This window comes from Moraxella caviae, assembly GCF_002014985.1.
Classification (GTDB): domain Bacteria; phylum Pseudomonadota; class Gammaproteobacteria; order Pseudomonadales; family Moraxellaceae; genus Moraxella; species Moraxella caviae.
Window position 1 is genome coordinate 57,672 of the sequence record NZ_MUXU01000038.1, and the last position, 45,642, is coordinate 103,313.

Below are 45,642 nucleotides of genomic sequence, written 5' to 3' on the forward strand. Positions count from 1 at the left end.
CCACGCCCACAAGCGAAGCGACAGACGCATTTTTAAAGCAGTTGGTCAGCTCTGATGACATTGGCGGTAAAATCACCCGAAACGCCTGTGGCAGCAGCACATAGCGATACGTCTGCGCTGTGGTAAACCCAAGTGCAAAGCCAGCATTCGCCTGCCCTTTTGGCAAAGACTCAATGCCTGTGCGCACTTGCTCGGTGATGCGCGCTGCAGTAAATAGCCCAAGCCCAATGCTTGCCGACATTACTGCTGTGGTATTAAACGACAACGAAAACCACCATGCACGCACCCCATCAGGTAATAAAGTTGGCACGACATAAAACCAAATGAACAGCTGAATGAGCAGTGGCGCATTACGAAAAATGTTCACATAAGTTGCAGCGATGTTTTGTGCAAGTTTACTTGGTAAAGTACGCATAACGCCCAGCACAAAGCCAACCACCAGCGCAATCACCCACGCACTGCCGCCCACCACCAAAAGCCAGCCAAAGCCCTTTAATAGCCAATGCCAATACAGCTCGCTGCCAACGCCTGTGGACTGCCACAGCACGCCCCAGTTCCAGTTATAATTCATCTATACAATCCTTCAACCCACCAAGAAAAACCACTTGGACAAGCCAAGTGGTCGTATGCGCGCTTAGCTTGCGGCTTGCGGCTCAGCCTTGTCATGTGGATTGGTGAGCAGCTCTTTTAGGTTGTCAGACATTGGGAAATCTAGGTTGACATTTTTTGGCGGAATCGGCGTGGTGAACCATTTGCCGTAAATGTCGTTAATCTCGCCAGACGCATACACGCCTTTTAGGGTGTCGTCCACGATTTTCTTAAACTCGGCATCGCCTTTACGCACCATGCAGCCATAGATTTCAAAAGATTGCGGCGTACCGACAATCTCCCAGCCAGCTGGGTCTTTGGCTTTGGCTTTCTCGCCAGCAAGCAGTACGTCGTCCATCATAAAGGCTTCTGCACGTCCGCTTTCTAGCATCAAAAAGCTCTCACCGTGGTCTTTGGCAGACACGATGTTAATGCCAAGTTTATGCTCGTCATTGTATTGCTTGATGTAGCGCTCTGAAGTTGTGCCTGCGGTAGTAACAAGCGTCTTGCCGCCCAAATCGCCAAAATCTTTGATGGCTGAGCCTTTTGGTACAAGCAGACGTGTGCCAATCTCAAAAAAGCCCACAGAAAAATCCACTTGCTCTTGGCGTTCGGTGTTGTTCGTCGTTGAGCCACATTCTAAATCCACCGTGCCATTTTGAATCAAAGGAATGCGGGTTTGTGATGTTACTAAGTTATAGCGCACTTTCAAATCTGGCATTTGCAGCTGTTCTTTAAGCGCTTCTACCACTTTTAATTGCAAATCGTGCGCATAGCCGACTGGCTGATTTGGATTGTCAGCGATGTATGAAAACGGAATGGAAGAATCACGGTGCGCCAGCACAATCGTGCCAGATTGCTTGATTTTATCCAGCGTGCCTTGAGTGCTGGCAGCTGCGGTGTCGGCAGACTTATCACCGCCGCACGCTGTCAAGATGGCAAGTGGCAAAGCAAGCAGCGTGAATTTGGCAAGGGTTTGGATTTTCATAAAAACTCCTTTTTAAAACTTTGGGGAAAAGTCCACACATTCCTTTGTGATATGTGCGATGTGTTGGTGGCTTTATCATACGCACAAATTTCTCAGATTGCAAATGGTTTTTGCACGATTGTTTTTGTATGATTATTATCATAAAGATTTTTGGCATGGTTTGTGTGGTGGTTTTTATGGCAATTTGACCACCTTTGCCGCCCACACCCACCAATTTAAAACATCTTGCCCACCTAAGAAGCCAGCTTCATCACCACCACGCCAGAAATAATCAGCGCCGCGCCCAGCCAACGCCCAAAACTGGACGGATCACCAAAAAACACCACGCCCACCAAAAACGCCCCTGCCGCGCCAATGCCTGTCCACACCGCATAAGCCGTACCCATCGGAATCGCTTTTTGCGCCATAAACAGACAAAAACCGCTCGCCGCCATAAACGCCACCGCCATCAGCGTGCCAAGCACACGATAGCCGTCCGATTGCGCAAGTTTTAGCCCCAAAGGCCAGCCGATTTCTAATAAACCCGCCAAAATCAAATACACCCAAGCCATCGTCATGATTTCACCCTTTTAAACAATTTTACCTTTTTGGGCGGTTTCACTTTTTTGGTTAAGCGATTTCGCCCTTTAAATTTCGCCCTTTAAATAGCTGCATTCGCCAGCCATTTTGTGAAGTTTTATTAAAAAATATTCAGATTTTAACCATCAAAATCTGCCAAAATTTGCGCAAAATTTTGCTCATACATTTTGGTGATTTTTAGCCACATCACCACCGTGTCATCGCCCATTTTACTGATGATTTGCCGCTCTAATTGCGCGACTTTTTGGGCGATTGGCACAGCGATTGTCTCGCCTTTTTTGGTTAAGATGATGATTTTTTTGCGTTTGTCTTGTGCGTCTGTTTGCTCGCTGATTAAGCCTTGCGCTACAAATTCTTTGCAATAATTATGCACCGTCTGCTTTGGTAGTAGCCACTGTTGGCAGATTTTTTGTTGATTGCACGCCTGCATGATTGTTAAGCTGTGATAAATAGCCATCTGCGGATAAGTTATGTCCAGTTTTTTGGCAAGCTCGCCATACAAGCTCTCAATACGGCTGACACTCGCCATCATTTCACCGATTTTATCATCATCGCCACAATCATGGTTTTTGGCGTTATCACCGCCCTGCGTATTTGCGCTTGTCATAATCCACCGCTGCTCGTTTTTACTCAATCAGTCCCAAACAAGACGAATTATAGTACTAAATAAGACTAATTTCTAGCACAAATCGCCATCTTTGTGTTATTTTTTGTAAATTTGCGCCCAAAAATCTTGTATAATAGCCAATTTATGATAACAAATTTTACCGCCAGCCAATGTGGTTTAGTGCGGTTTTAGCCATCAATTTTAGTCACAATTAAGGATTTGCCATGCTCGCCAAACGCCTAATTCCCTGCCTTGACGTTGAAAACGGTCGTGTCGTCAAGGGTGTCAATTTCGTGGACATCAAAGACGCAGGCGATCCTGTGGCAGTTTCCAAAAAATACAATGACGAAGGCGCAGACGAAATCACCTTTTTAGACATCACCGCCACATCGGACGGACGCGACACCACTTATCACATGGTAGAAAAAATCGCGCGCTCCATTTTCATTCCGCTCACCGTGGGCGGCGGCGTGCGTAAGATTGAAGACATCAGAAATCTGCTCAACGCTGGCGCAGATAAAGTCGGCATCAACTCTGCTGCCATCACCAATCCTGACTTGGTCAATGACGCAGCGGCACGCTTTGGCAGTCAGTGCGTGGTGGTGTCCATTGACGCAAAACGTGTGGCGGACGGCAAATGGGAAATTTTCACGCACGGCGGCCGTAAGCCCACAGGCATTGACGCAGTAGAATGGGCGGTGCAAATGACCAAGCGTGGCGCTGGCGAACTTTTGGTAACCAGCATGGACGGTGATGGCACACGCCAAGGCTATGATTTGGCATTGACACGCACCATCAGTGATTTGGTGAACATTCCTGTCATCGCCAGCGGTGGCGTGGGCAATTTACAGCACCTAGCCGATGGCGTGCTACAAGGCGGTGCGGACGCTGTGCTTGCCGCCAGCATTTTCCATTTTGGCGATTACAGCATTCGTGAAGCCAAAGAATTTATGGCAAATCAAGGGATTGCGGTGCGGTTGTGATGCTATGCTGTACTTTACCGCACTTCAAATCTAAATTAAAAAACGGTTGTAGATTGGGTTAAAGAATGGTTTGTAAGTTGGGTTGAGTGAAACGAAAACCCAACAAATTTATCGGTTATCCTTAGGAATGTTGGGTTGCGCTACGCTAACCCAACTTACGGTTTTATACCAACCCAGCTTACGCTTTGACGTTCTCTCAGCTTACGGTTTGATGTGATTTTTCCGTTCGCCCTTAAGCTTGTCGAAGGGTGAATGCGGTGGAAATCTAAACCTAAAAACCGTCAGGTTTAACAAGCTCACCACGAACGGTTTTTTGATTTTGTACGCTCTTTAAGCGAACAATTTTTCAATTTGACACACCGTTTGAACAACTACTTTTTATTTATTGCAAATTCCCGCACAAACCACCGCACAACTTAAAAATCCTGCGATAAATTTCGCCACTGGGTGCAAACTTTATCAAAAATCAAGCAAAATTATGCTAAAATAGAAGAAACCTCCCAATTTTACACAATCACTTGGATAACATCTATGAACTATCAAACCGAACACGCCAACATCACAAACCTAGATGGCGCACTGGATCAAAATGCCGACTTGCGCATTGGTATCGCTGTGGGTCGTTTTAATGGCTTTTTGGTAGAAAGTCTGGTAGAAGGCGCAAAAGATGCACTGCTGCGTCATGGCGTGGCTGGCAAAAACATCACCATCGTGCGTGTGCCGGGGGCATTTGAGCTGCCATTGACCGCAAAACGCATGGCGACCAGTGGTAAATTTGACGCCATCGTGGTGCTGGGTGCGATTATCCGCGGCGCAACGCCACACTTTGACATCGTGGCATCTGAAAGCGCCAAAGGCCTAAGCCACGTTGCGCTGCATCACGACATTCCTGTGATTAACGGCATTTTGACCACCGAAAACATCGAGCAAACCATTGAGCGTGCTGGCACAAAAGCAGGCAACAAAGGCTACGAAGCTGCCATGACCGCCATTGAAATGGTCAGCGTGCTAAAGGCAATCTAAGGGGCAAACATGACCACGACCCCAGAATTTGACCTAAGCGAAACTGGCTACAAAACCAGCTACACCGCTGTGCGTAAGGCGCGCCGCTTTGCGCTGCAAGGCTTGTACGAGTGGCTTTTGACCGATTATCGTTTTGCTACGAGCAATAAAGACCTACAAGGTGGCAACGAGCCGCACACCATCGCCGCACGCACACGCGCCGAAAACGCCATGCACACCGTGCATTTGGGCTATTATCACGAACTGATGCGCAATATCCCAAACGAAGCTGGCGAGCTGATTGTAGAGCTTTCACGCTTTATTGATCGTAATTTTGAGCAGCTGGACGCCGTAGAGCGTGCGATTTTGCTCATTGGCGCTTACGAGCTAAAACACAGCCTGCACGTTCCTTATAAAGTGGTGCTTGATGAAGCCATGCAGCTGAACGCCCATTTTGGCGGCGCAGACGGGCATAAGCTCATCAATGCTGTGCTGGATCGCTACGCCAAAGAAGCACGCAGCACCGAAGTGGCGGCACATAAAGCCGCAAAATCTGCCGAATAAATCGCCACTGACAACACCCTGCTTTTTATCAATGTGGGGCGTTTTGTTAAGTTGGCGGTTTGATTTGTCTGGCTTGCAAATTAAGCTGACTTATAAGCAGCCTGCGATTTGACGTGATTTTTCCGTTCGCTCTTAAGCTTGTCGAAGGGTCGAACTGATGAAAGATTGAGCCTGAAAAACCGTCAGGTTTAACAAGCTCGCCACGAACGGCTTTTCAATTTGGCGCACTCACCACGAACGGTTTTTTGATTTGATACGCCTTTTGAACGAACGATTTTTCTAATTTGGCACACTTTTAAACGATTGCCCAAATTTTCACAAAACCCAAAAACCAACAAACACCGCAAATCCTACGCACCCATCACCATGTCTGAATTTTCATTGATTGCCGATTATTTTTCTCGCCACGCGCCAAATGACGGCTTGGGTGTGGGCGATGACTGCGCCATCATCACACCGCCAGCCAATCAAGTGCTGGTGGCGTGCGCCGACACACTCATCAGCGGTCGGCATTTTCCCATAGACACCGCGCCCCACGCCATCGGATATAAGGCGGTGGCGGTGAATTTATCCGACCTTGCCGCCATGGGCGCACGTCCGCACAGCATTTTACTCGCCCTGTCCTTGCCAAGCATGGATAAGGCGTGGCTTGGTGAATTTAGCCGTGGCTTGTATGAAATTTGCGATGAATTTGGCGTGCAGCTCATCGGCGGCGACACCACCAAATCGCCCACGCTCACCATCAGCGTGAGTGCGTTTGGTTTTATGACTGCCGATAAAGCCGTCAAGCGCAGTGGCGCAAAAATTGGCGATGTGATTTGCGTCAGCGGTCAGCTTGGCAGTGCCGCTTTCGCCTTGCAAAACCCCAATTCACCGCTGCAGCACACGCTGGATTATCCTGTGCCACAAGTGGCGCTTGGGCAGATTTTGGCGGATTTTGCGCACGCCATGATTGATGTGTCGGACGGCTTGGCACAAGATTTGGGGCATATTTTAACCGCCAGCGATGTGGGTGCTGAGCTGTATTTAGAGCAAATTCCGCTACACCCACTGCTACAAACTCTGCCTTTTGAAACCGCCATGCGCCACGCACTCGCTGGGGGCGATGATTATCAGCTGTGCTTTACCATCTCGCCAGATAATTTAGAAAAACTTAAAAATAAGCACCCAAATCTACCCATTTTCCCCATCGGCAAAATCACAAAAACGCGCACGCAGCACACACTTATACAAAACAACACACAAAATACCGTACAAAACTTGCGCTTAATTTGCTATCATAAAGGGGAAATTTTCCCAATAAACGCAGCAGGATTTAATCACTTTGACTAAGCCAGAAAATCAACCAGCCAGCCAATCAGCAACAACGCACGCCAGCGGTCTTGAAAAAGCCGTGTACTGGCTGGGCTTAGGGCTGGGTTCTGGCTTGCCAAGACACGCCCCCGGTACTTGGGGTTCTTTGGCGGCATTGGCGCTTGGCGTACCGATGATGTTGCTTGGGTTTTATGCCTATTTGGCGATTGTCATCATCGCTGCACTGATTGGCAGCTATGTGTGCGGCACGACTTCTCGCCTGATGGGCGGACACGACAACCCACACATCGTCTTTGATGAATGGGTAGGCATGTGGATTGCGCTGCTGCCTGTGGCGCTGCTCATCGGCGAAGTGGGCGGCTGGCGTGCGGCGGTTTTGATGTCTGGCAATTTTTTGTGGGTGCTGTTTGCGCTTGGTTTACCGTTTGCGCTGTTTCGCTTGTTTGACATCATCAAACCCTTTCCGATTCGCTGGGTGGACAAGAACGTCTCGGGCGGTTTTGGTATTTTGATTGATGATGTACTGGCTGGCATTATGGCGGCGATTGCGTGGGTTTTGGTGGCTTATATTTGATAAGGAGATGTCATGATAGTATCATTTCAGCTAGACGATCATTTGGCGCGGCTCTTTTTGGAAAACACCACCAAAGAAAAACGCAACAGTCTTTTATCGTCATTCGTGGCGGATTATCTGTCAAACTCTGCTGCCGAAAATCACAAAAATACCCCTTTGGATTTTGTTGGTATGTGGGCAGACTCAGACATTAAGCCTAATGAGTTTGCTCACACTTTAAGACAAGGCAGAGATTTTCGTGCTGATTGACACCGATGTTTTGATTTGGCTGGCAAAAAACAATGCCAATGCGCAAAAGCTGCTACTCAATCAGCACGCCAAATACTTGTCTGCCGTGACTTATATGGAAATGCTGCAAGGCATGCGCAACAAACAAGAAATGCACGCCTTTTTAAAACATTTGCCAGCGTACAATTACAACATTTTACCCATCAATGAACAAATCAGCCAGACGGCTTGTCAATTGGTGGCGGACTATGCTTTATCGCACGCCATGCAAATGGGAGACGCTTTGATTGCCAGTACTGCTTTACATCACGGATTGCCTTTATTTTCGGCAAATCATAAGCATTTTGGGTTTATTGACGGGCTTCAACTACAAAAATTTTGCGTATAGTGTCATCAGCCCACAGTTTTAAAATAGCTTACAAACCTACTTTTAAAAAATTTACGCAGGTCAAATTTACCCTACAATTATACCGAATTTATCATAAAATTTTGACAATTCACCGCATGGTTATTCAATGGATTTAAAAAACGCACGAACCAACACACAAACCAGTGCGCAAAATCCATTGAAAGCCATCATTGCATAAGGATTTATCATGTCTGTTTCTATCATCATCTTGGCGGGCGGCAAAGGCACTCGCATGAAATCCATCAAGCCAAAAGTGCTACAAACCTTGGCAGGCAAGCCGCTTTTGCGCCATGTTTTGGACACTTGCAAGCCGCTAAACGCCAAGCATACCATCTTAATCTACGGCTACAACGGTCAGATGGTCAAAGACGAAATCCGTGATGACGGCATTGTCTGGGCAGAGCAAGCCGAGCAACTTGGCACAGGACACGCCGTACAAATGGCTTTGCCGCACTTGCCAAAAGACGGCAAAAGCCTGATTTTGTATGGCGATGTGCCGCTGACACAGCTTGACACACTGCAAAAACTCATCGACAGTAACATGGACGGCATTTCTATGCTGACGCTGGAAGTGGACAATCCTTTTGGGCTTGGGCGCATCATTCGTGATGACGGCAAAGTGGTCGCCATCGTAGAAGAAAAAGACGCAAACGACAGCCAAAAACAAGTCAAAGAAATCAATAGCGGCATTTATTGTGTGGACAACGCCCTTTTGCACGATTATTTACCAAAACTTAACAATGACAACGCCCAAGGCGAATACTATCTCACCGACATCATTAAAATGGCGGTGGCGGACAACGTAGACATCAGCACCATCAGTCCTACTTTGGCGTTTGAAATTGAAGGGGTGAACGACCGCATTCAGCTGGCAAATCTTGAGCGCACTTATCAGGCGCACCAAGTTCACGCCCTGCAAATCGCTGGCGTACAATTTGCCGACCCAAGCCGTGTGGATATTCGTGGCACGCTAAGCTGCGGCAGCGATGTGTTCATTGACATCAACACCGTCTTTACTGGCGATGTGCGCCTAGAAAATGGCGTGCGCATTGACGCTGGCAATATCATCACCGACTGCACCATCGGCGAAAACAGCCACATCAAGCCAAACTGCGTGCTGAGCGAAAGCCAAATCGGACAAGGCGTGGCAATCGGGCCGTTTGCGCACATTCGCCCAAAATCTGACATTGGCGATGACGTGAAAATCGGCAACTTTGTGGAAACCAAAAAATCCACGCTGCACGCAGGCGCAAAAGTCAGCCACCTAAGCTACATTGGCGATGCCATCGTGGGACGTGAAGTCAATGTGGGCGCAGGGGTGATTACTTGCAATTATGATGGCGTGAATAAATTCACCACCGAAATTGGCGATGGCGCATTCATCGGCAGTAATTCAAGCCTTGTTGCGCCTGTGAAAATCGGCGAGAACGCCACGATTGGCGCAGGCTCAGTCATCACCAAAGACGCACCAGATGGCAAACTTGCGGTCGCCAGAAGCCGCCAAACCGTGATTGATGGCTGGCAACGCCCTAGCAAGAAATAATTCGCCAACTCAAATCAACGACAAAAACCCCAAGCCGTCCGATTGTCATCAGGCGACTTGGTGTTTGGTGTACTGGTATAATTTTGTAAGCACACTCACCAACAATCCCAAAGCCATCTTCAACCATCGCCCACCAAGGACAAGCCATGCGCTTTCAGCAATTTTTAGCCCAGCAAAATATTGAATTTTCCGCCAAACGCTATGGGCTGGATGCGGTGAATTTTATGGCACTTGGGCTGTTTAGCTCGCTAATTATTGGCTTGATTTTAAAAAATCTTGGCACTTGGCTGGGCGCAGAATTTTTGGTGGACGTTGGCACGCAGGCGCAGGCGGCAATGGGTGCAGCCGTGGGCGTGGGCGCAGCTTTTGGGCTAAAAGCGCCGCCTTTGGTACTGTTTGCCAGCGTCATCACAGGGCTGGCTGGTGCAAGCGCAGGCGGCGTGGTAGGCGCGTTTGTTGCGGCGGCGGTTGGCGCAGAATTTGGCAAACTTTTGCACAAAATCACGCCCATTGACATCATCATCACGCCTGCCGCCACGCTCATTGCAGGGCTGCTTTCAGCGCAGTTTTTTGCGCCCATCATCGCAGCTATTATGGCAAGTTTGGGCGAATTTATCATGTGGGCGGTGGAGCTGCAGCCGATTGTGATGAGCGTCATCGTGGCGGTGGTGATGGGCATGGTGCTGACCTTGCCGATTTCTAGTGCGGCACTTGCCATCAGTTTGTCGCTTGGCGGCGTGGCTGCAGGCGCAGCAACGATTGGCTGTGCGGCGCAGATGGTGGGTTTTGCGGTGATGGGCTGGCGTGATAACGGCGTGGCGGGCGTGCTGTCAAACGGACTTGGCACGAGTATGCTACAAATGCCAAACATCATCAAAAATCCCAAAATTTGGATTCCGCCAACGCTTTCTGGGGCGCTGCTTGCGCCTTTTGGGGCGCTGTTTGGCATGGCGAATGTGCCGAGCGGTGCTGGCATGGGGACGAGCGGTTTGGTTGGGCAAGTTGGCACGCTAGAAGCGATGGGTGCAAGTGCGCAAACGCTGGTGTTGATTGGGCTGTTTCACATCGTGTTGCCTGCGATTTTGACGCTGATTTTCGCTCATTTTATGCGCAAAAAAGGCTGGATTAAGACGGGTGATTTGCGTTTGACGGATTGATTTTTGCAAACTAAAAACCAAACGTTGCAACACGTTATTTGTGCAAAATTTATACCGCTGAGTTTATATCGCCAAATTTACACCATTCAAGAAACCTGCTAATATAAGCTGGACAAGTTTGGCGGTGGTGAATGAAATAATAAGCCAAGTGCCATAAAATAACCACAGCGATGGCGATCTGCCATTCATATCAAAGCTGCAAAATCTTGCCAATTATTAAGATTTTCTTAAAAATATTCCAAAACCTAACAACAATAAGAGACCATCATGACCGATTTAGCCGTTCACATCATCAACCACCCTTTGGTGCGCCACAAATTGTCGCTCATGCGTGAAGCCGACTGCAGCACCTATAAATTTCGCACGCTGGCAAACGAGCTGGGCAGGCTGATGGCGTATGAAGCCAGCCGTGATTTTGAGATTGAAACCTTCAAAATGCAAGGCTGGTGCGGCGAGATTGATGGCAAGCAAATCAAGGGTAAAACCGTAACGCTTGTGCCGATTTTGCGTGCTGGTTTGGGTATGCTGGATGGCGTACTGGATTTATTGCCGACCGCTAAAATTTCTGTCGTGGGCTTGCAGCGAGACGAAGCCACGCTTGAGCCTGTGCCGTTTTTTGAAAAATTTGTCAATGACATTGATAAGCGACCTGCGATGATTTTAGACCCTATGCTGGCGACTGGCGGCAGTATGGTGGCAACGATTGACATGCTTAAAAAACATGGCTGTAAAAACATCAAAGCACTGGTGCTGGTGTCCGCCCCTGAGGGCGTGCGCGCGGTGAACGAAGCGCACCCAGATGTGAAAATTTACACCGCCGCGCTGGATAGCCATCTGAACGAACAAGGCTACATCATTCCCGGACTTGGCGATGCTGGCGATAAAATTTTTGGTACTAAGGCACTGTGATTTACGCTGATGATAAAAACCCAAAACATGAGAGTTTTGGGTTTTTTAAGTTATGCTTATAAATATTACAATTCATTTACTGCCATCAAGTTCTTGCTCAAGCTCTGCCATCGCCGTACGCGCAATACGAAACGCATCTACTGCAGCTGGTACACCGCCATAAATCGCCACTTGCAGCAATACTTCACGAATTTTTTCTTGCGGTACACCATTACGCAAAGCGCCTTTGACGTGTAATGCCAATTCGTGCGGTCGGTTCAGCACAGCAATCATCGCAAGATTTATCAAGCTGCGCTCAGCACGCTCAAGCCCATCACGACCCCACACTGCACCCCAACAGTATTCTGTAACCAGTCGCTGCAACGGCAAACTAAAATCATCTGCCGCGCCGATGGCACGCTCAACGTATAACTCACCCAGCACAGCCTTACGATTTGCTAGCCCAAGCTCAAACAGTTCATCATTCATTTTCACACTCATCATTTTTTCTCCTTAAAACACCTTGTTTTACCGCGGCTTGTTATGCCAAGCCACCAAACAGCGTGTATTTGATTTGCAGATATTCATCAATGCCGTATTTTGAGCCTTCCCGACCCAGTCCTGACTGCTTGATGCCGCCAAAAGGAGCGACTTCCGTTGAAATCATGCCTTGGTTAATCCCCACCATGCCATATTCTAGCGCATCACTCATACGCCACGCCCTACCCAAATCTTTGGTATAGCAATACGCCGCCAACCCAAACTGTGTATCATTCGCCATAGCAATAGCTTCTTCTTCGCTATCAAAGCAAAACACGGCTGCCACCGGACCAAAAGTTTCGTCCTTTGCCACCATCATATTTGGCTTAGCGTCAGCGATAAGCGTTGGCTCAAAAAACAGCTCGCCTGCACCATGCGGCTGTCCGCCCACAATCAATCTGGCTTTATGCGCTAATGCATCTGCGATGTGCGATTGAACTTTTTGCACCGCCGCATGGTTAATCAAAGGACCAATGGTTGTGCCTGTCGTCGCTCCATCGCCCACTTTTAGCGTCATGATTTTTTCACGTAAGGCTTGTACAAAATTATCATACACACCCTTTTGCACCAAAAAGCGATTTACACACACGCACGTCTGCCCCGCGTTACGAAATTTTGCTGCCATCGCACCTGCAACCGCCTGTTCGATATCTGCATCATCAAAGACGATGAAAGGCGCATTACCACCAAGCTCCAGCGATACTTTTTTAAGCGTGCGTGCTGATTGCTCGTACAAGAGCTTGCCCACCGGCGTAGAACCAGTAAAGCTCAGCTTATGCACATCTTCACTTTGCAGCAGAGCTTCGCCAATCGCTATCGCATCACCAGTAATGACACTCATTAACGCACTGGGTAAACCTGCCTGCAACGCCAAATCCATCAAAGCCAATGCTGTAAATGGTGTTTCTGGTGCTGGCTTAACAATACACGCACAGCCAGCCGCTAAAGCTGGCGCAACCTTTCTAGTAATCATTGCCGCTGGAAAATTCCACGGTGTAATCGCAGCCACCACGCCCACAGGTTGCTTGCTGACGATGATTTTACTATCTGCTATAGGGCTTGGAATCACATCACCGTATACGCGCTTGGCTTCTTCGGCAAACCACGACACAAAACTTGCCGCATACACAATCTCGCCACGCGCTTCAGCAAGAGGCTTGCCTTGCTCTGCTGTCAAAATCTGTGCCAACTCATCAGCATTCTGCACGATTAAATCATACCATTTCATCAAAATCTCTGCACGCGATTTGGCGCTGGTGCGCTGCCATGCCTGCTGTGCTACTTTGGCAGCCTTGATGGCATTTTTGGTTTCTTGCTCGCCTAAAAATGGCACGCTACCAATGACTTGCAGTGTGGCTGGATTGATGATTTCTTGGGTTTTACCATCTGCTGCACTGCACCATTTACCTACCACAAAGGCTTGCTCACGAAACAATGAAAATGTTTGTAAATTCATAGTATTTATCCATATTTGATTGCTGCTCTGATCTCATTTTTCACCAACTGGCTGCGGCTTGTTTAATAGCACGAAAGCAAATGCCGTTACCACAAGTCCCACAATCCACGACACATCGACATTTGGCACAACATCCGCCCACACACCTGTGAAAAAGGCATTTTTCAAAAATGGGATTTGCACCACGATACCAAGCGCATACACCGACAACGCTTTAATGTTGTATTTGCCATAAATACCACCATCGTCCGCAAAAATCGCACCAATGTCATAGCACTTACGATTCAGCCAATAAAAATCCAATACATTAATCACCACCCATGACACTAGGATAAACAGCAAGGCAAAAATCAAATTTAAAAAATGACCAATAAAATCATGGGAAGCCCATAAGGCCACTGCCGTAGAGGCCGCCAGCACCAACACAGAAGCTGCCATGCGCACAGTCTTATTTGGAATCCACTGCCCCACAAAGGTTTGTACCGCTGTGATGAATGATAATACCGCACCGTACAGATTCATCGCATTATGTCCGATGATGTTCAGCAAAAACAGCACCATCAGCACCACGCCAAACCACCCTGTACTGTCTTTGACTGCTGCCATTGCATCGCTACCACCTGCAACACTTACTGCCACCATGCCAAAACAAAACGCAAAAATCGTCCCAACTGCCGCACCCAAATACGTCATAATAAAAGGCTTAAACACACCAATTTCTTTAGGTAGATAACGTGAATAATCAGACGTGTATGGCGAAAAGCTGATCTGCCACACCGCACAAATACAAAACATCGCAAACCAACCTGACAAATTAAACGCACCTTGCGCCAGCACATCAGCATTCATTTGGCGCAGCATCAATACAAAACCAATCAACAACGCCGCACCCATCAGCCAAGTACCGACTTTGTTAAAAGAATGAATCAGATGGTAGCCAATAATCCCCATCAAAGTTGCGCCCACCGCACCAATGATGGTGGCAAGCTCAATGTTAATCGCTGGCATGACTGTATTTAGTGTCTTGCCTGACAAAATGATATTTGAAATGAAAAACCCCAAATAAATCAAAGTCGTAAAGCCTACTACCAACAGCGATCCATAGCGCCCAAATTGCGCACGACTTTGAATCATCTGCGGAATGCCGACTTGCGGGCCTTGAGCTGATGCCAATGCCAAAAATAGCGCACCAAAGAAATGTCCTGCTACGATAGCGCTCAGCGCACTCATCACATCAAGCCCAAAAGTTACTACAGACATCGCACCAGTAATCACCGCTAAAGGTGCAATGTTAGTACAAAACCATAAGGTAAATAAATCAGCAACACTGCCGTGTCGTTTATTTTCTGGCACATAGTCAATGCTGTTACTTTCAATGGCAAATGCGCCATTATTTTGCTGCTCCATGCCGCAACTCCTTTACATTCTCCTAGCGCATCACAAAAGGATCAACGATCGCTTCGTCTGACGTGCGCACCCATACCGATTTGACGGTAGTATAATCCAGCATGGCTTCTTTGCCACTTTCTCTACCATGTCCGCTCAGCCCATAGCCGCCAAAAGGCACCAAAGGCGAAATCGCACGATAAGTATTTACCCATACTACTCCAGCACGGATAGCCTTTGTCATACGATGGGCGCGACTAAGATTGGTTGTGAATACACCAGAAGCTAGGCCAAATGCTGTTTGATTAGCCTTTGCCACCGCTTCTTCTTCGCTATCAAAGACATCTACCGACAATACAGGGCCAAACAGCTCCGTCATCACGCATTCAGCTTGTGGCGCAGCGGTGCAATCCAACACCGTTGGCGGATAGTAATTCCCCTGACGATTTAATCTTTTACCACCTACCAAAAGTTTTGCGCCTTGCACCAGCGAATTTGCTACCACCTGCTCAATGAAAGCTATCTGCTTTTGTGTACATAATGGACCATATTCGGTCGCCATATCGTCAGGTGCACCGATACGGATACCATCAAGCCGAGCCAATAATTGCGATAAAAATTTATCCTTAATGCCAGATTGCACAAGCAAGCGAGAGCCTGCCACGCAGCTTTGTCCGCTGGCGGCAAAAATCGCTGCCAACTGTGCATTTACCGCACTGTCCAAATCCGCATCATCAAAGACGATAAATGGCGATTTTCCGCCCAGTTCTAGCGAAACTTGGGCCAGATTTTGCGCGCTATTTTGGACAATGCGTCTGGCAGTTGACACACCGCCAGTAAAGGCGATTTTGGCGATGTCTGGGTGTGTGGTCAGTACTTGTCCGCAATCATCAGCAAACCCTGTGATAATATTCACCACGCCTGCTGGCAAGTCCACCTCGTCAATCACCTTGGCAAAGGCAAGTAGCGGTGCTGGTGCTTCTTCAGAAGCCTTGATTACCATCGTACAGCCGGCCGCCAAGGCGGGCGCAAGCTTCACCGCCGTCAAAAACAACTGGCTATTCCAAGGAATGATAGCAGCTACCACGCCCACAGGCTCTCTAGCAAGCCAGACGTGCATGTCTGGTTTATCCACAGGCACGAAGCTGCCTTCTGCCTTATCGGCAAGCCCTGCATAGTAGCGATAATATTCAGCGATGTAGGCAATTTGATTGCTGGTCTCTCTGATGATTTTGCCAGTGTCTTTAGTCTCAATGGCGGCAAGCATAGGTGCATGACGCTCTAACGCATCGGCGATTTGATACAAAAACTTCGCACGCTCGCCCGCACTCAGCCCCGACCAGCAGCCACTGTCAAAGGCTCGCTTGGCAGCAGATACCGCCTGCCCTACTTCACTTTGCTTCGCTCTGGCGATACTTGCCCACGCTTTTTCGGTGGCAGGATTGATACTCTCAAAACAATCCGCCGTCTCTACAAATTTGCCATCTATGTATAACGAAAACTTTTCCATGTTATCTTTTCCTATGCAAACGCTGGCATCACTTCATGAATCATGCGCTCTAGCGATGCTTTTTTACGCTCAAAGCTCATACCGCTGTCAATCCACATAGAATACTCGTCATAGCCCATCGCTTCGTACTTTTTGATGCGCGCAATCACCTCGTCTGCCTGACCGATGACTTTGTTTTCACGCATGGCTTTGGCGCTGTAATAAGTATTGGCAGTGATTTCTTCTTGGCTTAATGGCGCAATTAAGCCCTGTGTGATATTCCTCTCATTTTTAAACCACGCACCAAAATAGTTGTAAAACGTATTCAGCTCATCAGCCGCCAAAAGCGCATCTTCTTCGCTGTCAGCCACATAAGTGTGGTTAAGCAGCATGATTTTTGGACGTGGCACATCGCTAAATTTTTCGCACGCCGCATTAAAGTGTCCGATGAGCTTTTCTACTTCTTCATCGCCTAAATGCAGCGGTGTTACTTGTACATTGCAACCATTTTGTACAGCAAATTCATGGCTGTTCGGATCTCTTGCCGCCACCCAGATTGGGATAGGATTTTGTAGTGGTTTTGGTGATGATGTGGTTTTTGGAAATTGCCAAAATTCACCATCATGTGTATAATCGCCCTGCCACAGCGCACGCAGCGCAGGAATCATTTCACGCAATCTTTGACCTGCACCCCACGCATCAAGCCCTGGCAACATACGCTCATATTCAAACGAATACGCTCCGCGCGCAATGCCCAAATCCAAGCGACCATCAGTGATAATATCCGTCATCGCCGCTTCGCCAGCCAGCTTGATAGGATGCCAAAATGGCGCAACCACCGTCCCTGTGCCTAAGCGTACGTTTTTGGTCTTATTTGCCAGATCCACCAAATTTAAAAGTGGATTTGGCGCGATGGTAAAATTCATGCCATGATGTTCGCCTGTCCAGATGGCGTGCATACCGCCTTTATCAGCGATTTGACACAACTCAATCATCTCATCATACAGCTGCTTTTCGGTTTGTGCGTCTGACACGCGCTCCATGTGGATAAATAGTGAAAATTTCATGATGATACTCCGCCCAGTGAATATACTTTTCCTTGATTAAAATTACCCCAATACACGCCATAGGTTTTTAGCGCCACTTCTTTGCGATACCGCTCTAACATGCTTTTTAATGCACTGTCAGCAAGCTGATATTCATCAAGTGCTGCCAGTGGTACAAATTCCCCTTGTAATGCCTGCGTATCTGCCGTACTACATAAAAAGCTGATGTACTGCTTTTTAAACTGCGGCCCGTCATAAACCGAATAAATGAAATTGGCAGCAGCATTAGGCACATATTTTGCAAATAACGCTTCTAGCGCCACCTCGGCAGATTTACCCACCACACACGCTTGTGGTAGCTGCCAAGTGTCTTGAGCATTTTTCTCAAGCAAGATATGATTTTCATCGGTAATAATGGCGCTGACGATAACTTCTTTATTAAACGCCACAATTTCAGCTTCAGTCTTGGCAGGTGTAAAATACGCACCACGATAGTAGCCAAGCCCTGCCAAGCCAGCAGACTCAAATGCCATCACCCTACCAATCAAGATAGCATGATCACCTGCGTCCACCACTTGATGCGTCACGCAGTCAAACCACGCACTGACATCTGACAGTAATGGGTTTTGCTGCTCACTCATGCGCCACGCCACATCGGCAAATCTGTCATCGCTTGGCTTAGCAAAGGTGTTTGAGATGTGTTTTTGGTCTTCAGATAACACGTTAATCGCAAAATGCGCCGCTGTGGTAAACGCCTCATAATTGGACGAACTTTTGGCAATGCTGACCAAAAGTAGTGCCGGATCTAGCGATACAGACGCAAAAGAATTGGCGGTAAAGCCAAGCGGTGTGCCATCTTGACTGGTCGTAACCACCGTTACCCCTGTCATGAATGCACCAAAGGCATTGCGCAGTTCGCGCAGATTTTCCAGATTGCCCATAGATACTCCTTGTTAATTGAATAAACTTTTTATTTTGTCAAAGGTGTATTTAGCCACACTTGCATGGCTTGATTGACTTGCTCTGGCGCAGTCAAATTAACCATATGTCGCTCACCTTTGATGATGACTGCCGAGCCATGTTTGGCAAGTTTTGCCATTTGCTCACTCATCGCCGCAGTAGAATTTAAATCACCATCACCCGTCAAAAACAGCGCAGGACAGCCAATCTCGTGAAAACGCTTGGCATACACATCATCACCATGCGCAAAAGCGGTATACGCTGCGGCATAGCCTGACAGATTTACATCGTCAAGCCATGCTTTGACTTGCTTGGCACAAGCCTGCTCGTGTGGCGCATCACCAAACCAGCGTGAAAGTGGCACAGCGCTATCTACCTGTCCTGATGATAGGCACGCCGCGCGCTCAATCACCGTCCGTCTGGCTTCCATGCTGCGCATAAACACACCATTTAACAGTGCTACACGGCGCACCAAATCCGCTCTAGTAATAGCGACACCAGCAGCAATCAATGAACCCATAGAATGCCCCGCCAAATTCACAGACCTAAAGCCAAGCTCACACCCCAAAGCCTGTAGCGCAAGCACCGCCCAATCTACAAAATCGCTAAGCATAGCACCCTTAGATAAAGGCGTACTTTTTCCATGACCCGGCATATCCAGCGCAATGACTTGATGGCTTTTGGCAAAATACTCAAATTGCGGATACCATGCTGCTGCCTGCATGCCCACACCATGAATCAGCACCAAAGGCTCACCTGTGCCTTGCACCAAGCAATGCACGCTTTGGTTATTTGATAGCTGCAGGGTTATTGATGTCATGTCCCAACTCTTTTAAATCTTCATAACGACTACCAATGCGGTGATGTGGTCGCCCACCTGTCGCCGCGCCTAAAACCACCACCAACTCGTCCGCCGCTGGCGCATCATTGATGGCAAACTGCACCGTCAAATAATGCGAACGCTTGCCTTCATCATTTTTATCCATCATCGGCACTAGGATTGGCGCATTGGCAGGCCCACGCGTGTTATTAAACGCCAAATACGACTTTGCACCCACCGCACTGCGATAAGTATTGCCAAAATGCAACGTATGAATCAGCGCTGATGCGTGTTCAAGCTCACCATCAAGCCCCACCACAGCACACTTACCAAAAGCCTCTACCGCTTCACCAGAGCCAATCTCATCAAGGATTAGCTTGGTTAAATGTGCGCTCAGCACAGGTGCAACTTCACGAATCACAGGACTTAAATCTGCCACATAACCTTGGTTCGCCCAAGGATTTTTAATCACAGCGGCGGCTGCCACCATCTTTAGCGGCGTGTCTGCAGCACGTTCGCCATCTACAAAGACGGTCTCAACGTGCATGACCGTTTTACGAATCAAGTTCATTTTTCACTCCTTTTGAACGGATTAAATGGGTTGTGCTGTTGGAGCAATTTAACCAAAACTAGGCATTAGTCCACACTAAAGTTAAATTACATACAACAAACGCTGAATTGATGAAAACTCTTGTTTAAACACCGAACCACAGCACTTAAATAAGATTTCATTACCTCATCTTATGGTATACCATAATACAATACTACAAGATTTTCGTAAATGCAATACTGTGATATACTATTTGTGAAAATTTTTTGGCATTTTAGGCTGTCTATTGACTTGTATGATTGACGTATTGATATACCTTCATTTTTATCTGGCATGACAACCAAAGTTGCCTAGTATTTAGACAACTTAATTAAATTACTAAACAAGAAGTCAGCGAAACCATTGGAAGCGCTGCACCACATATCATTTAAAAGGAATGACCATGAGCCTAAAAATACAATCACCACCCACTACGCTGCGCGAGCTTAGCCTTGAAAAACTGCGCCATGCCATCATCACAGGCTATTTTCCTGCAGGCACAAGACTGGTAGAGCGCACACTGTGCGATGAGATGGGGGTCAGCCGCTCAGTGGTACGCGAAGCCATTCGCTACCTAGAAGCCGAAGGTCTGGTAGAAGTAATTCCCAACAAAGGGCCGATTGTTGCACGATTGGATTGGCATATTGCTGAGCAAATTTACAAAATTCGCCTGCTGCTAGAATGCAGCGCAGTGGCAGATTGCACGCACAAACTAACCGAAGACATAGCAAAAAAACTCTCGCAAATCATTAACGAACTAAAAATCGCCTCTGAGCTTGACGACATCAATCACACTATCAACCTGTCCACGCAGTTTTATGAGACATTATTTTTGACCGCAGGACATGACATCGCTTGGGAGGTGGTACAGCGGCTCAATGGGCGCATCAGTCGTCTGCGCGCCATGACCATCAAATCCCCAAAACGACAAGTCAGCGGCTATGCGCGTCTGGTGCGAATTTATCAGGCCATGCTGGAAAAAGATGCGCAAAAAGCCCAACAGGCTGTCAGCGACCACATCAATGAAGTGGCAAGCATTGCAAAGGGAATTTTACAAACAGACGAATCAGGCAGTTTGGGATAATCAATCAACTTTCAGCACGCACCGCCAAACTTGGCAAAGCTTTGTAAAATTGCAACATTGGAAGAAAATCAGCACAAAAAACAAAACCCAAAACATGAGAGTTTTGGGTTTTGTCTTAATTGCCTGAACACATCACAAGAACCAATCGGCAATCACCACCGAGCCAACGTACGTCCCTGTAAAAGTAAGCAGCGCAATGATGGCGATTTTTATGCCAGATTTTTTAAACAAATTCACTTCCGCGCGAGAAATTGCAAGCCCTGCATAAGCCAGCGCAGGCGTAATCAATGGCAATAAACCCAGTTTGTCTGTTGCGGCAATGACGTTATCCGCCATCGGCATGGCAGGCAGCGCAAAACAAATCGCCACCACAGATACCCACGCAATGCTTGGTACGCCAAGTTTTACCACATTTTTTATCAGCACACCAATCACACAGCACACAAGCAAAATCAGCATGCCCAAAAAGCTCTCAGCAGGGCTTGTGCCAGTACCAACCCAGTTCACCACAAGCATCATCACCCCAGCAAACACAAGCGCAATCAAAGTTTGCCCAAGCGATAACACCACTTCTTCGTTGTCTGAAAGACTCACAAACTCATCATTAGCCTGTACGGCGGCGTGTTTACGGTGCTTTGTCAGCACACGATACAGCCACTGTGCAAAAGGCAGCGCAATAAAAATTGACACAAACAGCCCAGTTGCATACGTCAAAAGATTGCTTGATGCTGCAAAAGCCACAATGTCATCTTTATGTTCTGGCAAAATTTCAGTCAATGCCGCCGAGCACGCACCCATCATACTGCCAGAACCTACGCCACAGCCCATCGCCAACGCACGCACATCAAACACATTCCAAGAAGCGATGATGGCTGGCATGATGGAAAAATAAATCGCCCCAAACAGCGTTCCCATGACGTACACGCCCATCACACCAATGCCTTCGGGTGTTTTTAATCCAAAGCGATCGGCAATCAGTGCAATGTTTGGCTCACGCGCGATGGAGTGCGTTGCGCCGATGGCTTCTCTACCCATGCCAAAAACAAGCACCGCCACAGGCATGGCGAACAGCACGGTCGCCACATTACCAATTTCTTGTAACAACAGCGATGGGCCAGCGGCGATGATGTCATGAATTTTTGGGCCGATACCTACTGCAAATTTGGCAATAAAAGGCATTAGAAAAATCAAAATCCACTGCGCCGCCACACGATTGCCCGCACCGCCAACCACGTTTTTGGTAATGCTTACGATATTTGGATTAAAAAACGTTGCAAAAACAAAAGCATACAGTAAAGGCAGCAGTACCATTGTACCAATGCCAATGTCAAATTTGGCGATACCGATCCATTCTGCCAAACACGCCAGCACCAAAACTACTGCGTGCAGCCGCCAAGAAAATAAAGCCGATAACGTGATTTTCATCATTCATTCCTTTATTGAAAAACTTACTCATAATCAGCACTCATGCAAGTGCCTTAAATCACACCACTTTGCGCATTTATCCTAATGTGCGCTCCACCAAGCCAACCCACAAATTTGCGCCAATGGCGATGGCATTGTCATTAAAATCATAATAAGGGTTGTGCAATGGCTTGGACGGTCTGTCCGCTTCGTCCACACCCAGCCAAACATAAGCGCCTTTTTTGGCGTTTAGCATAAAAGAAAAATCTTCTGAGGCCATGGTTGGTAAGACGTTTTGCGATACTTTGTCCGCGCCAAACAGCTCTGTCGCTACCTGTCTGATGTGGCGTGCGCAATCGGCATTATTGATGGTGGCAGGATAGCGCTCTTGATAGTCTATCTCGCCTGCCACGCCGTGCAGCGCTGGCAGCTCTTTTACCGCCTGAATGAGCTTGGATTTGACCGTTTGGCGCACATTTTCATCAAGCGCACGCACTGTGCCTTTTAGGCGCACCGTCTCAGGAATGATGTTATAAGTATCACCGCCGTCAATCTGCGTAATGCTCAGTACCGCCGAATCCAGTGGCGAAACCTTACGCGCGATAATGGATTGAGCGTGTAAAATCAACGCCGCAGCCGCCACAATCGGGTCGCACGTCCCTTCAGGCATGGCGGCATGTCCACCCTTGCCCGTCAGCACAATGTCAAAAATATCAAACGACCCCATCATCACGCCATCATTCACGCAAATTTCACCAAGCGTTCTGCCCGGCCAGTTGTGCAAACCATATACTTCATCAATCTCAAAACGCTCAAATAAGCCATCGTCAATCATCGCTTGACCGCCGCCCAAATTCTCTTCGGCTGGCTGGAAAATGAAATACACCGTGCCGTCAAATTGTCCATGCTGCGCCAAATGTGCCGCCGCCGCAAGCAAAATCGCAGCATGGCCATCATGCCCACAAGCGTGCATACGCCCTGATACACAAGAAGCGTGCGCAAAATCGTTCAACTCTGTCATTGGTAGTGCATCAATGTCGGCGCGAATGCCAATGCTGCGCGTGCTTACACCTTTTTTTAGCACACCCACCACGCCTGTGCCAGCAATGCCTGTGTGTACTTGCAAGCCAAATTGACTTAGCGTATCGGCAATGAACTTGGCGGTGGTGTGCTCGTCAAATCCCAGCTCAGGATTGGCGTGTAATTGCTGCCGCCAGCTGATGGCCTGCTGAATTAAGGCTTGTGATATGACAAACGATGCAGATGAATTATTGCTCATGGTAATTTCTCTCGTCATTCAAGTATTGATAAAACGTCATGATTTGACAAAAATTGCCGACTTGTCAAATTCACACTCTTAAAAACTTACAAAATTCTTGCCAAAAAGTATAAAAATCTTTACCATAAACAACAATAGCATTAAATAAAAATTTTGTTACGTTTTTAGCAACACTTTTATGGCAATTTGGCAGTGTGATAAGCGCTCATTACTTGATCAATACTTACAATCAATGGCGTAGCTGGAAAATCAAACGATGGATTTATTGGACAAACGACTGATATATTTTTATCAAGCGGTGCAGCATGGCGGCATTCGTGCAGCGGCAGATACGCTCGGTCTTGCGCCCAGTGCTGTCAGTCGGCAAATCACAAGTCTTGAGCGCACACTTGGCACAGCGTTGTTTGAAAGGCACATCAAAGGCGCGATTCCTACCGAAGCAGGCAGGGAAGTTTTGGTGTGTTATCAAGAATTTTTAAACCAAGAAAACTTACTCAAAGAAAAAATCACCGCCTTGCAGGGCTTAAATGCTGGCAACATCACTATCAGTACAGGCGCAGGCTATGTCAAGCATTTATCAGAAGTGGTGGCGAAATTTTGCGCCGACTATCCAAACATTCATGTGCAAATTGACATTCATGGTACAAGTGAAATTGTGCGCAAAATCCTTGACAACGAAACACAGCTTGGCATCGTTTATCATTTTATCAATCATCATCACATACGCTCACACTTTCAGACCACGCACAGATTGTGTGTATTTTTGCCGAAAAATCATGCACTTGCTAATCGAAAAAGCATTGATTTAAAAGAGATTTATCATGAAAGATGGGCGCTTACCGACACCACGCACGGCATTCGCCATCTGGTAGAAAGCATGGCAGGCCATCACAGTATTCGCCCTGCGCTGCTGTGCAACGACATGAATCTGCTCAAAGATTACGCCAGATGCGGCGGTATTACGCTATTGCCAGAGTTCATGTATTATCCTGAAGATGTGCCAACGCTTGCCGCCATTCCTTTGACCGAACAAGCCTTCACCCAAGCCAAATCGCAAATCATCACAAGACGCGGCAAGGCATTATCCGCCGCCAATCTTGCGCTGATTGACAGATTAAAAGAGATGTTTCGGGGGTTGAAAGGCGGTCATGCTAATTTTAGATAAATGTCATAAATCTGCCCCCACATTCCCACCACCCAAAAGCTGTGGTACAATTCACCTTTTTAATATTCAATCACGCTTCAATCTTTCATCATTTTAAGCACCCAATCATTTAAAAGCCGCACCATGACTAATAAGACCGCCGCACCCGCAACGCCCACCCACGCCACAGGCTCGTATTTTGGCTCGCTGTGGATGGTGGCGGCTACGGTTTGTTTTACCATCATGGGCGTGCTGGTCAAGCTCACCGCCCAAAAATTCGCCCTACACGAGTACGAGCTGACCTTTTGGCGCATGGGTTTTGCCACGTTGGTGCTTGGTATTCACGCCAGCGCCACAGGCAAGGTTTTCGCCACGCGCTACCCAAAAGAGCATTTTTATCGCAGCGTGGTTGGCGGCGTAAGCGTGCTGATGTTCTTTTATGGCATCGCACATTTACCACTGGCGACTGCGATTACTTTTAACTACACATCGGCAATTTTTCTGGCGATTTTATCGGTAATTATCCTAAAGCAGCGTCCGCACCCTTTGACGTGGTTTGCGCTGATTTTGGGTTTTGTGGGCGTGGCGTTGCTGCTGCAGCCTGCGATTGCCGCAAGTGGTACTTTGCCCACTTTTATGGGTATTTTAGGCGGTGCGATGGCAGGATATGCGTATTTGCAAGTGCGTGAATTGTCGCTTTTGGGCGAGCCATCTTGGCGTATTGTGTTTTATTTTTCGCTGGTGGCGTCTGTTTTGGCGGGCATTGTGGCGACGTGGCGCGGCTGGAGCGTCATCACTTGGGAAATTTTGCCTTATGTGCTGGGCATTGGGCTGTCGGCATTGATTGCGCAGCTTTTGATGACGCACGCTTATAAAGTTGGACGCAAATTCATGGTTGCTGCGCTCAGCTACGGCACGGTGGTGCTGTCCACTTTGTACGGCGTGTTTGTGCTTGGCGAGCCGCTTGGCGCACTTGCCATGACTGGCATTGCTTTGGTGGTGCTAAGTGGCGTTTTGGCGGGATTAAAAGGTTGAGCGTTTTATCAAGTTTTGCCAATTTAAGTCAAATCTGTGAAATTCGCCCAGCGTTTTGTGGTAATTTCACGCAACTTTTACTTAAATTTCACTCAAATCCCACTTGAATTTCACACAAATTTTTACTGTATTTCGCCCATATTTTTATCTGTGGTTTTGCCAGCCTTAAAAAACTGCGATTTTTTGCGCCAACGTCTTGATAAATTAAGAAAATTTTGCTAATTTGCCCAAAAATCAGATGACGAATGAATGCGGTCATGCTAAAATAAGCGAAGCTGTGTTTAGCGTTTGTCAAGTGTGGCAGCGCACAAAACACCATTTATTCACGCATTTTTCATCAATTCACCAACGGCAAACACTGGGGCGACTATGCAAACAGACGTAATTTGGATTATTTTGGCATTACTGGCACTGGTTGTCGGTGCGTTTGTTGTGCTTCGCCATTTTACCAGTCGTGGCAGCGCGCCTGCCGAGCAAGGCGACACGCAGTTTAAGGACGGCTTGCCAATCACGCCACGAGACGAGCGTGAATTACCACAAACCAGCCAAGATGACGAAGATGCACTATCCAGCATGGCGGCTGTGGCGGCGTCATCGCCTGTGGTTACATCGCCTACAGTGGCAACTTCGCCTGTGATGAATACGCCTGCCGACACGCCAAGCACAAGTGCTGCCCTTGAGAATGCCGCTGATGATTTGGCGGTTTCTGACAATGCGATTGACGCTCAAAGTCAAGCCAATCCAAGCGATGTTGAGCCATCGGCACAAATGCAGGCGCTGGATGCGCAATTTGAGCAAAATTCGCCTGTGCTGGATCGCCATTTGAGCGCACAACAAGACTTTGAGCAAAAAAACGACCCGCTACTCAATGCCGAAACCACCATCACCATCGTCATTCAGCCACGCGGCAATTTCGCCAGTCTGTCAGGTCAAAAGGTGCTGGAATTGGTGCGTGCCTATGGGCTAAAATACGGTGCGATGAGTATGTTCCATCGCTATGCTTATGAAGATGGCTCGGGCGATTTGTGGTTTAGTATGCTGGGTCTGGATTATGATGGCGTGCGTGAATTTGACCTAAACACCATCACCAGCAATCATTTTACAGGTGTGATTTTGTTCTTGCCTTTGCCAAATCCACACGCACAACGTGGCTTTGACAGCATGGTGGAAGTTGCTAAGATGATGGCGGACGAGCTGGATGCGGACTTGCTGGACGAAAACCACTCACCGCTTGATGACGTAGAACTTGCCAAATTACGCGCACAAGTCATCAATTACTGATTTTTACAGCAAGTTAAAATCACAAAACCACCGTCTTAATGCTTAAAGCGGTGGTTTTTTGTGAGTGGTGTTATCTATGATTGCTTGGACAGACCATTGTTCATAAGATGCAATGGCAAAGCTTAACAAACTGCCTTTAATTTTACCATCAAATCAACATCGCTTCAGATAAAAATAAATAACATCTTAAATAAACCTAACAACACATTATTAAATAAAGTCACAGTTCAAACAAATGCAGCATGAATGATGCTCTACATAAAAACAGCAAGTTTTACACAGTGCCATAAAAAGCAAAAACACGGTAGTCATCTAACTACCGTGTTGAACTATATCACATCACAAAATTAACGGCGTAATAGCATTGTTTTCACTTGTGAGCGAATTTTATTCACTTGTTCATCAACTTTAGATTTCACATTTGTGGTTGCTTGAACATCGAATTTAACAACTTTTGAGCTTTCTGTTGGTGCTGCATTTTGAGTAGTTGTGCCTTGTACCGTCAGTTGGTTGTTGGCAGTATTCACACCTGCAACACTGTTTGTTTGCTCGCGTTTTGAATCAACAGCAATGCCTGCGTCTGCTTTAATGCCTGCAATCGTGCCATTGTTCCAATCATTAGCTGCAGCAGCTAGCCAGTTATCATCTGGATGTGCGGTGAATTTACCGCTACCACTTGCTGATAAGCTAACACTCACTTCGTTAATTTTATTTGAAGCTGTTTCGCTATGGCTGTTGCCTGCGATATTGCCTGACACGCTGTTTGCATTAAGCTGGCTTGCGTTAAATAGTGCATTGCCCCCTACATTAAGCTGAGCGTTATCACTCGTGAGGTTTGTGCTAGTATGCGTATCGTTACGCACAACATTCACATCAAGTGAAGCACTACCCCCTGCTGGTGTCCAAGCTTGCTCACTTACGCCACCGCTTAATGCAAGACTGGTTGCAACATCTGTTTTCTTCACTTTATCATTGGCAGATAGCACATTTAAATCGCCTTTGCCGCTATCTAGTGTCAGTTGTTTGCTGTTACTGCTTACACCAGTCAGCGAAATGCCATTTTGTGCTTGAATGTGAAGATTTTCGGCATTTACATTGCTTGCTGTATGTGTTTGGCTGTTTTCGTGCTTGACGGATAGATTGCCTTTAATCGCTGCATCAGCAAGATTTGCCCCTAATGAAACGCCAGCACCTACATTCACCGCAAGGCTGTTTTGGCTATTTTGACCCGCACTTACGTCCACTTTATTCGCAACGATATTGGCATTGGTTGCGTTAATCTCGGTGTTTTGTAGATTTACATTGCCTTGACTGCTAATGGCAACGTTGCCACCACTAATTTGGCTGCCTTGTGCGGTAGTGCTGTCAAGGCGATTGCCATTAACATTAACATCAACTTTAATTGATGGAATCGCAGCACCTGCCGCAGGGACAACCAGTGCACCTACCCCCACAGTGGTGTTAAAACCACCACGCTGGCTTTCGCTGTTGCTTGCTTGTGCAAAGTGTGCCCCTTCTGTGGCGTTAATGCTGACATTTTGTTTGCCATAAATATCGGCTTGGCTGTATAACTTGCCTGTTTGAATATTGACGTTTTCAGCATTGATACCTGCTTTTTGAGCTTGTGTGCTTTCACCTTTATCAAGTTGGAATTTTGCCCCAACTTCCACACCTACATTCGCAGTTTGGAAATCTTTGGTGTTTGCAGAAAGTTTAGCATTGACACCGCCGCTGACGTTATTTGTCGCTGTGTGGTTATTGACTGCATTAAGCTGATGTTCTTGCGAGGTGAGATTAACATTGTTTCCAGCTTGGTATTGGGTCGCATTATCAATCAACTGATGAGCATTGACATTCACATCTTGGGTCGCATTGATCTGTGTTCCTTGATGAGTGGTTGATTGGGTTTGTTTACGCCCCCCTTCAGCATTTAATGCAAGGCTGCCATTAACCAATTTATCTTTGTTTACACCCACAGTGAACGTTGCTGAAACATCAACATCTTTACTGGTTTTGCTTGCTTGGCTTTGGGCAGTATCGTGCTGAATGTGTTTGGCATTTTCTACAACATTTTGACCGCTTACTGTGCTGCCTTGATGACGAATGCTCTCTGCCGTTAAGTTCACGTTATTGTTCGCAGACAATGTACTTGTTTGTGCAATTTGAGTGTTGGTTGTGGTGTTATTGTGTTTCACTCCTAAACTTGCACTGCCTGTGATACCTGACTCAGTGGCAGTTGCGGTTAAAATCAACCCTGCATCTGTCGTACGATGATTTGTATCCTGTGTTGCCGTTTGTGCTAAGCTACTAATGCTGTTGGCATTGATATTTAAATCTCCCACAGCAGCACTGATTGCACTACCAGCCACTTCAAGAGCCTGTGTATTTACCACAACTGAACCACCGCTCACATTTGAGCCTGTGTAAGTCGTGCTTTGGCTACTGCTGTCAGATTTATGCACCCCTAAAGTTGCACTTGCAGATACATTAAAGCCTGCCGTAACTTTGTTTTCTGCTTTTTCTACTGAAGCAGGGTTATACTCGACATTGCCATCAATATTCACCACTTTATTATTGGTGCCAATGTTAGCTAAGTTGGCGCTGGCGGTCGCACTGCTTGCCAAATGCCCGATTAAAAGAGGGGTTTTGCTGTTCATTGAGGCGTGAACAGTCGCATTATTCACTCTTGCACTCAAGCCTACATTAACTTCTGAGCTTGTGCTGCTCTGATGATTTTCTGCTCCTTTCACATTCACATTACCTAAATTAGCAATAGCTAATAATTCGCCCGCTCCCACTTGGCTACCTGTGATATTGACATCTTTATCGGTAGTCAACACAAGATTAGATTGTGATTTTAAGGTTGAGCCTTGTGCGGTGCTAGTATGTACATAATTATGAGTGCGTTCTTTGGTAATGTTAAAAATAGTACCTAGACGGTTGTGGTTTTCTTCCGTCACGGTTGCTTGAACAGAATCGATAACTAAATCGCCTTGATTGCCTTTTACTAACGCATTTTGACCAGCGATAACGCGACTACCTTGTAAGCCTACGCCATTTTGTGCATCAATGAATAACACCTTATCAACGGTGAAATCCGCACCATTTTGCACGACTTCATTTTTAGTTGAGCCTAAACTTTTCGCACCAGCTAAACCACCCCAGTATTTTTCATTGTCTTGAATGTTAAAGCGAGTCTGGCTTTGCTCTGCAGAGAAATTGACTTTGCCATTATTTTGCATTATTGCCGAACCGTTAATTTTGGCACGCGTACCTGCAAAATTAACATCGCCATTGCCACTTACAATCAGGTTTTCACCAATATCCAATTGAGAAGCGTGATAGGCTTCCTGATGTGATTCTTGTAAGGCAAAGCCTGTTCGTAATTTTGCACTTTCACGTTTGAAATCGGCACGAGCTGATTCTGTGTTGGTTGTTTTTGCTCCAGAAAGTGTAATGCCTTGTTCGCCATATAGCCCTAAAGTTTTGGCTTTAATATTGACAGCTTCGCCGTTCAGCTTGCCGTCTGTTGCGACTAACGCAAGATGATCAACATTTAAATTGGTACGGTGTAGCGCTTCTTTTGAACTGGTATCAACTTCAGAACGTTTCCACAAACCTTTGCTTTGATGCACTTCTTGTGTGGAAGTATTTTTAGTTTTTAGACCGCTTATATCTACACTGCCAGCAACAATAGCCCCTGTTTTTGCGTTGATATTTGACCCTGTGAGGGTTAATTTATCTTTTACATCAACGGTTAGTTTATCTGCTTTAACATTTGTGGCTTTAACGTTTTGGGTGTCGCTATGTTTTGTTTCAGTTACTGTTACACGATCGCCACGCATATAAGTTTGGCTATGGTGCTTAGTTTGTGTTGTGACAACACCGCTTAAATTGGCATTGCCAGCACTTAATACCAACTCTGAGGCTTGTAAATTTGCACCATTGGCGTGTACAGTTGCACGCTCATCGGTTGAGTGAATACGAATACGATTAGATTGCATACTGCCAAACACTTTACCGTCTAGCACTTGCCCTTTTTGAATGGCGTTTTTAACGCTTAAATTACCTTTATCATCACGGGCGATTTGGTTACGCCCAATCACCACATCAACGCTGTCTTTGGCTTTGATATTGCCTGAAATATTGACCGTTGGTGCAATTAAATCAAGGCGATCGACACCACTTGCTGCGTTGCCATTAGTGGTTAAGGCTTTATCACCAGTAACGTTATAACCTGTTAGCTTGCCATTATTCACTTCTGCTTTACCGACCACAAGACTTGCACGAGGTGTGTTGATAAAACCACAACCATCACAACTAATACCATTCGGGTTGGCAAGCACATAATCCGCTTTTTGGCCTAAGATTTCTTGTTTGCCCGCTAATTTAGACGGCGCTCTGCTAACCACTTCATTTAAAATCACCTTAGCAGACTGTTGTTTTAAGTTTGGGTTTTTAGCAACCTGTCCTGCCAGTTGCGATTGCCCGCCAGTCATTGAGTTATTCAGCACTGCACCGGCTTTATCTACGTTATATCGATTATATTTATTGTGTGATAAACCTGCGTTTGATGGCGTAGCAATTTGCACAATCTCCACACCACCAGTTTTGCTAACCTGTGTGCCATTATTGGCAGGTCTAATATCCGCCGACACAGACTGATTCGCCGCTATCAACGTCAAAGCCGCCGCAGCACGCGCTGAAAAAGTTAATTTTTTAGACATATACTCTCCTTGAGAAATCATTGTTCACAGCACGTGCAAAATGCTGCCCAATTTTTTTCACCAAAAGCAAACTCACCCAAAGTTAAGTTTACTCAAAACAAATAACTAAGACTTGCAAACACTGAACGCTCCTGCATCAGTGGTGGTTGCTCACCAAAAGCACGTCCTGTTGCCCATTCCACATTGGCTCGCCAATGTGGGTGAGAAGCATTGATACCCACCCCATAAGCTAAGGCTTTTTGGTGATGAGTGCCAATACCACTTGATTTTTGTACACCAATATCAAATAAGAAATAAGGCTCAAGTTGCCAGTTAGAGATTGGTTTTATCCAACCGAATTGATTTTGCAACACCATATTTTTTTCGGCTGACCAGCTATAATCATTAAAACCACGCACTGCATAGCGAGATGTTAAATCTGCTTGTTCTATTGCGGGTAAATAGTTGTTGCTATATTGCATTGTTAAGCGATGTTGCTGGTGGAAAATTTGCTCACGCCAGCGAGGATATAGGTGCACATCAGCACTTGCTTGCCAAAGATTAAACTGTGCTTGAGGCTGATTGCGATCTGTGCTTTGCACATTAGTATCCCATTTCAAACCACGTTTATAGCTAACATTTGCAGAGATTGACCCATTTTCAATCAATTGCAAATGGTTAAAACTGGCTGTTGTGCTGGTATATTTCGGGCTTTGTAAAGCCAGTATGCCACTTTCAAATCGCACCTTGCTATCTACACGATCTAAAGCAGCAGAAAGGGTTGAAATATAATTGCTGCCTCGGCTAACAACATAATCTGCTTTAAGCCCTGATTGGATTGTACGCCCTTTTTGGCGAACAGTATGGTAAGTCAAAGGAAGATCGGAATGAAATTGTGAGGCGGAAAGATAGGCATTAAATGTCCAATAACCATAAGGAACAGAATAAAAAAGCGAGGACGAACGACTAACATTACGATTAGTGCCATTTAACGTGTGGTTTAAACCCAAATAAAGGCTATCTTCTAGCCCCAACGGATTATCCCACGTTAGCCCCATACGAGCTTGCCAACGATCATATTGACGTATACTGTTATTATCTAACCCAATAAAACCAGAAATAGGCGATTTGGGTTCATTAACAAAAACAAGTTCAATCTCACCATTACTCGATGGTAGCACATCTACACTCACTTCATTCATCGCCAAACGATTGGCTTGGTCAAGCCCTTGATCCAAATCGTGAATGTTGAGTGGCTTACCAACAAGATTTGGAAAAAGCATTGTGGTATTAAGTGGTGCCTCTGCCCGAATTTGGCTTACTTTACCTTCCGTGACACGCAAAATTAAATTGCCTGTTTGGTGATCTTCAAATTGAAAAGGATTATGAATATAGCCTTTTTCTACATAAGCCTGTGTTATCGATCGGCTAAGCTGATTTAAACGTGCTTCATTGATACATTCATCAGGACGAAGGGCAAAAGGAGTAGGATCAATTAAATGAAAATCAACAAATTCAATTTGTTTGTAAGGTAGGCAAAGTTCAGAAAAATCGTTTGAGGTATCTGTATCGTTTTTTTGGAAAGAATGCTGAGCAAACCAACGTTGTTGCTGTTGTTGGTTAAGTTGCTGAAAGGCTTGTTTATTTTGTTGGTAATGATTAGATAACGCTTCGTTGGCATGTATATCCAGTACGTCAGCCTGCGCAAAAGCCGATAATACTAAAAGTAACGCAACTCCTAAATAACGCATAACAAACCGTCCAATTTTGGCAAAACACACAAACCCAACACAAGGTTACATAATATACCAAAATTCTTACAAATTCATGTCAAAAATACAATAAATTTACCTTTTGTTAAAAAAATTTATCAAATCATTGTATTGCAACATCTCTTACATCTAAAAAATTTCACAAACCCATTACTTAAACCCTGAATTTCAGCAAAATAAACATTCACAAAATTCTTTTTATTCTCATCTGCGTCTCAAAGTACGCACCAATCACCGCGTTTCACAAAATACCCCACCCACAACCAAAACACCATCAATTTAAAATTTATGACGAAAACATAAAATCATTCAGATAAATCAATTATACAAATCACAAAATTACGAATAATCAATTTGGAATACCGCTCGTCAGCATTATAAAATAACTCATCAACAAACCACCTAAGCACAGGTTTTCACCCACCACATTACACGCTATAATACTCATGTCTATTCTAAACACCACATCCATGCCAAAAGCCCCAAACACTAAGCCTGCCGTTTCTAAAAACGCTCTTGTGCGAGCGTTATTTGCGGCATTTGGCGGTGTGTTTTTGGCATTAGGCGTGGCAGGTATTATTTTACCGGGCGTACCGACAACGGTTTTTGTGCTGATGGCGGCGTACTGCTGGGCGCGCAGTTCGGCGCGCTTTCATGCATGGCTGATGGCGCACCGTGTGTTTGGGCGCATTGTGCGCGATTGGGAAGAACGTCAAGCCGTGCCACGCCGTGCCAAATATCTGGCGTGGAGCATGATGAGCCTTTCAAATGCGTGGCTGTATTACAGCTTGCCCAGCGAAAAATTATGGCTGCTCGTGCTGTCGCTTGTGGTGTGTGCCATCGGTGCGCTGTGGCTGTATCGTTTGCCTGATGCCTAAATAAATGCACGCAGACTGATTGGCAAGCACTTAAAACACCACCAAAACAAAACCCCAAAACCAACGTTTTGGGGTTTTGTTATCAGCACAATGGAATTCAAAACGGAATGTCGTCATCGTCCACGCTTGGGGCTGGTGCTTTGCTTGGAGCTGGCGGTGCGTCAGATTTCGGTGCGCCAAAGGTGTTTGCGCTTGGTGCGCCTTGATTGGCAAAGCCGTTTTGTGGCGGTGGCGTTTGTCCGCCATTTTGGTTAAAGCCGCCTTGGTTGCCAGCGAATTGATTTTGACCGCCTTGGTTGCCGCCTTGATAACCGCCGCCATAATTTTGCTCAGCACCAAAGTTTTGGTTTTGTCCGCCAAAGCCCTGCGCGCCGCCATTTTGGTAAGCGTTTTGGTTGTTGTAGCCTTGGTTGTTTTGTGCGCCAAAGTTGCGGTTTTGGTTGTTACCCCATTGTCCGCCTTGGTTGCCGCCTTGATAACCGCCGCCGTAGCCGCCTTGGTTGTCGTTATTGCTGCTTAGCATACGCATTTCGCTGGCACGGATTTCGGTGCTGTAGCGCTCCACGCCTTGTTGGTCGGTGTATTTGCGTGTTTGCAAGCTGCCTTCCACATAAACCATGCTGCCTTTGCGCAAATATTGGGCGGCGATTTCGCCCAAGCGGTTAAACAGGCTGATTCTATGCCATTCGGTCTGCTCTTTGCGCTCGCCTGTGTTTTTGTCCGTCCAACGCTCACTGGTGGCGACGCTGATGTTGGTTACGCCGCCGCCATTTTGAAATTGGCGAACTTCTGGGTCATTCCCTAAGCGACCCACGATAATCACTTTATTCACACTGCTCATACGATTCTCATCACTCGTTGTTGGTTTGTTTTTGTTGAATGAATTTAAAGGCACTGCCTGCCAAGTCTTGCAAACAAGCCACGCTTGGCAAATGACAACCTATCTAAGCACCACTTGCCACGACAAATTCATCAATCTTATGCGTACTTTACCCAAATTTTCGCCAAATTGCTAGTATCTGAACAAAATATCATCAAATTTCTTGATAATTGACGCATTTACGCCTGCTGTCAGCACGGCAAATTTTTAGCCAGCGGCTTGCGCATTTTTGATAGCTTGCGTTTTATGCTGATGATTTATCATCAGTTTTTGGCGCTTTCAAGCATCGGTTTTAAAAATCTGCCCGTGTGCGAGCGTGTGTCCGCCGCCACATCTTCAGGCGTACCCGTTGCCACGATTTCACCGCCGCCAGAGCCGCCTTCATAGCCCAAATCCACAATCCAATCCGCCGTCTTAATCACGTCCAGATTATGCTCAATCACCACCACCGTATTGCCACGGTCGCGCAAGGTGTGCAAAATTGACAAAAGTTTGGCGATGTCATGAAAATGCAGCCCTGTGGTCGGCTCATCTAAGATGTACAGCGTCTGCCCTGTGTCTCGCTTGGCAAGTTCTTTGGCAAGTTTGACACGCTGCGCTTCACCGCCAGAGAGTGTCGTGGCAGATTGCCCCAAGCGGATATAATCCAGCCCCACGTCCGCCAAGGCTTCAATGCGTCTGGCGATGGCAGGAATGTTCTCAAAAAACGTGAGCGCTTCTTCCACCGTCATATCCAGCACATCGCTGATGGATTTGCCTTTATAATGCACTTCCAGCGTCTCGCGGTTGTAGCGTTTGCCATGGCACGCATCGCACGGCACATACATATCAGGCAAAAAGTGCATTTCCACCTTAATCAAGCCATCGCCTTGGCACACTTCGCAGCGTCCGCCCTTGACGTTAAAGCTAAAACGCCCTGCCTTGTAGCCACGCGCGCGTGCTTCTGGCGTTTGGGTGAATAGGTCTCGAATCAAGGTAAACACCCCTGTATAAGTCGCAGGGTTTGAGCGTGGCGTGCGCCCAATCGGACTTTGGTCAATATCCACCATTTTATCTAGATGCTCAAGCCCTGTGATTTTCTCATACGGCTCAGCAACAAGCGTGCTGGCATTATTCAGCTCAGTTGCGGCAAGTGGCATGAGCGTGCGGTTAATCAGTGTGGATTTGCCAGAACCTGACACGCCCGTGATGCACGTCATCACACCAATAGGAATTTGCAAATCCACGTTTTTTAGATTGTTACCGCTTGCGCCTTGCAGCTCAATGTACAGCGGCTCTTGGGTGGACTTTTTGCCCTTTTTGATTTCTTGGGTTTTTGGGCTGTGGCGGTGTTTTGGCACGTCAATGCGGCGTTTGCCAGACAAATATTCGCCTGTCAATGAGCCTTCCGTCTGCGCCACTTCATCAGCCGTCCCAGCAGCAATCACTCGCCCGCCATGCACGCCTGCACCCACGCCAATATCAATGATGTGATCGGCTTGGCGAATGGCATCTTCGTCATGCTCCACCACGACCACCGTATTGCCCAAATCTCGCAGATGCGTCAGCGTGGAAAGCAGGCGGTCGTTATCCCTTTGGTGCAAGCCAATGGACGGCTCGTCCAGCACATACATCACACCCATCAAGCCTGCGCCGATTTGGCTTGCCAAGCGAATTCGCTGCGCTTCACCGCCAGAAAGCGTCTCGGCTGAGCGCGCCAAAGTCAGATATTCCAAGCCAACTTTGGTCAAAAATCCCAAACGCTCACGCACTTCTTTGAAAATCTTGTCCGCCACTTCGCCTTTTGCGCCATCAATGTGCAGATTTTCATAATATTGCCACGCTTCGCCAATCGGCAGATGAATGATGTCGCCAATCACACGCCCGTCCACTTGTACATGGCGCGCAATGTCATTTAGGCGCACGCCTTGGCAGACGTTACAAGTCGTATCTGACAAATATTGCGCCAACTCATCACGCACAAGGTTGCTCGTGGTGCTGGCGTAGCGTCTTTCCAAATACGGCAAAATTCCTTCAAAAGGCACGGTTTTTGTGGATTTGCGCCCACGTTCATCGGTGAAATTAAAGGTGATTTTTTCTTTGCCAGAGCCGTGCAAAATCACGTTTTGCGCCTTTTTGTCAAGCGCTTGCCAAGGTGAATCCATATCAATGCCAAAATGCTCACACACCGTGGCAAGCAAGCCAAAATAATAAGCGTGGCGCTTATCCCAGCCGTGAATCGCCCCTTGGTTGAGTGATTTTTCAGGCTGAGTGATGATGCGCTCGGCGGCGAAATATTGGCGTTTGCCAAGCCCATCACAGCTTGGGCAAGCACCTGCTGGATTATTAAAACTGAACAATCTTGGCTCAAGCTCGCTCACCGCACGCTCGCACACAGGGCAAGAGTGCTTGGCAGAAAGAATCTGCTCATCATCGCCGTTTGGGTTGCCGTCCATGTGGTATAAAATCGCCAAATCCGAACCCAATCTTAGCGCGGTTTCCAGACTTTCTGCCACACGATTTCCCAAATCATCACGCACTTTAAATCTGTCCACCACCACTTCAATGCTGTGTTTTTTGTTTTTCTCAAGACTTGGCAGCTCGTCCGTGTCATACACCACATCATCAATGCGCACTTTGGTAAAGCCTTGGGCGGACAGCTGGTCTAAAAGTGCGCTATGCTCGCCCTTGCGCTCACGCACCACAGGCGCAAGCAGCATGAGTTTTGTGCCTTCTGGCAACGCCAAAATGCCGTCCACCATCTCGCTCACCGTCTGCGCCACCATCGGCAAATCATGCTCAGGGCAATGCGGCACGCCCACGCGCGCAAACAAAAGACGCAGATAATCGTACACTTCGGTAATCGTCCCCACGGTGGAGCGTGGGTTGTGGTTGGTGGATTTTTGCTCAATGGCGATGGCAGGCGACAAGCCTTCAATGCTGTCTACGTCAGGCTTTTCCATCTGGCTTAAAAATTGGCGTGCATAAGCCGACAAGCTCTCCACATAGCGGCGTTGTCCTTCGGCATACAGCGTATCAAACACCAAAGAAGACTTGCCAGATCCTGACAAACCTGTAATGACCACGAATTTATCGCGCGGAATGTCCACGTTGATGTTTTTAAGATTGTGCGTGCGTGCGCCTTTGATGTGAATGTATTCGTGTGCCATGAGAAAATTGCCTTTGTTGTTTTAATTGTCTAAACGGATTGCCAGATAAACAGATGATAAACTTAATCGTAAAAATAAGGGGCTTTTAACAAAACCCCTTTATTATACCACGACTGCACTTTAATAAAATCAAATGAATCAATCAACTGCGCTTAATATAAGTTCTTTATAGCCAAGACAGCCGTCTCGTGAGCCGTTATCGCAGGCTTTGCCATACCAATACTTTGCAAGGTCGGTGTTTTGCTCAAGACCTTGTCCGTAATGATACAAATAGCCCAAGCTGTACTGAGCTTCCCCGTGGTCTTGGTCGGCAGCCTTACGGAACCAATACGCCGCCTGCGCAAAATCCACATCAACGCCATAGCCATAATAATACATCTCGCCCAGCGCATTTTGGGACGATGAAAAGCCTTGATTGGCGGATAAGCGATACAGGCGTAACGCTTCATCATAACTTTGGCGCACATATTCGCCATCAAAATACAGCGAACCCAGCAAGCCTTGACCGATGGCGTTGCCTTGATTGGCGGATTTTTCAGCCCATTCTTTGGCAGCAAAACCATCGCCACCTTCTGCATAAAACGCCATCGCCACCATAGCCTGAGCATCAGCATCGCCGTCAATGGCTTGTTGCAAAATGCGCTCACCGTCCCAATCCGTCAAGCTCATCAAACCTGCCATCACATCATCATCGTTAGATGCCATCGCTGGCTGAGCCAATAATCCCACCGCAAACGCCGCTGCCAACACAAACTTTTTCACAAATCACTCCTTAAAAACCACAACATAAACCGCACTTTCATTATAGGTTTTCCCTGCGCTTTTTGTCAATCCACGCCCAGCACCGTAAACTTGACTTATTTTTTCATGCTTTTTGGGCGGTTTGTTTATAGAGAAAGAAAAACCCTGATAGAAATCAGGGTTTTGTATCATTTATAGATATTGATCAATGTCTCTTGAGCCTACTGGCTCGTACGCTGCAATCTGACTTGCCACTGAGCGGACGCTTTTAGTTGTTGGCGTAAAGGTTGCCACCAGTTTATCGTTGATATAAACTTGGATTTTGCGTGCTTTAGGCGCACCGTCAATAAAATCCAGCCAGTTACCTGCACCTATCCGAGAATCCGTTGGATTATAATTGCCAAACGGTGTTTCAATGGCTCGACCACCATCAAATTTCATTTCAATGCGTGATCTAATTGCGGCATTAATACCAAAGCGGTAATTAACGCTATCAGCTTTTTCATCTCTTGTTTCCACAAATACCAAATATCAATCCATATCTCTTAAAGGCTCACCGCATACTTCCTTAACGGTCGTAGAAAATTCTTTGACGCTTTTTGCCGTTGGTGTAAATGTCGCCACCAGTTTATTATTAGCATAAACTTGAATTTTGCGCGCTTTGGCAATGCCATTCACGAATTTCTTCCAATCTGCTGCTCCGCGATTGGTGCGTGTTGTTGGTCGTTTGGCAGCAGGCGGATACATCATTGGGCCATTGTCAAATTTCATACTGATAATGTTTGGGTTGGTCGAATTGCCATTCCGCCCTTTTGGATAATAACTAATGCTATGATCCACACCAAAAGACCCTGCCCCATAATTACAAGATAAATCAATGAGTTGTTTTTTACTGTTAGTTAGAATAAATGTCCCATACCCACCCATAAATCCGGGCTCACTCCATTCATTAGCTAACGCATGCGCCATCTGCGGCATAAACGCCAAAACCGCAATCAATGGTACAAATTTTTTCATAGATTTCTCCTTAAAACCCATTAAATAAACAAAATCTAAATTCCATTATAAGTTTTACTCCCCCTTGTCAATCCACGCCCAGCACAGCGCCATAAAATCTGCTATAATCCCCCAAACCCCAAACCTCAGCAAATTATGACTTCTATTCACGCCTTTTTGGGCGGCTCGTTTGACCCTGTGCATTTGGCGCATTTGACGATGGCGCACACCGTGTGGCGCACGCTGACGCACGCTTTGCCAAATACCGATGTGAAGGTCTCGCTACTGCCCACCGCTGGCAACCCCTTTAAAGGCACACCCACCGCCACGCACCACCGCTTAGCCATGCTGCAGCTTGGTGTGGCAGACTTGCCCATCGGCGTTGATACGCATGAGCTAAGCCTGCCGCCGCCCGTTTATACCATAGACACCGTGCGCCACTTGGCAGCGCAAAATCCGCACGCACGCCTGATTTTTATCGTGGGACAAGACAGCTTGGCGGCTTTGCCCACTTGGAAAAATGGCTTGCAAATTTTGGATTTTGTGCAAATTTGGGCGTTTTCACGCAGTCTAAATACTGTCAGCACCAAAACCACTTTGCCAAACGTACCAACCGAAGTGCAAGCGCACATCACGCACGATTTGCACGCATTTTTGCAAGGCACGCATAAAATCTATCAAGACCCCACCGCCATCGCCGCCATTTCATCAAGCCAAGTGCGCGCGCTACTTGCCCAAAATCCTGCCAAAGCCGCCAAACTTTTACCAAAAGCAGTGGCAGATTACATCAGCACGCACCAACTTTATCAAAATGCCTAGCTTACGCACAAAAAATCACAAAAACCAAGCGCACCGTGCTATAATCTGCATTATTTTTACTCATTTTGGCAAACGATGCCTGCCGCATTGTGCGCCACCAAACACACATTAAATTTATGACAAATTCAAACACGCTGTCGCTGGACGACAAAATTTCTCTCATCGTCAATGCGCTGGACGACCTAAAAGCCAAAGAAATCACCGTGATGACGGTGGAGCATTTGACGGAAGTTGCCGAGCGCATCATCATCGCCAACGCCACCAGTAAGCGCCATGTCAAGGCTTTGGCGGACAAACTTGGCGCTGCCGCAAAAGAGCAAGGCCTTATGCCGCTTGGGCGTGAAGGCGACAAAGACAGCGACTGGACGCTGGTGGATTTAGGTGCGGTGGTGGTGCACATCATGACTCCGCAAGCGCGCGAATTTTATGATTTGGAAGGCTTGTGGTCATCGCCAGATGCGCTAAAATCTTTGGCAGTCGCGCCAAAAGACTGATTTTAAATCGCTAATTTTTAAATACCGAGTTTTAAACATCAAGTTTTAAAAATCGGATTTTAAAAATCAGATTTTAAACAAAGCCAAAAAACGGCTGAATTTTGTGCCATTATGAACGCAAATTCAGCCTTAAGTTTAACCCAAACTTAACCTAAAATCTGGCACAATTCACCGCCCAACATTAAAATCCCACCCACCAAAACCCAATCATCAAAATCATGCAGGACGCTTTTTTGACACATTCTCACACCATCACCCCAGATGATTTTTCTGCGCTTGCTGCCTTTGATGGCGAGCATCTTTGGCACCCATATGCCACGCTGCCGCCTGCGTATGACAATCACATCGTAAGCCATGCCGATGACGTGCGCTTGTATTTGGCGGACGGTACGGCTTTGATTGACGGTATGTCGTCTTGGTGGGCGGCGATTCACGGCTACAATCACCCCGCGCTCAATGCCGCCATTCACGCCCAGCTTGACAAGATGGCGCACGTGATGTTTGGCGGCTTGACGCACGCACCTGCCATCGCACTTGGCGAGCGGCTGCTTGGCATTGCACCAAAGGGCTTGGATAAGATTTTTTATGCCGACAGCGGCAGTGTGTCGGTGGAAGTCGCCCTAAAAATGGCGCTACAATATCAGCTGGCTTGTGATAAGCCGCACAAAAACGCCTTCGCCAGCACCCATTCTGGCTATCATGGCGACACTTGGCACGCCATGAGCGTGTGCGACCCTGTGAACAGCATGCACGCTTTATACGGCAAACAGCTGCCTGCGCAGTATTTTTTGCCTGCGCCGCCAATGGGGTTTGATGCACCGCTGGACGATACCACCAAAGCGCAGATGAGCGAATTTTTTGTACGCCATCATGACAAATTAGCAGGTTTTATCATCGAGCCAATCGTGCAAGGCGCAGGCGGAATGCGTTTTTATTCGCCTGAATATTTGGCGCATTTGTACGCACTTTGTCAGTACTATGACGTGCTTTTTATCGCCGATGAAATCGCCACAGGATTTGGGCGCACAGGACGAATGTTTGCGGTCAATCACGCCAATATTTGCCCAGACATCATGACGCTTGGCAAGGCACTCACAGGCGGCTATCTGAGCTTTGCTGCCACGCTTTGCACCGACAAGGTGGCGCGCGCCATTCACTGCAGCGACAACCCAGCACTCATGCACGGCCCTACTTTCATGGGCAATCCTTTGGCGTGCAGCGTGGCTTGTTCCAGCCTAGATTTGGCAGTGGCAAATGACACGCCAGCCATCGCAGCACAAATGCAAAGCAAACTTGCCGCCCATCTTGCGCCAGCCGCACAGTGGCAAAGCGTGGCGGACGTGCGCACTTTAGGTGCAATCGCCGTCATTGAAATGCGCGCGCCGATTGATATGCCGATTTTTCAAGCCCTACTATCAAAATACGGCATTTGGGTGCGTCCTTTTGGCAAGCTCGTTTATCTCATGCCGCCTTTTGTGATGAGCGATGACGATTTGGCGGCGCTCTGCCAGCGCTTGCTTGAACTGCTGCAAGAATATTTATCCATCAAAACTTCGTCCAATTAACACCATGACCACCTATTTCATCACCGGCATAGACACTGACGCAGGCAAAAGCTACGCCACAGGCATTTTGGCAAAATCTCTGCTGGCTTGCGGCGTGCGCACCACCACCCAAAAACTTGTGCAAACAGGCGACACCACTGCCAGCACCGACATCCAAACCCACCGAAAACTCATGGGCATACCGCCCACTGCCGATGACATCGCAGGGCTAAGTTGTCCTTTTATTTTCGCCAAGCCTGCTTCACCGCATTTGGCAGCACGCCTAGAAAATCGCACGCTTTGCCTTGACACACTCACCAAAGCCACAAACACGCTCGCCGCTCGCCATGACGTGCTGCTGCTTGAAGGTGCAGGCGGTGTGCTTGTGCCGCTCACCAAAGACGTGCTGACTTTAGATTACATCGCGCGCCATCAATATCCCGCCATCGTGGTTACGTCCGCACGCCTTGGCAGCATCAATCACACCTTGCTCACCCTAGAAGCCATCAGCGCACGCAAATTACCGCTGCACGCTGTGATTTTCAATGCTTATTTTGATAACGACACCGACATCAGCCGTGATACTTTTGGGTTTTTGCGTGAGTTTCTTGATAAGCATTATCCGCACGCCTTACTGCTCACCTTGCCTGACATCAGTAAAAATCCAGAATTTACTTGGCAACTTCGCACCCAAGATTGGTGATGGGTGAAAATTGATGGTGAAGTTGGGGAAGTTGGGGAAGATTGGGAAAGTCTGTTGGTTGGGCGAGCGACAGCATAACCCAACATTCCGAGTGATAAACCATCATTTCGCGTAAAACTGTTCAAAAAACCGTTCGTGGTGAGCTTGTCGAACCATGGGCGGTTTTTGGATTTAATCTTTACTAAATCCAAAAACCGCCACGCTCACCCTTCGACAGGCTCAGGGCGAACGGGAAAAACCATGTCCGTAAGTTGGGTAAGCGACAGCATAACCCAACGCATTTATAGCAAATCTTTGAATTTATTGTATTTTTTCACTTAACTTACTTATCTGACTAACGATAAGCATAATTTAAACAAGCGTCAATTTAAAAAATTGGGAAAGTTAAAAAACCACCCAATCACACGCCCATCATTCGCAATTTTGCAAACGATAATACCAATCATAACGCACGCCAAAGCCAATTTCCAATAAATTCGCCAAAATCCGCCCTGTCAAACCCCACACCACTTCAGGTGCGTCATCGCCGTCCAAATCCACTGCCCAAGCAGGCGTATGCAGCGCCATCGTCTGATTGGCTTGCTGATGACGAAAAACCTGCTCGCTTGGCGCATTTTGGCACAAATAATCCAGCTCAAGCCAAAACAGCTTATCAATCTCATCAGCATTGGGCGATAAATATTGCACAGCCGCAGGGTTGATGCTTGCCACCACAGGACGCACAAGTAAACCCTTTTTAGAAATCTGCATAGGTAAAAACCCCAAAAGCTGAACGTCAGCCGCTCGCAGCGCCACTTCTTCACACGCTTCACGCAGCGCCACCGCCCACGAACTGACATCGCCCAAATCTCGCTTACCGCCCACAAAAGACACTTCGCCTGCGTGGCTGGTCAAATTGCTCGCTCGCCTTGTCAAAAGCACACGCGGCATAGCTTCATCGGTGATTGCCACCAGCACACAAGCGTCAGGCAGTGCGTCAAATTTGGCAGCGTTTGGCGAATGGGTGTTTTTTAAAAGAAGGTTTTTTGAAGAGTTGTCTAAACGATGATTTGGCGCACTTGCACTTTTTGCATTCAGCGCACGCATTTGTGCCACTGCAGCTGTATTGATGGCAGGCGGTGCTAACACGTCATCGCCTTGATAATTTGCCAAATGCTGCGCCAATTCAAAAAAGCGTGAACTTTGCGAAACGCTCACGCACGTTTTATCAATAAACCCTTTGCTGGCAGAATTTGGCATTTGAAAAGCACTCGCAAACGTTGTAAGATAGTCGCAGCGGTTTATCGCACGCCAAGCGCAAAAGCATCAATCATGGCAAGCGTGCATAAACCAAATTTTAACCCAACAATTTTACTATACCATCATGCCTTATTGTTTGCAATGCGGCGCTCCAGCGTCTGAGCGCATTCCGGATGGCGACAGCAAATTGCGACTCGTTTGCGACCGCTGCGACTACATTCATTACGAAAATCCCAAAGTCATCTGCGGGGCGCTGGTGCTGCATGACGACAAAATCTTGATGTGTCGCCGCGCCATTGAGCCACGCTACGGACTTTGGACGCTGCCTGCTGGCTTTATGGAAATCGGCGAAACCATGATGGAAGGCGCACTGCGTGAAACCATTGAAGAAGCCGCTGCCATCGCCACGCACGCCAAGCTGTACTGCCTGTTTGACATTCCCCAGCTTGGGCAAGTACACGCCATGTATTTGGCGAATCTTGCGGACGGTAAATTTGGCGCAGGTGTGGAAAGTTTGGAGTGCGCTTTGGTTGCCGAAGCGGACATTCCTTGGCAAGATTTGGCGTTTCGCACCATCAGCATGACGCTAGAAAATTATTTGGCGGATAAAAAATCCCTGCAAGCACAAGGCAAAGATGCTACAGATTTCACCTTATACCCTTTGCACGAAATTCGCCTTGATGAATATCGCTAAGGTGTACGACTATCAAGTTTAGGTTGGCTTAGCACTCAGTCGGCATTCAATGATTTTACAATCTTTTGCCCCAAAAACCCAAAAAGCAAA

Annotated in this window: 42 protein-coding genes (1 of these 42 cut by a window edge); 20 read left to right on the plus strand and 22 right to left on the minus strand. The window is 47.1% G+C overall.

The features are described 5' to 3' along the window. The 4 genes from B0181_RS06435 to B0181_RS06450 all read right to left on the minus strand — a co-directional run. Nucleotides 1-571, minus strand: the 5' portion of a protein-coding gene (locus B0181_RS06435) for an amino acid ABC transporter permease (protein ID WP_078276689.1). 179 nt of this gene lie to the left of the window's left edge; the window shows 571 of its 750 coding nt (coding positions 1-571); the start codon lies at nucleotides 569-571; its stop codon lies off the left edge, out of view. 63 nt (nucleotides 572-634) lie between these two features. Further along, nucleotides 635-1,576, minus strand: coding sequence for a glutamate/aspartate ABC transporter substrate-binding protein (locus B0181_RS06440; RefSeq protein ID WP_078276690.1), 942 nt, complete (start codon nucleotides 1,574-1,576; stop codon nucleotides 635-637). Nucleotides 1,577-1,809: 233 nt separating this feature from the next. Continuing rightward, nucleotides 1,810-2,133, minus strand: a complete 324-nt coding sequence (locus B0181_RS06445) for a DMT family transporter (RefSeq protein WP_425452018.1) — start codon at nucleotides 2,131-2,133, stop codon at nucleotides 1,810-1,812. A gap of 140 nt (nucleotides 2,134-2,273) precedes the next feature. Beyond that, complete coding sequence (locus tag B0181_RS06450; RefSeq protein ID WP_078276691.1) at nucleotides 2,274-2,762, minus strand: MarR family winged helix-turn-helix transcriptional regulator; 489 nt, start codon at nucleotides 2,760-2,762, stop codon at nucleotides 2,274-2,276. 224 nt (nucleotides 2,763-2,986) lie between these two features. Here B0181_RS06450 and hisF point away from each other — a divergent pair, with 224 nt between their 5' ends. The 10 genes from hisF (at nucleotide 2,987) to upp (ending at nucleotide 11,445) form a co-directional block, all read left to right on the plus strand. Continuing rightward, on the plus strand, nucleotides 2,987-3,745 hold the full coding sequence (gene hisF / locus B0181_RS06455; RefSeq protein ID WP_078276692.1) for an imidazole glycerol phosphate synthase subunit HisF: 759 nt from the start codon (nucleotides 2,987-2,989) through the stop codon (nucleotides 3,743-3,745). A 531-nt stretch (nucleotides 3,746-4,276) separates the two neighbouring features. Next, the gene (gene ribH / locus B0181_RS06460) at nucleotides 4,277-4,768 is read left to right on the plus strand and encodes a 6,7-dimethyl-8-ribityllumazine synthase (protein ID WP_078276693.1); all 492 of its coding nucleotides are present in this window, start codon (nucleotides 4,277-4,279) and stop codon (nucleotides 4,766-4,768) included. A gap of 9 nt (nucleotides 4,769-4,777) precedes the next feature. Next, a complete protein-coding gene (gene nusB / locus B0181_RS06465) occupies nucleotides 4,778-5,311 on the plus strand; it encodes a transcription antitermination factor NusB (RefSeq protein ID WP_078276694.1) in 534 nt (177 codons plus the stop codon). Between the two features lie 366 nt (nucleotides 5,312-5,677). Then, nucleotides 5,678-6,643, plus strand: a complete 966-nt coding sequence (gene thiL / locus B0181_RS06470; protein WP_078276731.1) for a thiamine-phosphate kinase — start codon at nucleotides 5,678-5,680, stop codon at nucleotides 6,641-6,643. After that, nucleotides 6,630-7,199 (plus strand): phosphatidylglycerophosphatase A family protein, encoded by a 570-nt coding sequence (locus tag B0181_RS06475; RefSeq protein ID WP_078276695.1) that lies wholly within the window; start codon nucleotides 6,630-6,632, stop codon nucleotides 7,197-7,199. Before thiL ends, B0181_RS06475 begins: the two co-directional genes overlap by 14 nt. Before the next feature lie 12 nt (nucleotides 7,200-7,211). Next, nucleotides 7,212-7,448 (plus strand): hypothetical protein, encoded by a 237-nt coding sequence (locus B0181_RS06480; RefSeq protein WP_078276696.1) that lies wholly within the window; start codon nucleotides 7,212-7,214, stop codon nucleotides 7,446-7,448. After that, a complete protein-coding gene (locus B0181_RS06485; RefSeq protein WP_211276072.1) occupies nucleotides 7,438-7,815 on the plus strand; it encodes a type II toxin-antitoxin system VapC family toxin in 378 nt (125 codons plus the stop codon). Before B0181_RS06480 ends, B0181_RS06485 begins: the two co-directional genes overlap by 11 nt. A 208-nt stretch (nucleotides 7,816-8,023) precedes the next feature. Further along, complete coding sequence (glmU, locus tag B0181_RS06490) at nucleotides 8,024-9,379, plus strand: bifunctional UDP-N-acetylglucosamine diphosphorylase/glucosamine-1-phosphate N-acetyltransferase GlmU (RefSeq protein WP_078276697.1); 1,356 nt, start codon at nucleotides 8,024-8,026, stop codon at nucleotides 9,377-9,379. A 146-nt stretch (nucleotides 9,380-9,525) separates the two neighbouring features. Continuing rightward, a complete protein-coding gene (locus B0181_RS06495) occupies nucleotides 9,526-10,536 on the plus strand; it encodes a PTS sugar transporter subunit IIC (RefSeq protein ID WP_078276698.1) in 1,011 nt (336 codons plus the stop codon). A 267-nt stretch (nucleotides 10,537-10,803) separates the two neighbouring features. After that, on the plus strand, nucleotides 10,804-11,445 hold the full coding sequence (gene upp, locus B0181_RS06500) for a uracil phosphoribosyltransferase (RefSeq protein ID WP_078276699.1): 642 nt from the start codon (nucleotides 10,804-10,806) through the stop codon (nucleotides 11,443-11,445). Between the two features lie 72 nt (nucleotides 11,446-11,517). Here upp and B0181_RS06505 read toward each other — a convergent pair whose 3' ends face one another. The 8 genes from B0181_RS06505 to B0181_RS06540 are packed head-to-tail and all read right to left on the minus strand — an operon-like array spanning nucleotide 11,518 to nucleotide 19,692. Beyond that, nucleotides 11,518-11,913, minus strand: a complete 396-nt coding sequence (locus tag B0181_RS06505; RefSeq protein WP_078276733.1) for a carboxymuconolactone decarboxylase family protein — start codon at nucleotides 11,911-11,913, stop codon at nucleotides 11,518-11,520. 52 nt (nucleotides 11,914-11,965) lie between these two features. Continuing rightward, the gene (locus tag B0181_RS06510) at nucleotides 11,966-13,420 is read right to left on the minus strand and encodes an NAD-dependent succinate-semialdehyde dehydrogenase (protein WP_078276700.1); all 1,455 of its coding nucleotides are present in this window, start codon (nucleotides 13,418-13,420) and stop codon (nucleotides 11,966-11,968) included. Between the two features lie 33 nt (nucleotides 13,421-13,453). Next, nucleotides 13,454-14,827: a purine-cytosine permease family protein gene (locus B0181_RS06515; protein WP_078276701.1), complete on the minus strand. Its 1,374-nt coding sequence runs from the start codon at nucleotides 14,825-14,827 to the stop codon at nucleotides 13,454-13,456. Nucleotides 14,828-14,849: 22 nt separating this feature from the next. Then, nucleotides 14,850-16,316, minus strand: coding sequence for an aldehyde dehydrogenase (locus tag B0181_RS06520; protein ID WP_078276702.1), 1,467 nt, complete (start codon nucleotides 16,314-16,316; stop codon nucleotides 14,850-14,852). A gap of 11 nt (nucleotides 16,317-16,327) precedes the next feature. Beyond that, on the minus strand, nucleotides 16,328-17,362 hold the full coding sequence (locus B0181_RS06525; protein WP_078276703.1) for an LLM class flavin-dependent oxidoreductase: 1,035 nt from the start codon (nucleotides 17,360-17,362) through the stop codon (nucleotides 16,328-16,330). After that, nucleotides 17,359-18,282, minus strand: coding sequence for a flavin reductase family protein (locus B0181_RS06530; protein ID WP_078276704.1), 924 nt, complete (start codon nucleotides 18,280-18,282; stop codon nucleotides 17,359-17,361). Before B0181_RS06530 ends, B0181_RS06525 begins: the two co-directional genes overlap by 4 nt. A gap of 29 nt (nucleotides 18,283-18,311) precedes the next feature. Further along, nucleotides 18,312-19,121, minus strand: coding sequence for an alpha/beta fold hydrolase (locus B0181_RS06535; protein WP_078276705.1), 810 nt, complete (start codon nucleotides 19,119-19,121; stop codon nucleotides 18,312-18,314). Continuing rightward, entirely contained in the window at nucleotides 19,090-19,692 is a 603-nt protein-coding gene (locus B0181_RS06540; RefSeq protein WP_078276706.1) for an amino acid synthesis family protein, read from the minus strand. Before B0181_RS06540 ends, B0181_RS06535 begins: the two co-directional genes overlap by 32 nt. Before the next feature lie 421 nt (nucleotides 19,693-20,113). Between B0181_RS06540 and B0181_RS06545 the strand changes: the two genes are divergently transcribed. Beyond that, complete coding sequence (locus B0181_RS06545) at nucleotides 20,114-20,794, plus strand: GntR family transcriptional regulator (RefSeq protein WP_078276707.1); 681 nt, start codon at nucleotides 20,114-20,116, stop codon at nucleotides 20,792-20,794. A gap of 132 nt (nucleotides 20,795-20,926) precedes the next feature. Here B0181_RS06545 and B0181_RS06550 read toward each other — a convergent pair whose 3' ends face one another. Continuing rightward, nucleotides 20,927-22,219: a DUF3100 domain-containing protein gene (locus tag B0181_RS06550; RefSeq protein ID WP_078276708.1), complete on the minus strand. Its 1,293-nt coding sequence runs from the start codon at nucleotides 22,217-22,219 to the stop codon at nucleotides 20,927-20,929. A gap of 76 nt (nucleotides 22,220-22,295) precedes the next feature. After that, nucleotides 22,296-23,477: a M20 aminoacylase family protein gene (locus tag B0181_RS06555; protein WP_078276709.1), complete on the minus strand. Its 1,182-nt coding sequence runs from the start codon at nucleotides 23,475-23,477 to the stop codon at nucleotides 22,296-22,298. Nucleotides 23,478-23,733: 256 nt separating this feature from the next. Between B0181_RS06555 and B0181_RS06560 the strand changes: the two genes are divergently transcribed. The 3 genes from B0181_RS06560 to B0181_RS06575 all read left to right on the plus strand — a co-directional run bounded on the left by B0181_RS06560 (nucleotide 23,734) and on the right by B0181_RS06575 (nucleotide 26,937). Continuing rightward, on the plus strand, nucleotides 23,734-24,642 hold the full coding sequence (locus B0181_RS06560; protein ID WP_078276710.1) for a LysR family transcriptional regulator: 909 nt from the start codon (nucleotides 23,734-23,736) through the stop codon (nucleotides 24,640-24,642). Nucleotides 24,643-24,765: 123 nt separating this feature from the next. After that, nucleotides 24,766-25,656: a DMT family transporter gene (locus B0181_RS06565; protein ID WP_078276711.1), complete on the plus strand. Its 891-nt coding sequence runs from the start codon at nucleotides 24,766-24,768 to the stop codon at nucleotides 25,654-25,656. Between the two features lie 369 nt (nucleotides 25,657-26,025). Further along, complete coding sequence (locus B0181_RS06575) at nucleotides 26,026-26,937, plus strand: cell division protein ZipA C-terminal FtsZ-binding domain-containing protein (RefSeq protein WP_078276713.1); 912 nt, start codon at nucleotides 26,026-26,028, stop codon at nucleotides 26,935-26,937. A gap of 347 nt (nucleotides 26,938-27,284) precedes the next feature. Here B0181_RS06575 and B0181_RS06580 read toward each other — a convergent pair whose 3' ends face one another. Beyond that, nucleotides 27,285-31,664 carry a two-partner secretion domain-containing protein gene (locus B0181_RS06580; RefSeq protein ID WP_158078941.1) on the minus strand — a complete coding sequence of 1,460 codons (4,380 nt, stop codon included), beginning with the start codon at nucleotides 31,662-31,664 and terminating at the stop codon, nucleotides 27,285-27,287. A 92-nt stretch (nucleotides 31,665-31,756) separates the two neighbouring features. Continuing rightward, nucleotides 31,757-33,394, minus strand: a complete 1,638-nt coding sequence (locus B0181_RS06585; protein ID WP_078276715.1) for a ShlB/FhaC/HecB family hemolysin secretion/activation protein — start codon at nucleotides 33,392-33,394, stop codon at nucleotides 31,757-31,759. 467 nt (nucleotides 33,395-33,861) lie between these two features. Between B0181_RS06585 and B0181_RS06590 the strand changes: the two genes are divergently transcribed. Beyond that, nucleotides 33,862-34,293, plus strand: a complete 432-nt coding sequence (locus tag B0181_RS06590; RefSeq protein ID WP_115338081.1) for a YbaN family protein — start codon at nucleotides 33,862-33,864, stop codon at nucleotides 34,291-34,293. A 97-nt stretch (nucleotides 34,294-34,390) separates the two neighbouring features. Here the strand turns inward: B0181_RS06590 and B0181_RS06595 are convergent, their stop codons facing one another. From B0181_RS06595 to B0181_RS06615, 5 genes are all read right to left on the minus strand, one after another. Next, a complete protein-coding gene (locus B0181_RS06595) occupies nucleotides 34,391-35,134 on the minus strand; it encodes a single-stranded DNA-binding protein (RefSeq protein WP_078276717.1) in 744 nt (247 codons plus the stop codon). A 302-nt stretch (nucleotides 35,135-35,436) separates the two neighbouring features. Continuing rightward, a complete protein-coding gene (uvrA, locus tag B0181_RS06600; protein ID WP_078276718.1) occupies nucleotides 35,437-38,322 on the minus strand; it encodes an excinuclease ABC subunit UvrA in 2,886 nt (961 codons plus the stop codon). A 138-nt stretch (nucleotides 38,323-38,460) separates the two neighbouring features. After that, nucleotides 38,461-39,084 carry a tetratricopeptide repeat protein gene (locus B0181_RS06605; RefSeq protein WP_078276719.1) on the minus strand — a complete coding sequence of 208 codons (624 nt, stop codon included), beginning with the start codon at nucleotides 39,082-39,084 and terminating at the stop codon, nucleotides 38,461-38,463. Between the two features lie 171 nt (nucleotides 39,085-39,255). Then, a complete protein-coding gene (locus tag B0181_RS06610; RefSeq protein ID WP_133141424.1) occupies nucleotides 39,256-39,504 on the minus strand; it encodes a hypothetical protein in 249 nt (82 codons plus the stop codon). A 90-nt stretch (nucleotides 39,505-39,594) separates the two neighbouring features. Continuing rightward, on the minus strand, nucleotides 39,595-40,080 hold the full coding sequence (locus B0181_RS06615) for a hypothetical protein (RefSeq protein ID WP_078276721.1): 486 nt from the start codon (nucleotides 40,078-40,080) through the stop codon (nucleotides 39,595-39,597). 135 nt (nucleotides 40,081-40,215) lie between these two features. Here B0181_RS06615 and nadD point away from each other — a divergent pair, with 135 nt between their 5' ends. The 4 genes from nadD (at nucleotide 40,216) to bioD (ending at nucleotide 43,619) form a co-directional block, all read left to right on the plus strand. Next, entirely contained in the window at nucleotides 40,216-40,878 is a 663-nt protein-coding gene (gene nadD, locus B0181_RS06620) for a nicotinate (nicotinamide) nucleotide adenylyltransferase (protein WP_078276722.1), read from the plus strand. Between the two features lie 116 nt (nucleotides 40,879-40,994). Beyond that, nucleotides 40,995-41,372 carry a ribosome silencing factor gene (gene rsfS, locus B0181_RS06625; protein WP_078276734.1) on the plus strand — a complete coding sequence of 126 codons (378 nt, stop codon included), beginning with the start codon at nucleotides 40,995-40,997 and terminating at the stop codon, nucleotides 41,370-41,372. A 233-nt stretch (nucleotides 41,373-41,605) separates the two neighbouring features. After that, nucleotides 41,606-42,937: an adenosylmethionine--8-amino-7-oxononanoate transaminase gene (gene bioA / locus B0181_RS06630; RefSeq protein ID WP_242620087.1), complete on the plus strand. Its 1,332-nt coding sequence runs from the start codon at nucleotides 41,606-41,608 to the stop codon at nucleotides 42,935-42,937. A 4-nt stretch (nucleotides 42,938-42,941) separates the two neighbouring features. Next, complete coding sequence (gene bioD / locus B0181_RS06635) at nucleotides 42,942-43,619, plus strand: dethiobiotin synthase (RefSeq protein WP_078276724.1); 678 nt, start codon at nucleotides 42,942-42,944, stop codon at nucleotides 43,617-43,619. A 411-nt stretch (nucleotides 43,620-44,030) separates the two neighbouring features. Here bioD and B0181_RS06640 read toward each other — a convergent pair whose 3' ends face one another. Then, nucleotides 44,031-44,858, minus strand: a complete 828-nt coding sequence (locus B0181_RS06640) for an NUDIX hydrolase (RefSeq protein ID WP_078276725.1) — start codon at nucleotides 44,856-44,858, stop codon at nucleotides 44,031-44,033. Between the two features lie 124 nt (nucleotides 44,859-44,982). Between B0181_RS06640 and B0181_RS06645 the strand changes: the two genes are divergently transcribed. Then, nucleotides 44,983-45,552 (plus strand): NUDIX hydrolase, encoded by a 570-nt coding sequence (locus tag B0181_RS06645; protein ID WP_078276726.1) that lies wholly within the window; start codon nucleotides 44,983-44,985, stop codon nucleotides 45,550-45,552. Nucleotides 45,553-45,642 lie beyond the last annotated feature (90 nt).

What these genes read in the sequence shown, in the direction of transcription:
- B0181_RS06440 (WP_078276690.1), bottom strand. Translation starts at nt 1,576, where the DNA reads ATGAAAATCCAAACCCTTGCCAAATTCACGCTGCTTGCTTTGCCACTT.
- B0181_RS06445 (WP_425452018.1), bottom strand. Translation starts at nt 2,133, where the DNA reads ATGACGATGGCTTGGGTGTATTTGATTTTGGCGGGTTTATTAGAAATC.
- B0181_RS06450 (WP_078276691.1), bottom strand. Translation starts at nt 2,762, where the DNA reads ATGACAAGCGCAAATACGCAGGGCGGTGATAACGCCAAAAACCATGAT.
- hisF (WP_078276692.1), top strand. Translation starts at nt 2,987, where the DNA reads ATGCTCGCCAAACGCCTAATTCCCTGCCTTGACGTTGAAAACGGTCGT.
- ribH (WP_078276693.1), top strand. Translation starts at nt 4,277, where the DNA reads ATGAACTATCAAACCGAACACGCCAACATCACAAACCTAGATGGCGCA.
- nusB (WP_078276694.1), top strand. Translation starts at nt 4,778, where the DNA reads ATGACCACGACCCCAGAATTTGACCTAAGCGAAACTGGCTACAAAACC.
- thiL (WP_078276731.1), top strand. Translation starts at nt 5,678, where the DNA reads ATGTCTGAATTTTCATTGATTGCCGATTATTTTTCTCGCCACGCGCCA.
- B0181_RS06480 (WP_078276696.1), top strand. Translation starts at nt 7,212, where the DNA reads ATGATAGTATCATTTCAGCTAGACGATCATTTGGCGCGGCTCTTTTTG.
- glmU (WP_078276697.1), top strand. Translation starts at nt 8,024, where the DNA reads ATGTCTGTTTCTATCATCATCTTGGCGGGCGGCAAAGGCACTCGCATG.
- B0181_RS06495 (WP_078276698.1), top strand. Translation starts at nt 9,526, where the DNA reads ATGCGCTTTCAGCAATTTTTAGCCCAGCAAAATATTGAATTTTCCGCC.
- upp (WP_078276699.1), top strand. Translation starts at nt 10,804, where the DNA reads ATGACCGATTTAGCCGTTCACATCATCAACCACCCTTTGGTGCGCCAC.
- B0181_RS06505 (WP_078276733.1), bottom strand. Translation starts at nt 11,913, where the DNA reads ATGAATGATGAACTGTTTGAGCTTGGGCTAGCAAATCGTAAGGCTGTG.
- B0181_RS06510 (WP_078276700.1), bottom strand. Translation starts at nt 13,420, where the DNA reads ATGAATTTACAAACATTTTCATTGTTTCGTGAGCAAGCCTTTGTGGTA.
- B0181_RS06515 (WP_078276701.1), bottom strand. Translation starts at nt 14,827, where the DNA reads ATGGAGCAGCAAAATAATGGCGCATTTGCCATTGAAAGTAACAGCATT.
- B0181_RS06520 (WP_078276702.1), bottom strand. Translation starts at nt 16,316, where the DNA reads ATGGAAAAGTTTTCGTTATACATAGATGGCAAATTTGTAGAGACGGCG.
- B0181_RS06525 (WP_078276703.1), bottom strand. Translation starts at nt 17,362, where the DNA reads ATGAAATTTTCACTATTTATCCACATGGAGCGCGTGTCAGACGCACAA.
- B0181_RS06530 (WP_078276704.1), bottom strand. Translation starts at nt 18,282, where the DNA reads ATGGGCAATCTGGAAAATCTGCGCGAACTGCGCAATGCCTTTGGTGCA.
- B0181_RS06535 (WP_078276705.1), bottom strand. Translation starts at nt 19,121, where the DNA reads ATGACATCAATAACCCTGCAGCTATCAAATAACCAAAGCGTGCATTGC.
- B0181_RS06540 (WP_078276706.1), bottom strand. Translation starts at nt 19,692, where the DNA reads ATGAACTTGATTCGTAAAACGGTCATGCACGTTGAGACCGTCTTTGTA.
- B0181_RS06545 (WP_078276707.1), top strand. Translation starts at nt 20,114, where the DNA reads ATGAGCCTAAAAATACAATCACCACCCACTACGCTGCGCGAGCTTAGC.
- B0181_RS06550 (WP_078276708.1), bottom strand. Translation starts at nt 22,219, where the DNA reads ATGAAAATCACGTTATCGGCTTTATTTTCTTGGCGGCTGCACGCAGTA.
- B0181_RS06555 (WP_078276709.1), bottom strand. Translation starts at nt 23,477, where the DNA reads ATGAGCAATAATTCATCTGCATCGTTTGTCATATCACAAGCCTTAATT.
- B0181_RS06560 (WP_078276710.1), top strand. Translation starts at nt 23,734, where the DNA reads ATGGATTTATTGGACAAACGACTGATATATTTTTATCAAGCGGTGCAG.
- B0181_RS06565 (WP_078276711.1), top strand. Translation starts at nt 24,766, where the DNA reads ATGACTAATAAGACCGCCGCACCCGCAACGCCCACCCACGCCACAGGC.
- B0181_RS06575 (WP_078276713.1), top strand. Translation starts at nt 26,026, where the DNA reads ATGCAAACAGACGTAATTTGGATTATTTTGGCATTACTGGCACTGGTT.
- B0181_RS06580 (WP_158078941.1), bottom strand. Translation starts at nt 31,664, where the DNA reads ATGTCTAAAAAATTAACTTTTTCAGCGCGTGCTGCGGCGGCTTTGACG.
- B0181_RS06585 (WP_078276715.1), bottom strand. Translation starts at nt 33,394, where the DNA reads ATGCGTTATTTAGGAGTTGCGTTACTTTTAGTATTATCGGCTTTTGCG.
- B0181_RS06590 (WP_115338081.1), top strand. Translation starts at nt 33,862, where the DNA reads ATGTCTATTCTAAACACCACATCCATGCCAAAAGCCCCAAACACTAAG.
- B0181_RS06595 (WP_078276717.1), bottom strand. Translation starts at nt 35,134, where the DNA reads ATGAGCAGTGTGAATAAAGTGATTATCGTGGGTCGCTTAGGGAATGAC.
- uvrA (WP_078276718.1), bottom strand. Translation starts at nt 38,322, where the DNA reads ATGGCACACGAATACATTCACATCAAAGGCGCACGCACGCACAATCTT.
- B0181_RS06610 (WP_133141424.1), bottom strand. Translation starts at nt 39,504, where the DNA reads ATGAAATTTGATGGTGGTCGAGCCATTGAAACACCGTTTGGCAATTAT.
- B0181_RS06615 (WP_078276721.1), bottom strand. Translation starts at nt 40,080, where the DNA reads ATGAAAAAATTTGTACCATTGATTGCGGTTTTGGCGTTTATGCCGCAG.
- nadD (WP_078276722.1), top strand. Translation starts at nt 40,216, where the DNA reads ATGACTTCTATTCACGCCTTTTTGGGCGGCTCGTTTGACCCTGTGCAT.
- rsfS (WP_078276734.1), top strand. Translation starts at nt 40,995, where the DNA reads ATGACAAATTCAAACACGCTGTCGCTGGACGACAAAATTTCTCTCATC.
- bioD (WP_078276724.1), top strand. Translation starts at nt 42,942, where the DNA reads ATGACCACCTATTTCATCACCGGCATAGACACTGACGCAGGCAAAAGC.
- B0181_RS06640 (WP_078276725.1), bottom strand. Translation starts at nt 44,858, where the DNA reads ATGCCAAATTCTGCCAGCAAAGGGTTTATTGATAAAACGTGCGTGAGC.
- B0181_RS06645 (WP_078276726.1), top strand. Translation starts at nt 44,983, where the DNA reads ATGCCTTATTGTTTGCAATGCGGCGCTCCAGCGTCTGAGCGCATTCCG.